The 55,666-nt window shown below is 61.1% G+C and carries 60 protein-coding genes and 1 pseudogene (1 of these 61 only partly in view); 35 read left to right on the plus strand and 26 right to left on the minus strand.

Annotated features, from left to right (window positions below):
- The 11 genes from H8S57_RS05655 to H8S57_RS05705 form a co-directional block, all read left to right on the plus strand.
- Positions 1-177, plus strand: partial view of a M24 family metallopeptidase gene (locus tag H8S57_RS05655; RefSeq protein WP_186907103.1) — the end only. The gene continues 888 nt to the left of window position 1, outside the view; the window shows 177 of its 1,065 coding nt (coding positions 889-1,065); the start codon falls outside the window, past its left edge; its stop codon occupies positions 175-177.
- 81 nt (positions 178-258) lie between these two features.
- Positions 259-828, plus strand: a complete 570-nt coding sequence (gene efp / locus H8S57_RS05660; protein WP_186907104.1) for an elongation factor P — start codon at positions 259-261, stop codon at positions 826-828.
- Between the two features lie 300 nt (positions 829-1,128).
- Positions 1,129-1,578 (plus strand): CD1247 N-terminal domain-containing protein, encoded by a 450-nt coding sequence (locus H8S57_RS05665; RefSeq protein ID WP_186907105.1) that lies wholly within the window; start codon positions 1,129-1,131, stop codon positions 1,576-1,578.
- Between the two features lie 413 nt (positions 1,579-1,991).
- The gene (gene feoB, locus H8S57_RS05670; RefSeq protein ID WP_186907106.1) at positions 1,992-4,445 is read left to right on the plus strand and encodes a ferrous iron transport protein B; all 2,454 of its coding nucleotides are present in this window, start codon (positions 1,992-1,994) and stop codon (positions 4,443-4,445) included.
- A 1-nt stretch (position 4,446) separates the two neighbouring features.
- A complete protein-coding gene (locus tag H8S57_RS05675; RefSeq protein ID WP_186907107.1) occupies positions 4,447-4,608 on the plus strand; it encodes a FeoB-associated Cys-rich membrane protein in 162 nt (53 codons plus the stop codon).
- Positions 4,609-4,648: 40 nt separating this feature from the next.
- Positions 4,649-5,374 carry an NAD-dependent protein deacylase gene (locus H8S57_RS05680; protein ID WP_186907108.1) on the plus strand — a complete coding sequence of 242 codons (726 nt, stop codon included), beginning with the start codon at positions 4,649-4,651 and terminating at the stop codon, positions 5,372-5,374.
- Positions 5,375-5,504: 130 nt separating this feature from the next.
- Positions 5,505-6,092, plus strand: coding sequence for a DUF2975 domain-containing protein (locus H8S57_RS05685; RefSeq protein ID WP_186907200.1), 588 nt, complete (start codon positions 5,505-5,507; stop codon positions 6,090-6,092).
- A 12-nt stretch (positions 6,093-6,104) separates the two neighbouring features.
- Positions 6,105-6,329 carry a helix-turn-helix domain-containing protein gene (locus tag H8S57_RS05690; RefSeq protein WP_186907109.1) on the plus strand — a complete coding sequence of 75 codons (225 nt, stop codon included), beginning with the start codon at positions 6,105-6,107 and terminating at the stop codon, positions 6,327-6,329.
- Between the two features lie 17 nt (positions 6,330-6,346).
- Positions 6,347-6,685, plus strand: a complete 339-nt coding sequence (locus tag H8S57_RS05695; protein ID WP_186907110.1) for a hypothetical protein — start codon at positions 6,347-6,349, stop codon at positions 6,683-6,685.
- Positions 6,672-7,148 (plus strand): hypothetical protein, encoded by a 477-nt coding sequence (locus H8S57_RS05700; RefSeq protein ID WP_186907111.1) that lies wholly within the window; start codon positions 6,672-6,674, stop codon positions 7,146-7,148. Before H8S57_RS05695 ends, H8S57_RS05700 begins: the two co-directional genes overlap by 14 nt.
- A gap of 13 nt (positions 7,149-7,161) precedes the next feature.
- A complete protein-coding gene (locus H8S57_RS05705) occupies positions 7,162-7,833 on the plus strand; it encodes a hypothetical protein (protein ID WP_186907112.1) in 672 nt (223 codons plus the stop codon).
- Here the strand turns inward: H8S57_RS05705 and H8S57_RS05710 are convergent.
- The 3 genes from H8S57_RS05710 to H8S57_RS05720 all read right to left on the minus strand — a co-directional run bounded on the left by H8S57_RS05710 (position 7,790) and on the right by H8S57_RS05720 (position 9,750).
- Positions 7,790-8,029, minus strand: coding sequence for a GIY-YIG nuclease family protein (locus tag H8S57_RS05710; protein WP_352408573.1), 240 nt, complete (start codon positions 8,027-8,029; stop codon positions 7,790-7,792). The two genes, H8S57_RS05705 and H8S57_RS05710, sit on opposite strands and share 44 nt — an antisense overlap.
- A 12-nt stretch (positions 8,030-8,041) precedes the next feature.
- Positions 8,042-8,998 (minus strand): tRNA dihydrouridine synthase, encoded by a 957-nt coding sequence (locus H8S57_RS05715; protein WP_243204714.1) that lies wholly within the window; start codon positions 8,996-8,998, stop codon positions 8,042-8,044.
- Between the two features lie 62 nt (positions 8,999-9,060).
- The gene (locus H8S57_RS05720; protein ID WP_186907113.1) at positions 9,061-9,750 is read right to left on the minus strand and encodes a GntR family transcriptional regulator; all 690 of its coding nucleotides are present in this window, start codon (positions 9,748-9,750) and stop codon (positions 9,061-9,063) included.
- A 201-nt stretch (positions 9,751-9,951) separates the two neighbouring features.
- Here H8S57_RS05720 and H8S57_RS05725 point away from each other — a divergent pair, with 201 nt between their 5' ends.
- Positions 9,952-10,590: a DUF624 domain-containing protein gene (locus H8S57_RS05725; RefSeq protein WP_186907114.1), complete on the plus strand. Its 639-nt coding sequence runs from the start codon at positions 9,952-9,954 to the stop codon at positions 10,588-10,590.
- A gap of 137 nt (positions 10,591-10,727) precedes the next feature.
- Here H8S57_RS05725 and H8S57_RS05730 read toward each other — a convergent pair whose 3' ends face one another.
- Positions 10,728-11,450 (minus strand): LytR/AlgR family response regulator transcription factor, encoded by a 723-nt coding sequence (locus tag H8S57_RS05730; RefSeq protein ID WP_186907115.1) that lies wholly within the window; start codon positions 11,448-11,450, stop codon positions 10,728-10,730.
- A 228-nt stretch (positions 11,451-11,678) separates the two neighbouring features.
- On the opposite strand from H8S57_RS05730, the pseudogene H8S57_RS05735 reads away from it, so the two are divergent.
- The 3 genes and pseudogenes from H8S57_RS05735 to H8S57_RS05750 all read left to right on the plus strand — a co-directional run.
- A pseudogene (locus H8S57_RS05735) lies at positions 11,679-11,918 on the plus strand (DUF6514 family protein); the annotation flags it as partial.
- A gap of 259 nt (positions 11,919-12,177) precedes the next feature.
- Positions 12,178-12,609 (plus strand): cupin domain-containing protein, encoded by a 432-nt coding sequence (locus tag H8S57_RS05745; RefSeq protein WP_243204715.1) that lies wholly within the window; start codon positions 12,178-12,180, stop codon positions 12,607-12,609.
- A 23-nt stretch (positions 12,610-12,632) separates the two neighbouring features.
- A complete protein-coding gene (locus tag H8S57_RS05750; protein ID WP_186907119.1) occupies positions 12,633-12,971 on the plus strand; it encodes a cupin domain-containing protein in 339 nt (112 codons plus the stop codon).
- A 117-nt stretch (positions 12,972-13,088) separates the two neighbouring features.
- Here H8S57_RS05750 and H8S57_RS05755 read toward each other — a convergent pair whose 3' ends face one another.
- The 4 genes from H8S57_RS05755 to H8S57_RS05770 form a co-directional block, all read right to left on the minus strand.
- Entirely contained in the window at positions 13,089-13,445 is a 357-nt protein-coding gene (locus H8S57_RS05755; protein WP_287879819.1) for a sporulation initiation factor Spo0A C-terminal domain-containing protein, read from the minus strand.
- A 694-nt stretch (positions 13,446-14,139) separates the two neighbouring features.
- Positions 14,140-14,643, minus strand: coding sequence for a GreA/GreB family elongation factor (locus H8S57_RS05760; protein WP_186907121.1), 504 nt, complete (start codon positions 14,641-14,643; stop codon positions 14,140-14,142).
- 50 nt (positions 14,644-14,693) lie between these two features.
- On the minus strand, positions 14,694-15,290 hold the full coding sequence (locus H8S57_RS05765) for a glycerol-3-phosphate acyltransferase (protein ID WP_186907122.1): 597 nt from the start codon (positions 15,288-15,290) through the stop codon (positions 14,694-14,696).
- Between the two features lie 51 nt (positions 15,291-15,341).
- Positions 15,342-15,746 (minus strand): DUF3783 domain-containing protein, encoded by a 405-nt coding sequence (locus tag H8S57_RS05770; RefSeq protein WP_207723712.1) that lies wholly within the window; start codon positions 15,744-15,746, stop codon positions 15,342-15,344.
- A 192-nt stretch (positions 15,747-15,938) separates the two neighbouring features.
- On the opposite strand from H8S57_RS05770, the gene H8S57_RS05775 reads away from it, so the two are divergent.
- Complete coding sequence (locus H8S57_RS05775) at positions 15,939-16,907, plus strand: flavodoxin family protein (protein WP_186907123.1); 969 nt, start codon at positions 15,939-15,941, stop codon at positions 16,905-16,907.
- Positions 16,908-17,224: 317 nt separating this feature from the next.
- Positions 17,225-17,989 carry an SDR family NAD(P)-dependent oxidoreductase gene (locus H8S57_RS05780; RefSeq protein WP_186907204.1) on the plus strand — a complete coding sequence of 255 codons (765 nt, stop codon included), beginning with the start codon at positions 17,225-17,227 and terminating at the stop codon, positions 17,987-17,989.
- A gap of 95 nt (positions 17,990-18,084) precedes the next feature.
- Here H8S57_RS05780 and H8S57_RS05785 read toward each other — a convergent pair whose 3' ends face one another.
- The 11 genes from H8S57_RS05785 to H8S57_RS05835 all read right to left on the minus strand — a co-directional run bounded on the left by H8S57_RS05785 (position 18,085) and on the right by H8S57_RS05835 (position 28,579).
- Entirely contained in the window at positions 18,085-19,680 is a 1,596-nt protein-coding gene (locus H8S57_RS05785; protein ID WP_186907124.1) for an N-acetylmuramoyl-L-alanine amidase family protein, read from the minus strand.
- Positions 19,681-19,917: 237 nt separating this feature from the next.
- Positions 19,918-21,762, minus strand: a complete 1,845-nt coding sequence (locus H8S57_RS05790) for a heavy metal translocating P-type ATPase (protein ID WP_186907125.1) — start codon at positions 21,760-21,762, stop codon at positions 19,918-19,920.
- A gap of 30 nt (positions 21,763-21,792) precedes the next feature.
- On the minus strand, positions 21,793-22,011 hold the full coding sequence (locus H8S57_RS05795) for a cation transporter (RefSeq protein WP_186907126.1): 219 nt from the start codon (positions 22,009-22,011) through the stop codon (positions 21,793-21,795).
- A gap of 64 nt (positions 22,012-22,075) precedes the next feature.
- Positions 22,076-22,444: an ArsR/SmtB family transcription factor gene (locus H8S57_RS05800; protein ID WP_186907127.1), complete on the minus strand. Its 369-nt coding sequence runs from the start codon at positions 22,442-22,444 to the stop codon at positions 22,076-22,078.
- Positions 22,445-22,633: 189 nt separating this feature from the next.
- The gene (trhA, locus tag H8S57_RS05805) at positions 22,634-23,389 is read right to left on the minus strand and encodes a PAQR family membrane homeostasis protein TrhA (RefSeq protein ID WP_186907128.1); all 756 of its coding nucleotides are present in this window, start codon (positions 23,387-23,389) and stop codon (positions 22,634-22,636) included.
- A gap of 218 nt (positions 23,390-23,607) precedes the next feature.
- Positions 23,608-23,964, minus strand: a complete 357-nt coding sequence (rplT, locus tag H8S57_RS05810; RefSeq protein WP_186907129.1) for a 50S ribosomal protein L20 — start codon at positions 23,962-23,964, stop codon at positions 23,608-23,610.
- Positions 23,965-24,003: 39 nt separating this feature from the next.
- The gene (gene rpmI / locus H8S57_RS05815; protein WP_186907130.1) at positions 24,004-24,207 is read right to left on the minus strand and encodes a 50S ribosomal protein L35; all 204 of its coding nucleotides are present in this window, start codon (positions 24,205-24,207) and stop codon (positions 24,004-24,006) included.
- 36 nt (positions 24,208-24,243) lie between these two features.
- A complete protein-coding gene (gene infC / locus H8S57_RS05820; RefSeq protein ID WP_186907131.1) occupies positions 24,244-24,813 on the minus strand; it encodes a translation initiation factor IF-3 in 570 nt (189 codons plus the stop codon).
- Between the two features lie 282 nt (positions 24,814-25,095).
- Positions 25,096-26,580, minus strand: coding sequence for a glycerol kinase GlpK (gene glpK / locus H8S57_RS05825; protein WP_186907132.1), 1,485 nt, complete (start codon positions 26,578-26,580; stop codon positions 25,096-25,098).
- Between the two features lie 26 nt (positions 26,581-26,606).
- The gene (gene galE / locus H8S57_RS05830) at positions 26,607-27,596 is read right to left on the minus strand and encodes a UDP-glucose 4-epimerase GalE (RefSeq protein WP_186907133.1); all 990 of its coding nucleotides are present in this window, start codon (positions 27,594-27,596) and stop codon (positions 26,607-26,609) included.
- A gap of 20 nt (positions 27,597-27,616) precedes the next feature.
- Entirely contained in the window at positions 27,617-28,579 is a 963-nt protein-coding gene (locus H8S57_RS05835; RefSeq protein ID WP_186907134.1) for an alpha/beta hydrolase, read from the minus strand.
- A gap of 375 nt (positions 28,580-28,954) precedes the next feature.
- Between H8S57_RS05835 and H8S57_RS05840 the strand changes: the two genes are divergently transcribed.
- The 10 genes from H8S57_RS05840 (at position 28,955) to argF (ending at position 39,530) form a co-directional block, all read left to right on the plus strand.
- Positions 28,955-30,265 (plus strand): hypothetical protein, encoded by a 1,311-nt coding sequence (locus tag H8S57_RS05840; protein ID WP_186907135.1) that lies wholly within the window; start codon positions 28,955-28,957, stop codon positions 30,263-30,265.
- A 12-nt stretch (positions 30,266-30,277) separates the two neighbouring features.
- Complete coding sequence (locus tag H8S57_RS05845; RefSeq protein ID WP_186907136.1) at positions 30,278-30,982, plus strand: DUF6320 domain-containing protein; 705 nt, start codon at positions 30,278-30,280, stop codon at positions 30,980-30,982.
- A gap of 175 nt (positions 30,983-31,157) precedes the next feature.
- Entirely contained in the window at positions 31,158-32,372 is a 1,215-nt protein-coding gene (locus H8S57_RS05850; protein ID WP_186907137.1) for an argininosuccinate synthase, read from the plus strand.
- Between the two features lie 214 nt (positions 32,373-32,586).
- A complete protein-coding gene (argH, locus tag H8S57_RS05855; RefSeq protein ID WP_186907138.1) occupies positions 32,587-33,966 on the plus strand; it encodes an argininosuccinate lyase in 1,380 nt (459 codons plus the stop codon).
- 89 nt (positions 33,967-34,055) lie between these two features.
- On the plus strand, positions 34,056-34,187 hold the full coding sequence (locus H8S57_RS17670) for a hypothetical protein (RefSeq protein ID WP_256413544.1): 132 nt from the start codon (positions 34,056-34,058) through the stop codon (positions 34,185-34,187).
- The gene (gene argC / locus H8S57_RS05860) at positions 34,187-35,128 is read left to right on the plus strand and encodes an N-acetyl-gamma-glutamyl-phosphate reductase (RefSeq protein WP_186907139.1); all 942 of its coding nucleotides are present in this window, start codon (positions 34,187-34,189) and stop codon (positions 35,126-35,128) included. The genes H8S57_RS17670 and argC overlap by 1 nt, the downstream gene beginning before the upstream one ends.
- Positions 35,129-35,140: 12 nt before the next feature.
- A complete protein-coding gene (gene argJ, locus H8S57_RS05865; RefSeq protein ID WP_186907140.1) occupies positions 35,141-36,403 on the plus strand; it encodes a bifunctional glutamate N-acetyltransferase/amino-acid acetyltransferase ArgJ in 1,263 nt (420 codons plus the stop codon).
- A gap of 67 nt (positions 36,404-36,470) precedes the next feature.
- The gene (argB, locus tag H8S57_RS05870) at positions 36,471-37,325 is read left to right on the plus strand and encodes an acetylglutamate kinase (RefSeq protein ID WP_186907141.1); all 855 of its coding nucleotides are present in this window, start codon (positions 36,471-36,473) and stop codon (positions 37,323-37,325) included.
- A gap of 14 nt (positions 37,326-37,339) precedes the next feature.
- On the plus strand, positions 37,340-38,518 hold the full coding sequence (locus tag H8S57_RS05875; protein ID WP_186907142.1) for an acetylornithine/succinylornithine family transaminase: 1,179 nt from the start codon (positions 37,340-37,342) through the stop codon (positions 38,516-38,518).
- Between the two features lie 85 nt (positions 38,519-38,603).
- The gene (gene argF, locus H8S57_RS05880; RefSeq protein WP_186907143.1) at positions 38,604-39,530 is read left to right on the plus strand and encodes an ornithine carbamoyltransferase; all 927 of its coding nucleotides are present in this window, start codon (positions 38,604-38,606) and stop codon (positions 39,528-39,530) included.
- 271 nt (positions 39,531-39,801) lie between these two features.
- Here the strand turns inward: argF and H8S57_RS05885 are convergent, their stop codons facing one another.
- Together H8S57_RS05885 and H8S57_RS05890 are read right to left on the minus strand one after the other, a co-directional pair.
- Complete coding sequence (locus H8S57_RS05885; RefSeq protein WP_186907144.1) at positions 39,802-40,032, minus strand: IS66 family transposase; 231 nt, start codon at positions 40,030-40,032, stop codon at positions 39,802-39,804.
- Between the two features lie 559 nt (positions 40,033-40,591).
- A complete protein-coding gene (locus tag H8S57_RS05890; protein ID WP_186907145.1) occupies positions 40,592-41,623 on the minus strand; it encodes a LacI family DNA-binding transcriptional regulator in 1,032 nt (343 codons plus the stop codon).
- Positions 41,624-41,878: 255 nt separating this feature from the next.
- On the opposite strand from H8S57_RS05890, the gene H8S57_RS05895 reads away from it, so the two are divergent.
- The 7 genes from H8S57_RS05895 to H8S57_RS18010 all read left to right on the plus strand — a co-directional run bounded on the left by H8S57_RS05895 (position 41,879) and on the right by H8S57_RS18010 (position 47,468).
- Positions 41,879-43,144, plus strand: a complete 1,266-nt coding sequence (locus H8S57_RS05895; RefSeq protein WP_186907146.1) for an extracellular solute-binding protein — start codon at positions 41,879-41,881, stop codon at positions 43,142-43,144.
- A 111-nt stretch (positions 43,145-43,255) separates the two neighbouring features.
- Entirely contained in the window at positions 43,256-44,089 is an 834-nt protein-coding gene (locus H8S57_RS05900; RefSeq protein WP_243204716.1) for a carbohydrate ABC transporter permease, read from the plus strand.
- A 3-nt stretch (positions 44,090-44,092) separates the two neighbouring features.
- The gene (locus H8S57_RS05905) at positions 44,093-44,947 is read left to right on the plus strand and encodes a sugar ABC transporter permease (protein WP_207723714.1); all 855 of its coding nucleotides are present in this window, start codon (positions 44,093-44,095) and stop codon (positions 44,945-44,947) included.
- Between the two features lie 32 nt (positions 44,948-44,979).
- Positions 44,980-46,704 (plus strand): glycoside hydrolase family 13 protein, encoded by a 1,725-nt coding sequence (locus H8S57_RS05910; protein WP_186907148.1) that lies wholly within the window; start codon positions 44,980-44,982, stop codon positions 46,702-46,704.
- Between the two features lie 92 nt (positions 46,705-46,796).
- Complete coding sequence (locus H8S57_RS05915) at positions 46,797-47,063, plus strand: hypothetical protein (protein WP_186907208.1); 267 nt, start codon at positions 46,797-46,799, stop codon at positions 47,061-47,063.
- Between the two features lies 1 nt (position 47,064).
- Positions 47,065-47,253, plus strand: a complete 189-nt coding sequence (locus H8S57_RS17075) for an alpha-amylase family glycosyl hydrolase (protein ID WP_243204717.1) — start codon at positions 47,065-47,067, stop codon at positions 47,251-47,253.
- Positions 47,241-47,468: a carbohydrate-binding module family 20 domain-containing protein gene (locus tag H8S57_RS18010; protein WP_369807600.1), complete on the plus strand. Its 228-nt coding sequence runs from the start codon at positions 47,241-47,243 to the stop codon at positions 47,466-47,468. Before H8S57_RS17075 ends, H8S57_RS18010 begins: the two co-directional genes overlap by 13 nt.
- Before the next feature lie 362 nt (positions 47,469-47,830).
- Here H8S57_RS18010 and H8S57_RS18015 read toward each other — a convergent pair whose 3' ends face one another.
- The 4 genes from H8S57_RS18015 to H8S57_RS05945 all read right to left on the minus strand — a co-directional run bounded on the left by H8S57_RS18015 (position 47,831) and on the right by H8S57_RS05945 (position 52,609).
- Positions 47,831-48,070: an IS66 family transposase gene (locus H8S57_RS18015; protein WP_186907150.1), complete on the minus strand. Its 240-nt coding sequence runs from the start codon at positions 48,068-48,070 to the stop codon at positions 47,831-47,833.
- Between the two features lie 237 nt (positions 48,071-48,307).
- Positions 48,308-48,652, minus strand: coding sequence for a histidine triad nucleotide-binding protein (locus H8S57_RS05935; protein ID WP_186907151.1), 345 nt, complete (start codon positions 48,650-48,652; stop codon positions 48,308-48,310).
- A 156-nt stretch (positions 48,653-48,808) separates the two neighbouring features.
- Entirely contained in the window at positions 48,809-51,487 is a 2,679-nt protein-coding gene (gene alaS, locus H8S57_RS05940) for an alanine--tRNA ligase (RefSeq protein WP_186907152.1), read from the minus strand.
- Positions 51,488-51,856: 369 nt separating this feature from the next.
- Positions 51,857-52,609 carry a copper homeostasis protein CutC gene (locus tag H8S57_RS05945; protein ID WP_186907153.1) on the minus strand — a complete coding sequence of 251 codons (753 nt, stop codon included), beginning with the start codon at positions 52,607-52,609 and terminating at the stop codon, positions 51,857-51,859.
- 85 nt (positions 52,610-52,694) lie between these two features.
- On the opposite strand from H8S57_RS05945, the gene H8S57_RS05950 reads away from it, so the two are divergent.
- Positions 52,695-54,878: a transglutaminase-like domain-containing protein gene (locus H8S57_RS05950; RefSeq protein WP_186907154.1), complete on the plus strand. Its 2,184-nt coding sequence runs from the start codon at positions 52,695-52,697 to the stop codon at positions 54,876-54,878.
- Between the two features lie 61 nt (positions 54,879-54,939).
- Here the strand turns inward: H8S57_RS05950 and nth are convergent, their stop codons facing one another.
- Entirely contained in the window at positions 54,940-55,587 is a 648-nt protein-coding gene (gene nth, locus H8S57_RS05955; protein WP_186907155.1) for an endonuclease III, read from the minus strand.
- Between the last annotated feature and the right edge of the window lie 79 nt (positions 55,588-55,666).

Consider the following 55,666-nt stretch of genomic DNA (forward strand, 5'->3'; position numbering starts at 1 on the left):
TCGCCCAATGCCAATACCGCCGACGAGACCCCCATGCCGGTCGGGGCCGCCGTGTCCGCCGAACCGGGTATCTATCTGCCCGGCCGCTTCGGCGTACGCATCGAGGATGTGGTGGTCATGACCGAGGACGGCTGCGAGATCCTCACAAAATCGCCCAAAGAGCTGATTATCCTGTAAAAACCCTTGCCAACAGGGGAATAATGGAGTAAAATAGCATAGCTAAAATATGCGAAACCTTGTTTTGGAGGATGAATACCAATGCCGACGATTACTGCCAGTGATTTCCGCAACGGCGTGACCTTCGAGATGGATGGTCAGGTCATGCAGGTGGTCGAGTTCCAGCACGTCAAGCCCGGTAAGGGCGCGGCCTTTGTCCGCACCAAGATGAAAAACGTCATTACCGGCGGCGTGACCGAGACCTCCTTTAACCCTACCGCCAAGTTCGAAAGCGCCTATGTGGACCGCAAGGATATGGAGTACAGCTATAACGACGGCGACCTGTACTACTTCATGGATCCCGAGACCTATGACCTGATCCCCATCGGAAAGGACACCCTGGGCGACAATTTCCGTTTCGTCAAGGAGAACATGTCCTGCAAGATCAACTCTTACAAGGGCAAGATCTTCGCTGTGGAGCCCCCCACCTTTGTGGAGCTGGAGGTCACCGAGACCGATCCCGGCTTCAAGGGCGATACCGCCACAAACGTGACCAAGCCCGCCACTCTGGAGACCGGCGCCGAAATCAAGGTGCCCCTGTTCATCAACCCCGGCGACAAGATCAAGATCGATACCCGTACCGGCGAATATCTGGAGCGCTGCAAGGCCTGATCATCCGCTTTGGCGGTACGAAGGCAGAACCGCTCCGGCGGGTGTCGGAGGCCCCGTAGCGCGGGGCGCACCGTATGGCGCGGACAAGCGTTTGCCGCAGGCAAAACCTTGGCGCAAGGCGGAATTTACTTCCGCCGCGCAAGTAAAAAGCGGGCTCCCATACAAAGCCATGACCTGTATGGGATTCACCCGCACCGGCGAATATCCGGAGCGCTGCAGGGCCTGAGCCGGCAGCGGCAGAGCACGGGCCTGACCCGTAAGGCGGCGGCGTGACGCCGCCGTCAATAAAAGGAGAAAAGTATGACTATTTCTGAAAAGGTCGCATACCTGAAGGGGCTGGCCGAGGGCCTGGCCATCGATACCGAGAAGTCCAAGGAGGGAAAGCTCATCTCCGTGATGATCGGCATCCTGGAGGAGATCGGTCTGTCGATTGAGGATCTGGAGGAGAACACCGTAGCTCTGGGCGAGGAGATCGACGCGCTTTCCGACGACCTGTCCGAGGTGGAAGAGGCCGTCTTCGAGGAGGACGACGAGGACGAGGACGACGACTGCTGCTGCGAGGACGATTTTTTTGAGACCGAGTGCCCCAACTGCGGGGAGACGCTGGTCATCGACGCATCCGTGCTGGAGGAGGGCGTGATCCAGTGCCCCAGCTGCAAGGAGAAATTTGCGCTGGATCTTTCCGACGAGTGCTGTGACGACGGCTGCGACTGCGGCTGCGGCTGTGAACACGACCACGACGAGGAATAACACGTAAGCCAACGAGCGCCCCGGAGTATTCCGGGGCGCTCGTTCTGGTCTGTTCGCTCCAGCCGTCTTCCGCGCGCGGCGGTTTTGTCAGCCGCTCCCGATCATCCGGGGCCTTGATCCTGCAGAGGACTTTGGGGAAGGCGGTAAAGCGCACCCATACGTGTGCCCGGATGGGTGCGGGCTCGGCCCGCGCTGTCGGCTCCCCCGGCCGCTGTTTCAGGAGAATTGGAAGTAGGAGGCGCCGGGAGGCGGACAAAAAGGGAAGGGGCCGAACGGATGGAGGGAAAGATATCCCGGCCGGCGGGGAATTCTTTTTGGAAACGGATTGCACCCGCACGACGGCGGTAGTATAATCTCTACGATATGCAATTTTTTCGAACGTAAGCAATGAACAAATAGGCGGTAGAAGGTATATGAGGACACAGGCGGAGCAAGAACGAAAAACACTGGAGGACGTGGCCCCGGGGGAGCGGGGCGTGATCCTCAAGGCGGGAAATGAACGGGGCGCCGTCAAGCGGCGGCTGGTGGATATGGGCCTGACGCCCGGCACTGAGATCACGGTGCGCAAGGTGGCGCCCTTCGGGGATCCCATCGAGGTCAATCTGCGGGGCTACGAGCTCTCCCTGCGCAAGCAGGACGCGCACCAGATCCTGATGGCCACCGGCGCGGAAGGGGAGGCCTTTGCCGATACCCGCAGGCAGCGCATCGGTATGGTGCAGCATCTGCCGGACGAGGAGGCGCTGCGCCGCATGAGCGCCGACCACGCCCACGAGGCGGCGGAGCACGGCGGCGTGCCGGATTATGCCAGTCACGATACCCGGGAAATGAAACTGGCTCTGGTGGGCAATCCGAACTGCGGCAAGACCACGCTGTTCAACGCCCTTACCGGCTCCAACCAGTATGTGGGCAACTGGCCCGGCGTCACGGTGGAGAAGAAGGAGGGCAGGGCGGACGTAGATGGCAAGGCGCTCACCGTGGTGGATCTGCCCGGCATCTACTCCCTGTCGCCCTATTCCATGGAGGAGATCGTGGCCCGGGACTTCATCGTGGGCGAGCACCCGGACGCCGTCATCAATATTGTGGACGCCACCAATATTGAGCGCAATCTGTACCTGACGGCCCAGCTGCTGGAGCTGGAACGCCCCATGGTCATTGCCCTGAATTTTATGGACGAGGTCGAAAAGCACGGCGACCGGATCGACGTGGCGCGGCTTTCCCAGGCCCTTGGAGTACCGGTGATCCCGATCACCGCCCGCTCCGGGAAAAACGTCAAGGAGCTGCTGCGGCGGGCCCATCAGCAGATGCATGTGGGCGTTACCGTAGAGCCCGACGATCTGTACGACGATTTTACCCATCAGATCCACCACAAGGTGGGCGAGTTGATCCACGACAAAGCCTATGCCGCCAAGGTACCGGCACACTGGGCCGCCATCAAGCTGATTGAGGGAGACGAGCTGGTGGAGCAGGCGCTGGGCCTGGACGAGACCGCCAAGACGCAGCTGGAAGCGGTATGCCGGGAGTATGAGGGGGCCTACGCTCTGGGCGACCGGGAGACCCTCATCGCCGACGCGCGGTATCAGTTCATCCAGCGGGTGGTGGCCCACTGTGTGAAGAAGGGACGGCCGCTGGGGGAGCCGACCCTTTCCGACAGGATCGACTCCATCGTCACCCATAAATTCCTGGCCATTCCCGTGTTTCTGCTGATGATGCTGTGCATGTTTGCCCTCACCTTCGGCCCCGGCCAATTGCTCTCCGATGGGGTAGATACCCTGATCGGCGGCTATTTTGCCGGCTTTGTCCGTGCCGGACTCACCGCCGCCGGGGTGGCGCCCTGGGTGGAGGCCCTTCTGGTGGACGGAGTGATCGCAGGGGTGGGCGGCGTGCTCACCTTCCTGCCTCAGATCGCGATCCTGTTCCTGTTCCTCTCCTTTCTGGAGGACTCCGGCTATATGGCACGGGCGGCCTTCATCATGGACCGGCTGCTGCGGCGCTTCGGCCTCAGCGGCAAGGCCTTTATCCCCATGCTGATGGGCTTTGGCTGCACGGTGCCCGCGGTGATGGGGGCCCGCACCATGGAGAACGAAAAGGACCGGCGTATGACCATCATGCTGGTGCCCTTCATGTCCTGCTCCGCCCGTCTGCCCGTATACGGGCTGCTCACCGCGGCCTTTTTCCCGCGGTACGGCGGCGCGGTGGTCTTTTCCCTGTACCTGCTGGGCCTGCTCTTTGCCATCGCTTCGGGGATCCTCCTCAAAAAGTTCGTCTTCAAGGGGGAGCCCGCCGCCTTCGTGCTGGAACTGCCGCCTTACCGCCTGCCCACCCTGAAAAATATCTCCCTGCACGTGTGGGAGAAGGTAAAGGGCTTTTTGGTCAAGGCGGGCACCCTGATCCTGGCCATGAGCGTGCTGCTGTGGTTCCTCCAGGCGTTTGGCGTGGAAAACGGCGCCTTCGGCATGGTGGAGGACGCCAGCCGCTCCCTGCTGGGATACGTGGGCTCCTGGATCGCGCCGGTGCTGATCCCCCTGGGGTTCGGCACCTGGCAGGCGGCCGTGGCCCTGCTGTCCGGATTGGTAGCCAAGGAGATGGTCGTCTCCTCCATGAGCATGCTTTACGGCTTCTCCGTCACCGCCGGCGGCGCAACGGTGGCCGCGGCGCTGAGCTCCACGTTCCAGAGCCCGGCGGCCGCCTACGCCTTCCTGGTGTTCGTCCTGCTGTATGTCCCCTGCGTGGCGGCGGTATCCACCATCCGCAAGGAGATGAACTCCCTCAAATGGACCCTGGCCTCCGTTGCCTGGCAGATCGGGGCGGCTTACCTGGGGTCCTTTCTGGTCTATCAGATCGGAAGTCTGATCCTGAAGGTGCTGTAACATGAAGTATGTCATTTACATCGGCGTGGCGGTTTTGATCCTGTGGGCGGCGGCCTACCTGATCTACCGCTTCCATCAGCGGCTCAGGGGCAAGCGGGGCTGCGGCTGCGGCGGCTGCTCCAGCTGCCCACACACGTATTGCCGCCACCGGAAGAAACCATAGGGCGGGGCGCGTACCCGCCGCCGGGGATCAGGAGGTTTTTATGAACGAAAAGCAGGCGCGGCTTCAGGAATGGATCACAGACAGTCCGAATATCGTATTTTTCGGCGGCGCGGGCGTGTCCACCGAGAGTGGCATTCCGGATTTCCGCAGTGTGGACGGCCTGTACAACCAGCAGTATCCCTATCCGCCCGAGACGATTTTGAGCCGCACGTTTTTTGAGCGTTCCCCAGAAGAATTCTACCGGTTTTACCGCGATAAAATGCTCTTTCCCGACGCCAGGCCCAACGCCGCCCATTGGAAGCTGGCGGAGCTGGAGCGGGCGGGAAAGCTCTCCGCGGTGATCACCCAGAACATCGACGGACTTCACCAGGCGGCGGGGAGCAAAAACGTGTACGAGCTGCACGGCAGCGTCCACCGCAATTTCTGCAGGAAGTGCCGCCGGTTCTACGATCTGAAGTTCGTGCTGCGCAGTCAGGGCGTACCTAGGTGCCCGGCCTGCGGCGGGATCATAAAGCCTGACGTGGTGCTCTATGAGGAGCCGCTGGACCAGCAGACCATGGAGGCGGCCCTGCTGGCCATTGCCCGGGCGGACCTGCTCCTCATCGGCGGGACCTCTCTGGCGGTGTACCCGGCGGCGGGCCTGATCCGCTATTACCAGGGGCGGCATCTGGTGCTCATCAACAAAAGCCCCACGCCCTACGACAAGAACGCCGATCTGGTGATCGCGGGACCCATCGGGGCCATCCTGGGGGAGATCCGGGTTTAGTGAAACGGCGGGAAAAAAGGAGATGGCCGGGACCATCTCCTTTTTCTTCGGTAAAAATTTATTGAATAACGATAAAAAAGAATTGACAATCAATATAATGCATGCTATCCTTTCTGAGAGAGGTGAGAAGATGGATATGACCGTAGTACAAAAGCTGGCGAGGGTATTGAACGTCCTGGTGACCATCACGTTTGTGTGCAATCTTATCGCCCTTCTGCTGGTTCCGGGACTGGTGGGCATCGGCCAGGAAGGGGGAATGGAGGCGTTCCGGTATCTCACATCCTACGAAAACCCGCTGGAGGTTCCCCTGCGGCTGGCGGCCCTGTTTTTTATGGTCTGCTGGCAGTTCTTGTGGCGGATTTGGAGAGATGCCCCAGGGGCTGTGCTGACCGTTTTCCTCTGGTTCTGCGGCATCTGCACCGCCGTAATTTTGTGGCAGGGCCGCCGGGTGCTGGGCACCATCCTGACGGGCGCCCCTTTCCGGGCAGAGAACGGCGTCAGCCTCCGGCGGGCGGCCCTGTGCTGTTTTCTGATCTCCGCCGCCGCGCTGGCACGGGTGGTGTGGGGGCTGTTTTACTACCGCTCCGCCGCTCCGCTGCTCACCTATAACGCCCTGTTTGTCCCCATCTTCCTGATGGCGGGCCTTTTGTGCATGGTCATGTCCGCCCTCTTCCGTCAGGCCGCCGAGCTGAAGGAAGAGAATGACCTGACCATTTAAGGGGGCGGAACGATGGCGATCATGGTCAATCTGGACGTCATGATGGCGAAACGGAAGATGAGCCTGAACGAACTGGCCCAGCGGGTGGATCTGACCCTGGCCAACCTGTCCATCCTGAAAAACAACCACGCCAAGGCGGTGCGCTTCACGACCCTGGAGGCCATCTGCAAGGCCCTGGACTGTCAGCCGGGGGATATTCTGGAATATGTGCCCGATGATGCGGGAAAACGCTCTTAGGAAAGGGGAAATACGACATGGGTTATGCCTGGCTCAATCTGGGCGGTCTGGCGTTGGGAGGGATCGCCTGGGCTCTGCCGGTCGCCGCCCTGGCCCGGAGGGATAAAGCTACCCGCCGGGAAGCGGCCGTATGCTCTGCCGCCAGCGCAGCCTCCTGTTCGCTTGCTTTGTGCCTGGTGGTCTTCTACCTGGGCCATCTGGCCGACCGCCGGGACTGGTCCGCGCTGCTGGACACGGCGGGCGCGTTCCGGCTGTGCGCCGGGGGGCTTTTCCTGGGGACTCTGCTGCTGAATGCGCTGGCGCTGGCCGGTTACCCCTGGCGGAGGGGCGGAGCGGGTGCGCATGAAACGGCGTAACGGCTGCGCGGCGCTGCCGCCGCTGTTGCTGTTGCTGTTGCTGGCGCTGTGCGGCTGTTCGGGCTCCCGGGCGGATTATGTGGGGCGGCAGGTGGGCCTTGACCTGCCCCGGACGGAGTCGGTGACCTATCAGGACAGCCATGGCGGGTTCCACGGGGACGGCCTGCTGTTGGTGGAGCTGGCCTTCGCTCCGGAGGACGCCCCGTCGGTGGAGGACGGCATCCTCCGCCGGGGCGACCTGTGGAATGAGGGGCCGTTTGACGATTATCTGGGCGGCATCCTGTACGAAGGCGGCCCGGCGGGGGAGGGCGGCTGGCCCAGGGGGAACGACGACTGCTACTGGTACTTCCGGGACCGTCAGCAGGATGAACGCCCCCTGAACCGGCGGGGCTCCTGGAATTATACCGCGGCCCTCTACGATGCCCAAAGCGGCACCCTCTACTATCTGGAATTCGATACCTGAAAGGAGATGCCGGATGCGACGCTTTGCATGTGAGCGATGGTTCCGGGGAACGCTTGTTCCCGTGCTGCTGCTGGGATGGCTGCTGCTGCCCGTACTGTTCCAGACCCGGATGGGATTTCAAAGCGGCGCCCGCTGGGCCTGGGAGTGGAGCTATTTTGCCCTGACGGCGCTGGCCGCGGCCGGACTGCGGCGTTACCGGTGGAATGGGCGGGGCGGGCTGTGGTGCGCGCTGCTCTCGCCCGCTGCGGCGCTGGGCGCCGCCTTTTGCCAGAATGTTCTGCTGGGCGGGGCGCTGGCAGTACTGGCAGTGGTCCTGCTGGTGCGCGCCCGTCTGCCGCTGCTGCCACGCCTGCTGTCCGCTGCGGCGTTGGTCCCGCTGTGTGCGTGGGTACTGCTGTCCATCCTGGTCCTGCCGCTGGGCGCAACGGCGCGCTATCTGGTAGACGATCCGGCGGGCGCGCCGCGGCAGTATGCCGAGGTTACCATAGTGGCCCCCGGAGCAATGGGCCGGGTACGCTACCATGCGGTGGAGCAGTACGCCCTGGTGGAACTGGATCCGGTGGCTCGTCTCTCCTGGGTCACCGGGCGGGATTCCGCCCCTTCCGGGAGCGGGACCTACGGCTATCTGGTGCGGGACTATCTCAGCGGCACAGCGCCAGTTTTTCCGACCGGGTCAGGCGCTTGATGGCGGCCTCCCGGCGCAGCGCCGCGGACCGGTCGGCACAGGCTTCCCGATAGACCACCTCCACCGGACCATGGCTGCGGGTGTATTTGGCGCCCTTTCCCGCGTTGTGGAGGGCGCAGCGGCGCTCCACGTCGGTGGTGCTGCCGGTATAAAGAGAGCCGTCCCGGCAGCGCAGCATATAGACCCAATAAGACACGAACCGTTCCCCTCACCAGATGACCGCCGCATCCTCCCGAAGGGGGAGCGACTGGAAGATATGATTCACCGCCGCTTCATAGGCGGCCGGGTCGGCCGCCTTGCGCAGGGCCTTGGCCTGGCCCGCCCCGTCCTGAAACAGGCCCAGCAGATAGGACCAGAATTCCTTCATCCGCAGGGTGGCGTTGCGGCGGCTGCCGAAGGCCTGCGCATAACCCGCGTAGAGTTCGTCGTGGAAGGCGCGCAGCGCCCCGCGGTCTGCGCCCGGTCCGCCCCGGGCCTTGGAGAAAAGCGCCGGGTCGGCCACGGCCCCCCGGCCCGCCATCAGGGCCGTTACGCCGGGAAAGCGCCGGATCAGGGCGGCGCAGTCCGCCGCCGTGACCAGGTCCCCATTGTAGCACACCGGGGCGCGGCAGCTTGCCAGTGCGGCGGCAAAGGCGTCCAGCCGTGGCTGATTCCGGTAAAAGTCCTTCTGCACCCTAGGGTGGATGATCAGCTCGCAGACGGGATAGCGGTTGAAAAGCTCCAGCAGAGGGAAAAATTCCTCCGGGTCCCTCAGGCCGAGCCGGGTTTTGATGGAGACGGGGATGCCGGCACGGGCATAGATGCCGTCCAGCAGGCGCTCTAATTCCTCCCTCCGCCCCAGAAGGCCCGAGCCCTTTCCCTTGGCCACCACCGTGCCGGAAGGACAGCCCAGATTCAGGTTGACCTCCCGATAACCCAGGTCTGCCAGCACTCCGGCGGCCCAAAGAAAATCATCCGCGCTGCGGGTGAGCAGCTGGGGTACGGCGTACAGGCCCCGATTGTGCTCAGGCAGGAAATCGGAGGCCTCCCGGCGGGTGAAGGCGTGTTCCTGCCGGGGCGAAAGAAAGGGCATGAAGTACCGGTCCACCCCGGAGAACCAGTGGCGGTGGGCCTGGCGAAAGAGCCAGCCGGTCACCCCCTCCATGGGGGCGAAGTAGTAACGCATGTCGATCAGGTCCCTTTCCGCAGGATACGTACGGCTCTGGCCATGGGCACGCCGGAGCCGGGTCAGGCCCGGTAGTCTTTACTGATGAGCAGATGGACGTAATACTGGCGCAGGGAGGCGTAATGCCGGCGGACCGCCTGCTCGGCGGCGGCGGCGTCCCCGGCGGCGAGCTGCTCACAGATCGCCTTGTGCTCCTGATAGGAACGCTCCGAGAGGGTCATGTCGTGGAGGGAACGGGCAATAAAGCGCAGCTGCTGGTTGTGAAGCTGCTCATAGATGCCCTGCAAACGGTGGTTGCCGGCCTTTGCCACAATAAATTCATGGAAGCGCTGGTCCCATACGGAGGTCTCATAGGGATCTCCGCTGTCGATGGCCTGCCGGTTGCGCTGGATGATCCGGCCCAGCGTCTCCAGAGCGAACGCGTCGGGGCGTTCGGCCCATAGACGAACGGCATAGAGCTGGCACAGCTCGATCAGGTCATAGACCTCCAGGATATCCTCCAGAGAGAAATCCGCCACGACCGTACCCTTGCCGGGCTGGTAGGAGAGAAACCCCTCAAAGGTGAGCTGCTGAAGGGCGTTTCGGATGGGGGAACGGCTGACCCCATAGATATCGCACAGTTTGCGTTCCACCATGACGGTGCCGGCGGGAAATTCATCGCGCAGGATGGCGTCCCGGATGAGCTTGTAGACTTGCTGCTGCTTGCTCTCCGGGGCCTGGACCAGCGCGTTGGTATCATGCTGAGTTGGCATTGGCTTGGCGCTCCTTTCCTGCTCCATCCGCAAAACCGGTTGGAATACCACAGGTATTCTGCCTTTGTACCATATTATACCGAAGACGCCGCCGCCTGTAAAGGTGAAAATCAGGCGCCCGCAGCGTGTGATTGACCTGAGGGCCGGAATGGGGTACAATAAAGGCAGTGTCGGACGTAATGCGGAGAGGAGGCGGCAGATTTGTTTGGCAGAATATTCAACCCGGAGAACGCCTTTTTCCGGACCGCGGACAAGCTGGCGGACCTGGTGATGCTGAGTTTGATGTGGGCGCTGTGCAGCATTCCGCTGGTTACCCTTGGCCCGGCGACGGCGGCGTTGTACGACGCGGCGGTCAAGATCTTGCGCCGCGGGGAGGCGGGGAACATTTACCAGCGCTTCTTCCATTCCTTTCGGCTCAATTTCAAGGTGGGCGCGCTTACTTCGCTTGCAGTGCTGGCGGCGGCGGTTCTGCTGTACGGCCTGGGAAATTTCCTTTACCGGCTGGCGCTGACGGGGAAGGCGGGCGTGGTCCTTTACTATGCCTATCTGCTTTTGCTGCTTCTGCCCATCGGGATGATCAGCTATCTCTTCCCCGTGCTCTCACGGTTCACCTTCGGCGCGGGAGGACTGATCGGCACCTGCTGGAAACTGGCGCTGAACCATCTTCCTTCCACGCTGCTGCTGGGGCTGCTGACGGCGGCGGCCGCGTGGGCGTGTCTCTCCTTCTGGATCCCCGTGCTGGTTCTGCCGGCCGTGGCCGCGCTGCTGGCCTCTTTGCCGTTGGAGCGTATCTTCAGACCCTATCTGGAGCTCCCCGGCGGCGGGGAGACGGAGGAATAGACGGCGGCGGAAGGTCCGGCCCGATGAAAGCTTGATCTGAAAAAGGATGGAGAATTGCCGTTTTGAGCAATTCTCCATCCTTTTTGGTTGGCGTTTTATTGATCGGATGAGATAAGCTGGCTTCCAGAACAGGGCCGTTATGGAATGGGCTTGGAGTTCGCCTGCGGTTGGACATAATCCAGATAGGCCTGACGGATGGATTTCAGATCCCGCTGGCGGATCAATACGCTCTCGCCGGTGGTCAAATGAAATTGTCGGTCGGCCTGGGCGATAAAGTCCATGTTGACCAGATAGCTCTGATGACAGCGGAGAAAACGGCTGTCGCTGAGTTCCGCCTCGATTTTTCCCAGCTTTTTATAGACGATGTAACAACTGCCGTCGCTGCGGTGGAGGATACACTTGGAGTTGGAGCTCTCTATGAACGTGATCTCGGTATACGGTACACGGACGATTCGCATCCGCTGCTGTACCTGGTACGTGCAGGTATCAAAATCCTGAAGGACGCGGTCCATACACCGGCACAGCTTATCGAAGCTGTGGGGCTTGAGCAGGTATCCGGCGGCCGCCACGTCATAGCTGTCCACCGCGAAATCAGCCGAGGCGGTCAGAAAAATGATCGCGCCGTCAAAACCAAGGGCGCGAAGCTTGTGCGCCGCGTCGATGCCGAGCAGGCCGTTCATATAGATATCCAGAAAGATGATATCAAACCAGCAGCCATCCTCTACGTCGCACACCAGATTGATGCCGCTGTTATATTGGGCCAATTTGTATTGAAATGGTTTTTGTGCGAAATAGATGTGTAGCAGTTCAACAATCAATTCACGGTCAAAGGCACTGTCGTCACAGACCGCGATGTGCATGAAAACACCTCCCGATTTGATGAAAGGGCAGGAATTGAACCACCAAAGCAAAACACACGATATTCCATATAATAGAAAATATGGTGTGCTTTTTCAACAAGATATTGTTGCTGCCGCAGGCCGAACTATGACAAATTCATCGACCAACGCCCTGTTTTCACCAAAAGCGTACAACCGGTGCCTGTTGTGCTAAGATAGGGACCAGAACAAAAGAAACCACAGAGAGGAGAAGCCATCATGGTTGCTTATCAGGCGGTTCAGGAGGAGTTCCATGATCACGACTTAGGCGTATATACTGCTTTTGGTGTGTGTGCCTATCAAATCGTAGAACAGCAGCAGGAACAGGTTGCATACATTCCGGACGTGTTTTTAAGCACAGAGACTGCCCAGCACTTCGTAGAGATTTGCAACCGGCTGCAGCTGGAAATCATCCACTTGCGCGAGGTGATTGAAGACGCGATTTTATAAAGGACCGGAAAAATCAGGGCGAACCACAGAAACGGTACTCCGAAACGGGATGGTTCCGTGCCGGAGTCCGTTCTCATTTTGTCACATTTCATATTATATCGCGTATTACGGCAGGACGCAATAAAAATTGCGTTATTTTCCAGCCGCTTTGCTGCCAAAACGTTTGCAATGCCAAAGCGCAGCAAAGTGGAGCGTTCCGACTGCGGGGGAGGCCGTCGGGTGCAGCGGATCAAATCCCGCAGACGCTGTGCGGAAAAGGATGGGTTTAAAAATCAGAAAAAAATGGTTGCAGCTGCAACCGTTTTTTTCTGATTTTGTGCTATACTATAAACAATCTTGTCCCATGGAAGGAGCGGAATCCATGCAGCAATTCAAACATCTTCCCATCAACCATACAGAACAGCTCTCCGGTATGGTCACATTCCAGCCGAACCGTGTGGTGAGCATGGCGCTTTCCCGGAATGAGCATTGCCAAATGACGCTGCTCGCCTTCGCTGATAAGGAGGGCGTCAGCGAGGAGAGCTATCCGGGAGACACCTTCTACTATGTTTTGGAGGGGGAGATGCCGTTACGGGTTAACGGCGCTTGCCACCTGCTCGGGGCCGGCGACTGTATGGCGGTGCCGGCGGGCACGCTGCACGCGGTGGGAGGCGGGCCCGCATTCAAGCTGCTGCAGATTACCGTGCAATGATCAAAAAAGTTGGAGGAAAACAGATGGAACAGCTCATCAAGAATTTGGACCGTGCGCAGCCTCTGCCGCTGAAAGAGCAGGTGGCTTACGAGAAGGGCAAGGTCGTCAGCCTCACCCTGACCCAGCGTCCCGGCGTGGGAATGACGTTGTTTGCCTTTGATGCGGGAGAAGGCATCAGCACCCATGCTGCGCCCGGCGACGCCATGGTTTATGTTTTAGACGGCGAGGCGCAGATCACGATCGGCGGCGCGGCGCATACGGTCCCGGCGGGCAGCGCCATTATCATGCCGGCCGGGATCCCGCATGCGGTGCAGGCGCGTACCCCATTCAAAATGCTGCTCACGGTTGTCAAAGCGAACTGAACAGAGCGGATCAACACGGAGACGGCTGTGCCCGGAGATACCTGGAGCACAGCTCGTTTCGTTTGAAACGCCGGGCGCGGACCGAAAAGGCGAAGGCGCCGGCCTGCGCCCGGCGGTTTACTCGGCCCGGGCCTTCCAGCAAGGGGCTGCCGCCTTCTCACGGATCAGATAGGTAACAATGATATCGATGAATTCAATGGGTTTGGGCGGGTCGTTCAAGGGCCGGCAGGCCAGTTCTTCCAGATAGGCCCGGTTGGATTTCCATGCCGCCTTGACGGCCGTACGTATATCCCGTTCCACACGCTTCCAGTTCGTATTGAAATGACTGGCTACGTCAGGATAAAGGCACTTGGTCACCAGAAAAAAGTAATTTTCATTCTGCAGGGTGATCCGGATGCTGTAAGCCAGGTAGTCTCTGCCCAGGTATTTCCGCACGACGCCGAGCCTGGAGAGGATATCATAGATATCAGTCACAACAATAACTCCTTTTTTATGGTTCACTGCAACCATAATAAAACAAAATCTGGAAATATGCAAGAAAATTTCACCCGAAAAAAGGAAAAATATAAAATCAGTTCCAAAAATATTGTATTATGGAAATGGACGCCTTGCAAACGGAGCCGGGCAAAGGTATCTGAATGAGCGCAGGGCCAAGCCGGCCGCCTGAAAGCTCAAAGCGTTCCATGCCTGAATCGCGTACAGAAGCTGTTTGCAGTCCGTTTGCGCAATTGCACGGCAGCTGCCGTGCGGAGCGGCCGCACAGCGGCGATTTGCGCTTTGTTTCCCGGAACGCCCGTTATTCCCCGGCGGCGCCGGGAACGCGGGGGGATTCGATTTTTGGGGATTGCTGTGCGGGCAAGGCGGAACCGTTGCCGGAAACGCTCCCTGGCGCGGAAGCTTGGCGTCGGATTTGCCGATGCGGGGGCCCGGGGCGTGGAGCCGGCCTTCGACGGAGTGCATTTTTCCGGGGCGGGCCATCGGCTCTTTGCCCGGGCATGCTTCAGGCCCTGGCGGAATGCTTCCGCTCAGGGCCTGAGGCGTGAGGAGGGGAGAAACCGCCGCAGCCTTGGCGGCAAAAGCGAAGCTGAGGCGGGGCAGCCCGCCGAAAGCCGCTTGCAATCAATCGAACCGCGCGCCCGGGACCTGTAGCAGATCCCGGGCGCGCGGTTCAGAAACGGTTCAGGGGCGCGGAGCCGTCGTCCTCGCTCTTTTCGATGGCACGCACCACCGCGTCGTAGCCATAGCGTTCGCTGACCTGGATATGGAAACGCTCTCCCACGCGGCGGCCCAGCAGGGCCTTCCCCACAGGAGATTCCTTGCTGATCCGGCCGCGGAGGGCGTCCTGACGCATGGTGGTGACGACCTGATAGGTCTCGTCCACATCGTCGTCGGCCAAGCGGATGGTGACCTTGTCAAACAGTCCCACCGTATCGGCCTGGGATTGGTCTGAAATGACCACCGCGGTTCGGATCATGTTCTCCAAAAAACGGATGCGGCGCTCGTTTTGGTTCTTTTCCTGCTTGGCGGCCTTGTATTCGAAGTTTTCGCTCAGATCTCCGAAGGCCCGGGCCTCCTTCACCGCTTCCAACAGTTGGGGCCGCAGAACGGTACGGCGCTGATGCAGCTCCTCCCGCATCATCTGGATGTCCTTTTTCGTCAGTTCGTTGTGCATGGCAGTTTCCCCCCGCTTGCAAGTGATTCTGCCGGATATTATAGCACAACTCAGCGCTGTTTGCCACGGAATTTCCGGGGCTCCTCTCCGCGGAGCATGCGGCGCAGCCCCCGCACGTGGCGGGAGAACATCGTCAGGGCCAGGATCAGGGCCAGGGCCCCAGCCTCCCGCCCGTAGCAGAGAAAGGCGGGAGGGACGAACAGGACAGGAATCGTCACCGCGCCCAGCGGCAGGTAACCGGAGAAAAGCACTGCCGCCAGCCCGCCCAGACAGGCCAGGCCGCCCCAGAGAGGGGAAAACAGGACCAGACAGGCACAGGTGACCGCCACGCCCTTTCCGCCCCGAAAGCCCCGCCAGAAGGGGAAATTGTGGCCCAATACGGCGCCCAATCCCGTCCACAGGGGCGCCAGAGCCAGGCCGGGGCACAGCAGACGGCCCAGGAGCCAGGCTAAAATGGTTTTTGCGATGTCCCCCAGCAGCACCACGGCCCCCCAGCTCCTTCCCAACTGGCTTGCGATGTTGGCCATGCCGGGATTGCCGGAGCCCAGAGCGGCGGCGCTTTGGCCGGCATGCCGCCAGGCGACCGCCTCGGCGGTGAGAAAGCAGCCGCAGAGATAGCCGAGCAAAAGGCAGAGCCCGCGTTCCATGTCCGTCGCCCCCTTTCCAACTGCGCTCAGTTTGTCCGGAAAAGCCGCGTTTTAGCCGCCGGAGGCGCCCTCTTTGTCGTGGACTGCCCGGCCGGAGGCAAGGGCCTCCCGCTCACGGAGCAGCTCCGCGTGGAGCCGGAACGAGTCCCAGTCCCGGTTGGTCCGGGTGAGCACCGCCTTGAGGGCCACCGGCGGGAGCCTGTTCCGGCGGAAGCCCTGGAGAAAGGCGTCCAGCTGGGGGCCCGTCAAGCCGCAGAGCAGCAGCATCTCGTCGTCAAAGTCCTGGTCCGGGTGGGGCGCGGCCCTGCCGTCTCCCTCCGCCAGGACGGACAGCGGCAGGGCGTATTCCTCCTTGGAGACCAGCCGGGTGCGCAGTTTCAGGGGCAGGCACATGCGCCGGAGCTTGGAGCCCCTGGGGTTGTCCAGGTTGTAAAGCAGAATCAGCGGTGCGCTCATGAGGATCGCCTTCCTTTCCCTGCTATTGTACCCGTTTACCGGCGGAAGGTCAACATACAACGGATGGTTGTGAAGGAAACAGCATTGAACTGTTGGACAAAAAGCAGCGGAACGCATATAATCTTTTTGACAAAATAGACAGAAACAGAACCCGCGCACAAACAACAAAACGGTATGTAGGAGGAACTGGACATGAAGATTCTCGGCCTTTCCGGGGGGACCCCCAACGGCAGCAACGACGCCATGTGCAAGGAGGCGCTGATGGGCGCGCAGGAGTGCGGCGCCGAGGTGGAATTCATCAATCTCAACCAGCTGGAGATCAAGCACTGCACCGGCTGCAAGGCCTGTGTCATGAGCCTGTTCTCCGGCCGCGGAAACGCCTGCGTGCTGAAGGATGACTTTCAGTGGCTGGTGGACAAGATGTACGATGCGGACGGCATCGTCTGGGCGGTGCCCATCTTTGAAAAGTGCGCGTCCGGCCTGTTCCACACCGTCATGGACCGCTTTGGACCCCGTCTGGACCGCGGGAACGTCATGATCGCCGCCAAAATTGCCGAGCAGGGCGGCAAGCCCATCGACCCCAAGTACCTGAAGGAGAAGGTCGTCTCCTACATGGGCATCGGCGGCTCCGACTGGGCCACCCGCATCCAGTGCGACTTTAACACGCAGGCCCTTACGCCCAAGTGGTGCGTGATCGATAACGAGTGCTTCAAGTGGTCACTGGACATCATCATGAACGATGCGGCCATCGCCAAGGCCCATCAGATCGGCGTGAACATTGCCCATGCCGCCCGAAAGGTGGAGGACGGCACCCTGAACGTGCCCCACGGCATCATGGGCGAGGATTACAAGGGCGCCCAGGGCGTGTGCCCCTACTGCCACAGCAATAACTTCTTCCTGCAGGAGGACGGCACCGCCATCTGCTGCCTGTGCGGCATGGAGGGCGTCATGAAGAACGTGGACGGCAAGTACGTTTTTGAGTATGACGCCGAGAAGTGGCTTCCCCACGCCCACGATTCCATCTCCGGCAAGTTCATCCACGGAGACGACATCCAGAACAACGAGGGCAAGGCGCGCGCCGCCATGGCCACCGACGAGGCCAAGGCCCGCAAGGCCAAGTACCGCGATTTTATTTCCTCCAGCAGGCCCGTGCGGGCTTGATCTTCCCGGGCGGCGTTGCCGCTTGAGCGACAGGCGGCGTGTACGCCGCGGAAAGTACATCCCGGCCCGCGCGTGTGCGCTTCGGGCCGCGGCCTGCGCCCCAAAGCGGCTTCGCCGGATTTGGGCGCGTCACACTCAGGAGGCTGTCAAAAAGGCCTTTTTCGACAAGCTGTGAGGCGGGACCGCGTAAGCGGTCCCGCCTCAGTTGTTGCCTTGCCTTTTCTGCGGAGAGCGTGTAAACTGGCCCTGTATGGACCGGGGCGGTTTCGGGAAAACTGAACGGAACCATAACGGCATTGGAAAGGGGAGCGGTACGCGTGAAGATCGCCATCGTGACGGGGGCGTCCTCCGGCCTGGGGCGGGCGTTTGTCCAACGGCTTGACGCGCAGGGAGGATTGGACGAGATCTGGGGCGTGGCCCGCCGGGGCGGGCGGATGGAGGAGCTGGCGGGAAGGCTGAGCACCCCCATGCGCTGCCTTGCCCTGGATCTGGCCAAACAGGAGTGTATCCTGGAGCTGCGGGACCTCCTGGAGCGGGAAGAGCCCGACGTGCGGGTGCTGATCAATGCCGCTGGCTTTGGAAAGTTTGGCACCTGGAGGGATATGACCCTTCAGGAGACGGGCGATATGATCGATGTGAACTGCCGCTCCGCCGTGGAAATTACCGCCGCGGTGCTGCCCCACATGGGGCGGGGCGGCAGGGTGCTGGAGATCTGCTCCTCCGCCGCGTTCCAGCCGCTGCCCGGCTTTAATGTGTATGCGGCCACCAAGGCGTTTTTGCTGCGTTACAGCCGCGCCTTGCGGTGGGAGGCGGCGCCCCGCGGCATCCGGGTGTGCGCGGTGTGCCCCGGCTGGATCAAGACGGACTTTATGGCGGTGGCGCGGGACACCAAAAACGGCAGGACCGTGCGCCGTTTTCCCTTTGCCCTGCGGCCGGAGACCGTGGCCCGGCGTGCCTTGCGGGACAGCCGTCTGCTGGCGGTGACCACCTGCGGGCTGCCCGCCCTGGTGCAGCGGGTCGCCAGCAAATTTTTGCCCCACTGCTTTATCATGGCCTGCTGGGAGGGACTGCGCCGGGTATGATATCCGGCGCAGAAGCGCAGGCGCGGCAAACGGACTGCCGGGCGCTTGCCGCAAACCAGAGCGCGCCGCCCCATTATGGGGCGGCGCGCTCTGGTTTACTCGGCGGAGGTCTCTGCGGTGTTCAGGCCGTTCAAATAGCGGATGGCCCCCTCCGCGATCCCAAGGGCCACCTTGTCCTGATAGGCGCCGTCGCACAGCCGGGCAAGCTCCTCGCTGTTGGACATAAAGCCGGTCTCCACCAGCACGGCGCACATCTCGGTCTCCCGCAGCACCACGAAGTCGGCGTCCTTGACGCCGCGGTCGATGGCGCCGGTGGCGGCGCACAAAGGCGTCTGGATGGCCTCGGCCAGACGCTTGCCCCGCCCGCTGGAGGGATGGTAGTAAGTATAGATGCCCTGAAAGCTGGGCACAGTGCCGGAGGCATTGCAGTGGATGCTGATAAACAGGTCGGCCCCCACCGCATTGGCGATGTCCGCCCGTTCATAGAGGTCGACCTCCACGTCGCTCTCCCGGGTGAGCACCACGTTGTAACCGGCGGCAACCAAACGGTCCCGCAGCTTAAGCGTCATGGAGAGGGCCAGGTCCTTCTCCAGAACCTCTGTGCCCGAGGCGTCGGGATAGACCGCTCCGGACCGGGCCCCGCCGTGGCCGGCGTCCAGTACGATGGTGGACTTGGACGGGTCGATGGGGGCAGACGGGGTAAAATCGGTGTCCTCCCGGTCGCCGTCGGTCAGGAAGGCGGTGACCCGCACGCCGCTGCTCCCCGCCTCTACCTTCAGGTTTTTGGAGTAAGTGATGCCGCTTTTCAGGTCCAGCACCACCCGTACCGTGTGGGGATAGCCGTAGCCCAGATCGTCCTCATGCTGATAGTAGCGTACCGCAGTGATCATATCGTTGTCCACCGGGATGGTGACCATACCGGCCTCGCCGGAGTGGAGCACCGCGCCCAGCACATCCACCGCCACGCGGTCTCCCAGGTCCAGCACCCGGTACTCGGGAACGTGGTCGGTCTCGATGAGCACGGTCTGTGTGTCCGAATCAGAGGAGACTCCGGTGATGTAACCCCGGTCGTCTCCGCTGGGGACGGGCGGGAGCGCCGGCGTGGGCAAAGGCGTGGGCGTGGGCGACGGTCCCGGAGAGGGCTCCGGCGTCACGGACGCGCCGGGAGAGGTGAGGATGGCGGTAAAGCTGTCGTTGTCCCAATCCACCGTGGCTCCCAGCTGCTCCGAGACAAAGCGCAGGGGCACCATGGTGCTCTCCAGGCCGTCCCATTTGACCACGCCTGCGGGCACGCCGCCGGGCAGCTCCACGGTCTGCCCGTTGACCAGGGCGGTGGAGGAGCCCAGAGTAAGCACAATATTCCGACCGGACTCGAGGATGAGCACCTGCCGGGTATCGGGCACCCAGGTCACCGCTGCGCCCAGCTTTTCCGCGATGAGACGTACCGGCACCAGCGTGCGGCCGTCACTCCCCAGATACTGGACGAGCGCGGGGACGCCGTCGGGCGCCAGGGGCGCCCCGTCGAGGGTGAGGGTCACCAGATCGGTCTGAGTCAGCGCCCCATACGCGCCGGCGGCCTCCTCATAAAAATAGACGTCGATCCCTCCCGCGGCCCCTGCCGCCTGAGCAGCCGGGACCAGCAGGGAGAGAAGCATCGACGCAAGCAGCAGGACCGAAAGACGTTTCCCCATGACAGGCTTCCCCTTCTCCAAACGAAATGCCTTTGACCGCAATACGTACGCAGCGCCCCTGGATCTTTGGGGGGCGGTTCCGGCATAAGCGGTTTGCGCAGGCGCGCGGAAGCCGCGCTTTCTGCGGACCGGCGGCGCTGCCGCCGGTTTCCAGATTAGACATTATTGTAACCGATTCGCCCCGTGCCGTCAATGGCACGGGGCGAAATGAGTTGACATAAATTTTGGAAAAGACGGTTATTTCCGCTTGAGGGCGCGCATGGCGTTGAGGATGGCGATCACCGAGACTCCCACGTCAGCAAAGACGGCCTCCCACATGGTGGCCAGGCCCACGGCGCTGAGCACAAGGACCAGGGCCTTGACCGCCAAGGCGAAGAAGATGTTCTGCCGCACGATGGAGAGGGTGCGCCGGGCAATGGAAATGGCGTCGGAGAGCTTGGAAGGCTTGTCGTCCATCAGCACGACGTCGGCGGCCTCGATGGCGGCGTCCGAACCCAGACCGCCCATGGCGATGCCGATGTCCGCCCGGGAGAGGACGGGGGCGTCGTTGATGCCGTCTCCCACAAAGGCCAGGGCGCCCTTGGAGGAGACCTGCTTCAGCAGCGATTCCACCCGGTCCACCTTGTCTGCAGGGAGCAGCTGAGTATGGACCTCGTCCAGACCCAGATCGGCGGCCACGGCTTCGCCCACGGCCTTGGCATCGCCGGTGAGCATGACGGTTTTGCGTACGCCAAGGGCCTTCAGGGCGGCGACGGCGGCCTTGGCGTCCTCCTTCACCTCGTCGGAAATGACGATGTGGCCGGCATATATCCCGTCCACCGCCACATGGACGGTGGTACCCACCCGGTGGCAGGGGTGCCACTTCACGCCGAGCTCTTCCATCAGCTTGTCGTTGCCGGCGCAGACGGGACGCCCGTCCACCACGGCCTTCACGCCCCGGCCGGACAGCTCCTCCACGCCGGAGACCCGGGAGGCGTCGATGTCCTTGCCGTAGGCCTCCTTCAAAGAGCGGGAGATGGGATGGTCGGAGTAGCATTCCGCCAGGGCCGCCAGCTCCAGCAGCCTGGCTTCCGGAATGTCGTCGGGATGGATGGCGGTCACATTGAATACGCCCTTGGTCAGCGTGCCGGTCTTATCAAAGACCACGATCTCGGCACGGGCCAGTACTTCCAGATAGTTGCCGCCTTTGACCAGAATGCCGTCCCGCGAGGCCCCGCCGATGCCGCCGAAGAAGGAGAGGGGCACCGAGATGACCAGAGCGCAGGGGCAGGAGACCACCAGAAAATTGAGCGCCCGGGTGATGGAGTCGGTCCAGGAGATGGCGGTAAACAGAGGGGGCAGGAACGCCAGCGCCACGGCGGCGAGCACCACGGCGGGCGTGTAATAGCGGGCGAATTTGGTGATAAAGTGTTCCGCTTTGGCCTTTTTGCTGCTGGAGTTCTCCACCAGGTCCAGAATCTTGGAGACGGTGGATTCCGCAAAGGGGCGGGTCACCTGGACCGTCAGCACGCCGGACAGATTCACGCAGCCGGAGATCACGTCGTCCCCGCTCTGCACCTCGCGGGGCAGGGACTCGCCGGTAAGGGCGGCGGTGTCTACCGTAGAGGAGCCCTCCAGTACTACGCCGTCCAGAGGGATGCGCTCGCCTGCCTTGATGACGATGGCGCTGCCCACCGCCACCTCCTCCGGGGCCACCTGGATCAAGGCCCCATCCTGTTCTATATTGGCATAATCGGGCCGGATATCCATCAGGGAAGCGATCGACTTGCGGGACTGGGCCACCGCGTAGCTCTGGAAGAGCTCGCCCACCTGATAGAAGAGCATGACGAAAACGGCCTCCGGGTATTCGCCCACACAGAACGCCCCCACAGTGGCCAGGGCCATGAGAAAGTTCTCGTCAAAGACCTGGCCGCGGGCAATGTTGCGCACCGCCCGCCACAGTACGTCCCAGCCGATCACGGCGTAAGGGAGCAGGAAAACCGCCAGCCGCGCCCAGCCGTTCAGCGGGAGCAGTGCGGCAACCGCCAGCAGGGCCGCGCTGAGGAGAATGCGGGACAGGGTGCGTTTTTGTTTTTTGGACATGAGGCTGCGCCTCCTTCTCAAATCAAATGATTACAAAACGATGGTGCAGTCAGGCTCCACTTTGCGGCAGACCGTTATCACCTGACGCAGGATCTCGTCGAAGCGGGCGTCGTCGGCGTCCAGCGTGAGCTTCTGAGCGAGAAAGCTGACGGTGGCGCCATGGACGCCGTCCAGCTTCCGAATGGCCTGCTCCATTTTGGCGGCGCAGCTGGCGCAGTCCAGATCCAGCAGCTTGAACTGTTTTTTCATCACAAAAGACTCCTTTTTACAATTGATTTTGAATGGAGCAAACGCGGCGCGTTTTCGCACGCCGTCATTCTGCCACGTGCTCCATCCCCTGGTCCAGAATCGTACGTACGTGGCCGTCAGCCAGGGAATAAAAGACGGTCTTTCCCTCCCGGCGGTATTTGACCAGCTTGCTTTGCTTCAAGGCCCGGAGCTGGTGCGAGATGGCCGACTGCGTCATGCCCAGCAGCTGCGCGATGTCGCAGACGCACATTTCCGATTCGAACAGAACGTACAGGATTTTGATGCGGGTGGAGTCGCCGAAAAGCTTGAACAGCTCGGCCAGATCGTACAGGATCTCCTCATCCGGCATGTTCTGATTGACCTGATCGACGATCTCCTCATGCACGTGCATGTATTCGCAGCGTTCCACATCGCTCTCATTGGCGGAGGACATGTCAGGCACTCCTTTCTAAACATATGATTTATTGTTCATATGTTATTATATGCAGGGGAGAGAAAATGTCAACCCCCAATTTGCTCTTTGGCAGCGCGATGTGATCGCGGCGTCCTGCCGTCGGCAGTGCGCCCCGGACAGCTTAAAAAGCCGGCGGACGCAGCTGCGTCCGCCGGCTTTTTAAGCGCGTTAGAAGAGCGCGATCACCCGGTACATCAGGAAAAAGTGAAATACGGAGCCCGCCAGAATGAACAGGTGGAAAATCTCGTGGCAGCCGAAGCGGCGATTGTTTCGGCCGGGCCATTTAGCCGCATAGAGCACGCCGCCCACGGTATAGAGCACGCCGCCGCCCAGAAGCCAGAAGAATCCGGCGGCGGACAGGCTGCGGGACAGGGGCGCCAGGGCCGCTGCGCCCATCCAGCCCATGAAGATATAGATGCCGGCGGTGAGCCAACGGGGAGCGGTGATCCAGGCCAGGGTAAGGATCAGCCCCGCCAGCGCCAGCCCCCATACCGCGCCGAACAGGCTCCAGCCCCAAGCCCCCTGCTGCCGCAGGACCACCAGGCACATGGGGGTATAGGTACCGGCGATGAGGAAGTAGATGGAGGCGTGGTCGTATTTGCGCAGGCGAATGCGGCCCCTGATGCTGGTATTCAAGCAGTGGTAAAGGGTGCTGGCGGTGTAAAGTCCCACCATGCTCAGACCGTAGATCAAGAAGGAAACGAGGTGCCAGCCGTCCAATCCCATCCAAATGGAGCGCGCGAACAGCAGGAGCGTGCCTGCCAGGGCAAAAACAGCCCCTGCGCCGTGGGTAATGGCCGACCAGGGGCGCAGTCCGTCGTAGGGATCCCGGTCTTTTTCCCGAACTCTGCCCCGCCGGGCCTGGGGCTGAATGGGGTAGTAAAGCTGTCCCCGCATCCGGGGCAGCGCATTTTCCTGGTTCATACAGATCACCGCCTTATGAGATCAGTATACCACAGATCCTGATAAATAATCAATAGAAACTTTAGATATAATTTTTAAAATTATATTATGCGGCCATGCGACGGGGGATCGGAGCGGACAGGCGAACGGTATCCCGCGCCCGGTTTCACTAGTATGTCCAGGATTCCGGAAAAAACGCCCCCCGCTTCCGGCGGAAGCGGGGGGCGTATGGAACTGATTCAGGCCAGCTGGGCCTTGGACATCTCGGTCAGGGCGGTAAAAGCGGCCTTGTCGTTGACGGCCAGTTCGGCCAGCATCTTGCGGTTGATCTCCACGCCGGCCTTCTTCAGGCCGTTCATGAAGGTGGAGTAGTTCATCCCGTTCATCTTGCAGGCGGCGGAGATGCGGGTGATCCACAGGGAACGGAAGTCGCGCTTTTTCAGGCGGCGGCCGGTGTAGGCGTAGGACAGGGACTTCATGACCTGCTCGTTGGCCATCTTGAAGTGCTTGCTCTTGGCGCCCCAGTAGCCCTTCGCCAGCTTCAGGACTTTATTTCTTCTCTTGCGCGTCATCATCGCGCCTTTCACTCTAGCCATTGTCGATTAGCCTCCTATGTTAATGGTAAAAGATTCAGATTACTTATAGGGAATCATGCGCTTGATGGCGGGCTCGTTGGTCTTGTCCGCATAAGCGCCGGCGCGGAGGCCTCTCTTGCGCTTGGTATCCTTGCCGTGGCCGTTGAGCAGGTGGGACTTAAAGGCGTGGGCGCGCTTGACCTTGCCGGACTTGGTCAGATTGAATCTCTTCTTCGCGCCGCTGTGGGTTTTCAGTTTAGGCATGGTGGTTGACTCCTTTTCTGTTAAATCAGGGCGGGCCTATTTTTTCGCTTCCTTGGCGATCTTGGGGGAGAGGAAAATGGACATGTGCCGTCCGTCCAGCTTGGGGTCCTTGTCCAGCGCGGCCACCTCGCTGCACTGCTCGGCAAACTTGAGCAGCAGGCCCCGGCCGATATCGGTGTGGGCCATCTCGCGTCCGCGGAAGCGGACGGTGACCTTGACCCGGTTGCCTTCGGCCAGGAACTTCTGTGCGTTGCGGAGCTTGACGTTAAAGTCGTTCACGTCGATGCCCGGCGACATGCGGACTTCCTTGATCTCCACGACGTGCTGATTCTTCCGCGCCTCTTTTTCCCGCTTGGTCTGCTCAAACTTGAACTTTCCATAATCCATGAGCTTGCATACGGGGGGATTCGCGGTGGGCGAGATCTTTACCAGGTCCAAGTTCTGCTCGGCTGCGCGCTCCAGCGCTTCACGGCTGGACATGATGCCCAGCTGCTCGCCGTCCGCAGAGACCAGGCGGACCTCCTTGTCGCGGATCTCTTCGTTGATCTGATGACCCTGTTTGCTGATACGAAAGCACCTCCAATTCACATGCACGTTTACATACAAAAAACGCGGCTACCATTCCGGTACCCGCATCACACGGCAAGCCGCGCCGAAAAACCCGGCGCGTTACTGCTCCTGTTGACCTCTTTGCCGACCGGCTGGAGGTGAGGACGGGGGTACCGTTCCTGCTTTATTGTGCGTTGACAGTATAACAGAGCTCCGGCGCCTTGTCAATATAAAAATGTACCGGCGCGCGGCGCAGAATGCGATGGCGGCGTTTCCTGCCTCGCCCTGTAAAGGAAGTCCGGGGCGGCCATCCTTGGATGGCCGCCCGGAAGATCGTAGTCATCGCGCCCAGTCCCGGCTGCGGCCCACGGCCTTATGCCAGCCGGAGAGCAGGGATGCCCGCCGGCCTGGGTCCATGGCGGGACGAAAAGAGGTGTCACAGATCCACAGCTGCCGCAATTCGTCCAGATCCCGCCACAGCCCGACGGCCAGACCGGCCAGATAAGCGGCGCCCAGGGCGGTGGTCTCCCGAATCGCGGGGCGGCGCACCGTGCGCTCCAGAATGTCGGCCTGGAACTGCATCAGGAACCGGTCCCGGCTGGCCCCGCCGTCGGCCCGGAGCTGGTTCAGAGGCAGGCCGGTGTCCGCCTCCATGGCCCGGACCAGATCGTAGACCTGATAGGCGATGGATTCCTGGGCGGCGCGGATGATATGCTCCCGCCGTGTGCCCCGGGTCAGGCCGACCAGCGTTCCGCGGGCGTACATATCCCAGTAGGGGGCGCCCAGGCCCGTGAAGGCGGGCACCAGATAGACCCCGCCGTTGTCTTCGACCTTTCGGGCGTAATATTCCGCGTCCCGGCTCTCCGTGAAAAAGCGAAGCTCGTCCCGCAGCCACTGGATGACCGCGCCGCCCACGAAGACGCTGCCTTCCAGGGCGTACTGCACCTTGCCGCCCAGTCCGACGGCGATGGTGGTCAGAAGGCCGTTGCGGCTGACGCAGGGTTCCGTCCCGGTATTCATCAGCAGAAAGCAGCCGGTGCCGTAAGTGTTTTTGGCATCGCCGGGCGAGAAGCAGGTCTGCCCGAACAGGGCGGCCTGCTGGTCGCCCGCCATGCCTGCGATGGGGACCCTGGCCCCCTGGATCTCGGTATAGCCGTAGATCTCGCTGGAGGAGCGGACCTGGGGCAGCATGGCGCGGGGAATGTCCAGCGCCTGGAGCAGGGTGTCGTCCCAGTCCAGCTTGCGGATATCGTAGAGCATGGTGCGGGAGGCGTTGGTGGGGTCGGTGGCGTGAACGGCCCCGCCGGTGAGCTTCCACAGCAGCCAGGAGTCCACAGTCCCGAAGAGGATATCGCCCCGGCGGGCCTTTTCCCGGGCGCCGTCCACGTGATCCAGCAGCCATTTGATCTTGGTAGCGGAAAAGTACGCGTCCGGAAGCAGCCCAGTGGTGGAGCGGATATGCGCCTCCAGGCCTTCCGCCGCCAGCTGGTCCACGAGGTCCGCCGTGCGGCGGCACTGCCAGACGATGGCGTTGTGGATGGGACGGCCGGTGTGCCGGTCCCACAGCACGGTGGTCTCCCGTTGGTTGGTAATGCCGATGGCGGCGAGGTCCCCGGCATCCACGCCGGACTGGGCCACCACCTCCATCATGACCGCGTACTGGGAGGACCAGATCTCCATGGCGTCGTGCTCCACCCAGCCCTCCCGGGGGTAATACTGGGTGAATTCCTTCTGCGAGACGGCCAGGATGTTCTGCGCCCGGTCAAAGAGGATGGCCCGGGAACTGGTAGTGCCCTGATCCAGGGCCAGAATGTAGTTGCCCATAGCACGGCTCCCTTTATCCCGTTGACTTAGTCTTCGCCGTACCCGTTCGGATGCGCGGCGTGCCACTTCCAGGCGGAAGCGATGATCTCCTCCACGCCGGTGTGTTTGGGCTGCCAGCGCAGTACCTCCATAGCCTTCCGGCTGGAGGCGATCAGGGTCGCCGGGTCGCCCGGACGGCGGGGCGCTTCCGTGACCGGGATGGGATGACCGGTGACCTTCCGGGCCGCCTCGATGATCTCGCGGTTGGAGAAGCCCTGGCCGTTGCCCAGATTGAAGGCGGCGGAGGGATTGCCCTGTTTCAGATAGTCCAGCGCCAGCAGGTGAGCATCGATCAGATCCTCCACATGGATATAATCCCGCACGCAGGTGCCGTCCCGGGTGGGATAGTCGGCGCCGTAAAGGGAGAGACGCTCCCGCTTGCCCTGGGCGACCTGAAGAATGACGGGGATCAGATGGGTCTCGGGCCGGTGATCCTCCCCGATGGATCCGTCATGCCAGGCACCCGCCACATTAAAGTAGCGCAGCGCGCAGAATTTGAGGCCGTGGGCCTGGTCGCACCACCGGAGCATATGCTCCACGATGAGCTTGCTCTCCCCGTAAGGGTTGGTGGGCAGCTGGCGGTCGGTCTCCACAATGGGGATGTGCTCCGGCTCGCCATAAGTGGCGGCGGTGGAGGAAAAGACCAGATAGGGGACCTGGAATTCGATCATGGTCTCGATCAGGGAGAGTCCGGCGGTCACGTTGTTGCGGAAATAGCGCTCGGGTACGTCCATGCTTTCGCCCACCAGCGAATAGGCGGCAAAGTGGATGACCGCCTCGATGGATTCCTTCTGGAACACCTCCCGCAGAAACGTGCGCTCGCCCACGTTCCCCACATAGAGCCGCCCGCCTTTGAGGGCGGCGCGGTGGCCCTTGGACAGGTCGTCCACGACCGCCACATCCGCGCCCGCCTCCAGCAGGGAGGCCACACAGTGGGAGCCGATATACCCGGCGCCGCCGGTCACTAGGATCGCCATAATCACATTACCTCCATGATCTATAACGTTTCAAGCAGGAAACGGCCGATGCTCTCCATGGCCTCGTTGGCTTTTTTCATGGGGAACATCTGGAATACGTGCCAAAGTTCCGTCCATACCTCCAGCTTGCAGGGGACGTTGGCCTGGACCAGCCGGTCCCGCAGGCGGATGGAGTCGGACAGCAGCAGCTCGTTGGTGCCCGCCTGGATGAGGGTGGGCGGAAAGTGCTTCAAATCGCCGAAGAGGGGAGAGAGCAGGGGAGAGGACCAGTCCTGCCCCCGGGCGTAAGCGTCCCGCACGGCGTAGATATAGTTGAGGGTGAGCACCGGGTCGATCTCCGCGCGCTCCTGATAGGACTTGCCGCTGGCGGTCATGTCGGTCCAGGGGGAGAGCAGGATGAGGGCGCGGGGCAGGCGGCGCTGGGCCGCGCGGAGCTGATGGGTGAGCACCAGGGCCAGATTGCCTCCGGCGGAGTCGCCGGCCACCACCACGTCCCGGGCGCCGAACCCTTGGTACATCAAGTGATCCCAGGCCGCCGCGGCGTCCTCCACGGCGGCGGGGTAGGGGTGCTCCGGCGCCAGACGGTATTCGAAGGTCAGCACCGGGTAACCGGACACGTGGGCCAGCTTGGAGGCAAGAATGCGGGAATATCCGAGGGTACCGCTGGTATAGCCGCCGCCGTGACAGTAGAGGATGCATCGCCGCCGGTCGTAGCCACGGCTGGGGCGGACCCAGGCGGCGTTCATAAAACCGAGCTGGAAGGGCTCCCAGCTCATACCCGCCATGGGGGCTACCAAACGGCCCAGCAGCTCCTGCCCCTTGCGCTGCTTGTCCAGATCTTCCGGGTCCATGGTCTCGGGCGTGGCCGCGGAGTGGATGGCCTTCAGCGCGCGCAGGAACGGGTCCAGACGCCGCTGCTCAGCCTCGCGCCGCTGCTCCGGCGTACGCCGGGCCAGCTTCATGTGGGGACGGTCCTGCTCCATAAAAATCCTTCCTTCCGCCGCCCTGCGCGGCATAAATCAGACCAAACCGCTCTCGGGGCAAAATGGGCCTGGCCGTCCGGCGACCCGGCAGGGGGGATGCTGCACCCTGCCGGAAACGCCCACTGCCGCAGTGCCTGCATGGCGCAGCCGCACAGCGGCACGGCGCCGCCCAGCAAAGCACATACGCGGAGCCGTTTTTCTGAAATTGCGCGGCGCTTGCCGCGCGAACAAACCGTATATCCGTTTGTTGTGCAGGCATTATTATAGCATGCCCGGCTGTTAAAAGGAAGGGGAAGATACGGCAGGTTTCCCCTTGTGGCGCGTGCCGTAACGTGGTATGCTAAAGAAAACGGAGTTGGACGAGGGGGCGGGAACATGGCGAAGGACCGGCGGGGCGGCAAGCCGGAGTGGTATCCGCTGGACAACGCGGGCGTACTGTACTCCGCCATTCAGAAGGAGAACTATTCCGCCATCTACCGCTTTTCCGCCGTCATGGCCGCTCCGGTGGACCCCGACGCCCTCCAGCGGGCGGTGGAGCGGACCATGCCCCGCTTTCCCAGCTTTGCCGTGCGGATCAAACGGGGGGCGTTCTGGCATTATTTCGAGCCCAACCATGCCGCCGGTCCCTTCGTGAAGCCGGATATCGCCAATCCCTGCCAGCCGGTGCGCTTCCAGGAGGACAACGGCTGGCTGGTGCGGTTTTACTACTATGAAACGCGCATCTCGCTGGAGGTCTTCCATGCGGTGAGCGACGGCGCTGGGGCGCTGGTCTTTTTCAAGACCCTGCTGGCGGTCTATCTGCGGGAATTGGGCCATATCATTCCCAATACCTGCGGGATCCTGGATGTGGACGAGCCGCCCCGTCCGGAGGAGCGGGAGGATGCCTATGAGCGTTATGCCACGGTAAAGGCCCGGCGGTCCGGCCTGGAAAAGAAGGCCTATCCGAATACCGGAACGCCGGAGCCCTTTTATACCCTGAATGTGACCATGGGCTTTTTGCCGGTGGATCAGCTGAAGGCCCGGGCGAAGGGATACGGTGTGTCGATCACGGAGTATCTGACGGCGGTGCTGCTGAAGGTTATCGTGGACAAGCAGCACCGGGAGCGCCCCCGCCGGGAGAAGCCGGTGGCGCTGGCCATCCCCATCAACCTGCGGGCCTGGTTCCCGTCGGAGACGCTGCGCAATTTCATCCTGACCGTACGCCCCTGCATCGATCCCTCGCTGGGGGAGTATACCTTCGCGGAGGTGGTCTCCCAGGTCCACCACTTTCTGCGGCTGAATATCAACCGCCAGCAGATGCAGGCCCTGTTGACGGGCAACGTGAAGTTTACCACCAACCGATTGCTGCAGATCGTGCCCATCGTGCTGAAAAACCCGGTGATGGCCCTGGGCTACCGCCTTTCGGGCGTGCGGCCCTATTCGGGTACCTATACCAACCCCGGCCCCTTCCCGGTGCCGGAGGAGATGGCCCCCCACATCCGCCGCATGGAGGTTATTTTGGGGCAGGCCACCAATCCGCGGGTCCACTGCGCCTCCATCAGCTACGGCAATACCATGGAGATCACGTTCGCCGGGACCCTTCAGGAGACCGACACCGAGCGGGATTTCTTCCGCTTCCTGGTGCGGGAGGGCATCCCCGTAAAGGTGGAGAGCAACCGCACGGTCCGCTCCGAACTGATGTTTTAAGGAGGCGTCCCAATGTCCTATTGTGTCAACTGCGGGGTGGAGCTGGACGCCACCGCGTCCTTCTGCCCGCTGTGCCATACGCCGGTGCTCAACCCCGGCCAGCCGGTGGACGAGCACGCGCCCAAGCCCTTTCCCACCCAGCGGGGCGAGGTGGCGCCCGCCTCCAAACGGGAGCTGGCGCTGCTCATCACGGCCATGCTGGCCTCGGTGGCGGTATGCTGCGGCGTGCTCAATCTGTTTTTGAACCAGCAGCGGCCGTGGTCGCTTTACGTCATCGGCGCGGCAGTGATGCTGTGGATCTGGTTCGTGCCGCCGCTGCTGGCCCGGGGGATGCACTTGCTGCTGCGGCTTTTGCTGGATGTGGCGGCGGTGGCCATCTATGTGTTCCTCATCTCCGTGGATCTGGACGGGCGAAGCTGGTTCTGCGGTCTGGCGCTGCCCATCATTCTGTGGGGCGGCGCGATCCTGCTGCTGCTGGGGCTGGTGCTGCGGGTCTACCGGCGAAGCGTCCTTACCAGTGTGACCATCCTCATCGGCAGCGTCGGCGTGCTTTTGTTCGGAGTGGAATTTTTCCTGGACCGCTGGCTTTCCGGGTCCTGGGAGCCCTCCTGGTCGGTGGTGGTGCTGGCCGTCTGCGCCGGACTGACCATCCCGCTTCTGGTCATCCGCAGGGTGCCCTCTCTCCGGGAGGAGGTGCGCAGGCGCTTCCACCTGTAAGGCACGGGCGCTGATATGCAGAATAAAACGAATATTATGCATAATGTGGGAAAAATATCGGAAAAATACGGGGGTCAATTCGCATATTTATGCGAATTGACCCTTGCTTTTTCCAAGGGCGCGTGATACACTGTTTCCAACATCAGAAAACAGTATCACAACGGAGGTCATTACCATGTCTGAGATCAAAAAAGTCGTGCTTGCCTATTCCGGCGGCCTGGATACGTCCATCATTATCCCCTGGCTGAAAGAGAACTACAACGACCCCGAGATCATCGCCGTCTCCGCCGACGTGGGCCAGGGCGACGAGCTGGACGGTCTGGAGGAGAAAGCCATCAAGACCGGCGCGGCCAAGCTGTACATCGAGGACCTGGTGGACGAGATGGTGGACGACGTCATCATCCCCTCCATGCAGATGGGCGCCAAATATGAGGATTATCTGCTGGGCACCGCCTTTGCCCGGCCCATCATTGCCAAACGGCTGGTGGAGATCGCCCGGAAGGAGGGGGCGGACGCCATCTGCCACGGCTGTACCGGCAAGGGCAACGATCAGGTCCGGTTTGAACTGGCCATCAAGCGTTTCGCCCCGGAGATGAAGATCATCGCCCCCTGGCGGGAGTGGTCCATCAAGGGCCGGGACGAGGAGATCGACTATGCCGAAGCCCACAACGTGCCCCTGAAGATCTCCCGTGAGACCAACTATTCCAAAGACAAGAACCTGTGGCACCTCAGCCATGAGGGCCTGGACCTGGAAGACCCGGCCAGCGAGCCTCAGTACGACAAGCCCGGTTTCCTGGAGATGAGCGTGTCTCCCGCCATGGCCCCCGACCAGGCCACCTACGTGACCCTGGACTTTGCCCAGGGCGTGCCTGTGGCCATCGACGGCGAGCAGAAGAAGGCCAGCGATATCATCCGCAAGCTGAACCAGCTGGGCGGGGCCAACGGTATCGGCCTGCTGGACATCGTGGAGAACCGGCTGGTGGGCATGAAGGACCGCGGCGTATACGAGACCCCCGGCGGCGCCATTCTCTACCGCGCCCATGAGGTGCTGGAGATGATCACCATCGACAAGGACACCAAGCATATGAAGCAGAAGCTGGCGGTGGACTTTGCCGACCTGGTCTACAACGGCAAGTGGTTCACACCCCTGCGGGAGGCGCTGTCCGCGTTTGTGACCGCGACCCAGAAGCATGTGACCGGGACCGTGAAGCTCAAGCTTTACAAGGGCAACATCATCACCGCCGGCGTTACCTCTCCCGAGACCCTTTATTCCGAGAATCTGGTCACCTTTGAGGAGAGCGATTACAACCAGAACGACGCCACCGGCTTTATCAACCTCTGGGGCCTGCCGGATACGGTGCAGGCCCTGCGGGAGCAGGGGAAGCTGTAATCGGTAAAAAGGCTCCGCCTTTTCGGCGATTCGGCTGCAGGCCGCCGCGCGCACTCGCCGCGCCTGCACGCCTGGGGCCTGAGCGGTATGCCTGCCCGGCGCATGTCCGAGCAAACACGATCGGAATTGACTTGCCGCTTCGGCGGCAGAGCTGTGATGCTGAGGAAGGCGGCGGCGGCTGGCCGCCGCCTTCGCCTTAGGAAGGAGCGATACTATGAAACTCTGGGCAGGCCGGTTCCAAAAGGAGACCGATACCCTGGTCAATGATTTTAACTCCTCGATCTCCTTTGACGCGCGGATGTACAAGGAGGATATTGCAGGCTCCGTCGCCCATGCGGCCATGCTGGGCAAGCAGGGGATCATCGAGGCGCACGAGGCGGAAAAGATCATCGGCGGCCTCCAGGCCATCCTGGCGGACATCGAGGGCGGCCGGGTGGAGTTCTCCCTGGAGAACGAAGATATCCACATGAATATCGAGACCATGCTCACCCAGCGGATCGGGGACACGGGCAAGCGCCTGCACACCGCCCGCAGCCGGAACGACCAGGTGGCCGTGGATTTCCGCCTCTTTGTCAAAGAGGAGATCCCGCAGATGATCGCCCAGGTGCTGGATTTGGAGCGGGTGCTGATCCAGAAGGCAAAGGCCAATCTGGAGACCGTTATGCCCGGCTATACCCACCTCCAGCGGGCCCAGCCCACCACCTTTGGCCACTATATGATGGCCTACGCCAATATGCTCAAGCGGGATGTGACCCGTCTGGAGGACTGCCTGGAACGGATGGATGAGTGCCCGCTGGGGGCCGGCGCTCTGGCTGCCTCCACCTATCCGGTGGACCGCTTCGCCACCGCAGCCGCCCTGGGCTTTCGGAAGCCCACGGATAACTCCATGGATTCCGTCTCCGACCGGGACTTCGCCATCGAGCTGCTTTCGGCCTGCTCCATTTTGATGATGCACCTGTCCCGCTTTTCGGAGGAGATCATCCTCTGGTGCTCCTGGGAGTTCAAGTATGTGGAGCTGGACGACGCTTATTCCACCGGCTCTTCCATCATGCCGCAGAAGAAAAACCCCGACGTGGCCGAACTGGTCCGGGGCAAGACCGGACGGGTGTACGGTTCGCTCGTTACCCTGCTCACCGTCATGAAGGGCCTGCCGCTGGCCTATAACAAGGACATGCAGGAAGATAAGGAGTGCGTGTTCGACGCCATCGACACGGTAAAAATGTGCCTGCCGGTGTTTACCGCGATGCTGGATACCCTGACCGTCAAGGAAAAAAATATGCACCGCGCGGCCGCGGGCGGCTTCATCAACGCTACGGATTGTGCCGACTACCTGGTCAAAAAGGGTATGCCCTTCCGGGAGGCGTATATGATCGTGGGGCGGCTGGTGAATATGTGCATCAAGACCGGAGAGACCCTGGACACCTTGCCGCTGAAGGACTTCCGTTCGGTTTCCGGCGTGTTCGACGCCGATGTGTATCAGGCGCTGGAACTGAAGACCTGCGTCAACGGCCGCAAAGTCTACGGCGGCCCGGCCAAAGAGGCAGTGGAGCGGCAGATCGAAGCCATCGAGCAGTTTGTGAGGGAGCGGACATGATGGGGGAACGGGCCGCCGGAGACGATCGCGCCGAGCGGCGCGCACAAGCGTTTTGCCGCAGGCAAAACCTTGGCGCAGGGGCAATTGAATTGTCCCGAGCAGGTGAAATCAACGGGGGTCCCCACGGGGCCGGCCCCGTGGGGCGCTGCGGCGGCCCGGCCAAAGAGGCGGTGGAGCGGCAGATCGAAGCCATCGAGCAGTTTGTGAGGGAGCGGACATGATGGGAAAACCGGTCATCTACATCGACGGTCAGGAGGGCACAACCGGCCTGCAGATCGATAAACGCTTGGGCAGCCGGGACGATATCGAGCTGCTGCGCATCCGCGAGGATAAACGCAAGGATCTGGAGGAGCGCAGAAGGCTCATCAACGAGGCCGATCTGGTATTTCTCTGCCTGCCGGACGCCGCCGCGGCGGAGGCGGTGAGCCTCATCGAAAATCCCAATACCCGGGTTATTGACGCATCCACCGCCCACCGGACCGCCCCCGGCTGGGTGTACGGCTTCCCGGAGCTGTACAAGGACCCGGAGCAGACCATTGGGACGGCCCGCTTCGTGGCCAACCCCGGCTGCCATGCCACGGGCTTTCTGGCCACGGTGGCCCCGCTGATCCAGATGCGCATCCTGCATCCGGATTACCCCCTGACCTGCTATTCCCTCACCGGCTACTCCGGCGGAGGAAAGAAGATGATCGCCCAGTACGAGGGGGAGGAGAAGCCGGAAGAGCTGTACGCCCCGCGTACTTACGGCACCACCCTCAAGCACAAGCATCTGGCCGAGATGCAGAAGATCTCCGGCCTGGAGGCGCCGCCGGTGTTCTGCCCCATCGTGGATGACTACGAGAAGGGCATGGCCACCACGGTGATGCTCCATAACCGTTATCTGAAGGGGCAGCCCACCGCCCGGGAGCTGAGTCTCATCCTGGCGGCCTATTACGCCAAGCAGCCCGTCGTGCGCGTGGCGCCTTATACGCAGCAGCCGCAGTTCCTCGCGTCCAACGTGCTGGCCGGGTCCGACGGGTTGGAGATCACCGTCAGCGGCCATGAGCGGCAGAGCATCCTGACCGCCCGCTTTGACAACCTGGGCAAGGGCGCGTCCGGCGCGGCGGTACAGAACATGAATCTGATGCTGGGGTTTGCGCCCACGGCCGGACTCAGCCTGTAGGAGGAGAAGAAGATGAAACAAGTACCCGGCGGCGTGACCGCCCCCAAGGGATTTACCGCGTCCGGCGTCCACTGCGGCGTCAAAAAGGGCAAGGGGGACGGCAATCAGCCCCCCACGAGCAAGATGCCGGAGGTGCTGGAGGGAAAAAAGGATCTGGCGCTCATCGTCTCCGAGCAGCCCTGTGCGGCGGCGGCCGTGTATACCATGAACCGGGTGAAGGCCGCGCCGCTGTATGTGACGATGGACCACCTGGAAAACGGCGAGGCCCAGGCCATCGTGGCCAACTCCGGAAACGCCAATGCCTGCGCCCCCAACAGCCATGAGCATGCCGAGGAGATGTGCGCCCTGGCGGCCCGGGCCACGGGGCTCAAACCCTCCGACTTTGTGGTGGCCTCCACCGGCGTCATCGGGCAGGAGCTGAACATCGCCGCCATCCGGGCGGGGATGCCCGCGGCGGCGGCGGCTCTGTCCAGGGACGGCTCCGACGCGGCGGCCAACGCCATCATGACCACCGACACGGTGAAGAAGGAACTCTCCGTGACCTGCCTTGTGGGGGGAAAAACGGTCACCATCGGCGCCATCGCCAAGGGCTCCGGCATGATCCACCCCAATATGGGCACGATGCTCTGCTTCGTCACCACCGACTGCGCCATCACCCACGAGCTGCTCGCCGAGGCCCTCCATGAGATCGTCCCCCGCACCTTCAACCGGGTCACAGTGGACGGCGATACCTCCACCAACGACATGTGCGTGGTGCTGGCCAACGGTATGGCGGGCAACGCGCTGCTCGAGTGGAAGGACGACGGCTATACCGTTTTTTATAAGACGCTGTACGGTGTCTTTGAGCAGCTGGCCCGCAATATCGCCGCCGACGGCGAGGGCGCCGGAAAGCTGATCACCGGTACAGTGCGCGGCGCCCGCAGCGAGGAGAGCGCCGAGCGCCTGGGCAAGGCAGTGGTGGGGTCTTCCCTGGTCAAGGCGGCCATGTTCGGCTCCGACGCCAACTGGGGACGGGTACTCTGCGCCATGGGCTACTCCAAGGCCCCCTTCCGGCCGGAGTATGTGGACGTGAAATTCGCCTCTGCCGTGGGGGAGGTCCTGGTGTGCCGGCAGGGCGCCGGGGTGGACTTCGACGAGGCCCTGGCCAAGAGTATCCTGAGCCAGGATGAGGTCGTCATTGACGTGGACCTGCACGAGGGCGACCATCAGGCCACCTGCTGGGGCTGCGATCTGACCTATGATTACGTAAAGATCAACGGCGATTACCGGACCTGAGCCGGCGAGCGGCCCCGCCCCGGAAACCGAGCCGGCGCGGGAGATTTTAAGCTTGGAGTGAGGCGCGATGTCCTATTCCCACGTGGAGCGGGCCCAGGTGCTGGCGGAGGCCCTGCCCTATATCCAAACATACTACGGAAAGACCGTGGTGGTCAAATACGGCGGCAACGCCATGATCTCGGAGGCGCTGCGCCAGGCGGTCATCTCCGATATCATCCTGCTCCATCTGGTGGGCATCCGTGTGGTGGTGGTCCACGGCGGCGGGCCGGAGATCACCGACATGCTGCGGAAGATCGGGAAAACGTCCCGCTTTGTGGATGGCCTGCGCTATACGGACGAAGAGACCATGGACATCGTGCAGCAGGTGCTCTGCGGCAAGGTGAACAAAAATCTGGTGGCCACGCTCAACCGCATGGGGGGAAAGGCCATCGGTCTTTGCGGCATGGACGCGGGGCTGTTCCAGGCCAAAATGCTGGACGAAAAATACGGCCTGGTGGGCGAGATCACGCAGGTGGACCCGCGCCTGGTGGTGGATGCCCTGGAGGATGGCTACATCCCGGTGGTCTCTACCGTAGCCCAGGGCGTCGACGCCGATACCGCCTATAATATCAATGCGGATACCGCCGCGGCCAAGCTGGCGGTGGCCCTGGGCGCGGAGAAGCTGATCCTGCTCACGGACGTGCGGGGCCTGCTCCGGGATCCCGGGGACGAAGGGACACTCCTCCGGGTGGTGGAGCTCTCCCAGGTGCCCGGCCTGATCAAAGACGGGGTCATCCAGGGCGGCATGATCCCCAAGGTGGACTGCTGCGTGGAGGCGGTGCGCTCCGGGGTGAAGCGCACCCATATCCTGGACGGGCGCATCCCCCATTCCATCCTGATCGAGCTGTTGTCCGACGAGGGCATCGGCACCATGCTGCTGTAGGGGGGCGGAAAAACGTGGATCATTCTGAATTAACGGCGCTGGACCGCCGGTATGTCATGCAGACCTACGGCCGCTTTGATGTGGACATCGACCATGGGACAGGGGCCACCCTGTACGACCTGGCGGGGCGGGAGTACATCGACTTCACCTCCGGCATCGGCGTGTGCTCCATCGGGTATGCAAACCCCAAGTGGGCGGACGCCGTCGCCGCCCAGGCGGCGAAGCTCGGGCATGTGTCCAACCTGTTTTATACCCAGCCCTGCGCCAAGCTGGCCGAACAGCTGTGCACCCGCGCCGGTATGGCGGCGGCTTTCTTTGCAAACTCCGGCGCGGAAAGCAACGAGGGCGTCATCAAGCTGGCCCGCAAATACAGCTTTGACAAGTACGGCAAGGGGCGGGGGACCATCATTACCCTGAAAAATTCCTTCCACGGGCGTACCATCACCACCTTGACCGCCACCGGGCAGGACGTGTTCCACAACTACTTTTTCCCCTTTGACGAGGGATTCCGCTATGCCCGGGCGGGCAGTATGGACAGTGTGCAGGAGGTAGCGGGCCACGATGTGTGCGCCGTCATGCTGGAGCTGGTACAGGGCGAGGGCGGCGTACTGCCCATGGAGCCGGACTTCGTCCACGATCTGGCGGTGCTCTGCGCCGAGCGGGACTGGCTGCTGCTGGTGGACGAGGTGCAGACCGGGATCGGCCGCACGGGTACGCTCTTTGCCTTTCAGCAATACGGCATCCTCCCCGACGCGGTCTCCTTCGCCAAGGGCATCGCGGGCGGCCTGCCCATGGGCGGATTTTTGGCCAGCGACCGTACCCGGGCGGTTCTGGGCCCCGGTACCCACGCCACCACCTTCGGCGGCAACCCCATCTGTGCCGCCGCCGCTCAGGTGGTGCTGGATACCCTGGATGAGGATGCCCTGGCTGCGGTCCGCGCAAAGGGGGAATATCTGCGCGCTCGCATCGAGGCGCTGGGCTCCCCCTATCTGGGGGCCACGCGGGGCCTGGGCCTGATGATCGGCGTGGAGGTCAAGGGCGGCGCGACCAACCGGGAGCTGGCCGGACGGCTGATCCAAAACGGCCTGCTGGTGCTGACGGCGGGAACGGCCCTTCGGCTGCTGCCTCCGCTGACCATCACGCAGGAGGAACTCGATCGGGGACTGGCCATTCTGGAGGAGACCCTGCTGTGACCGGCCCTGCGGCGGGGAGAAACGATGAGAATAAAACGCCCGCGCGGAGACTTGTCCCGCTGCCGGCATTGATGAGGTGAAAAACATGCAAAAGGACCTGCTCAAGCTGTTGGATCTGTCCCGGGAGGAGATCACCAAGATCCTCAACGTGGCCGACCAGATGAAGTACAACCAGAAGCACAACCTGACGCACAATTACCTTGCGGGCAAGACGCTGGCCATGATCTTTGAAAAGAACTCCACCCGCACCCGCGTCTCCTTTGAGACCGGCATGTACCAGCTGGGCGGCCACGCGCTTTTCCTCTCCGGCAAGGAAAGCCAGATCGGCCGGGGCGAGCCCATCGAGGATACGGCCCGGGTGCTCTCCCGGTACTGCGACGGCATCATGATCCGCACCTACGGCCAGGACGAAGTGGAAACGCTGGCCCGGTATGCCTCCATCCCCGTGATCAACGGGCTGACCGATTTTGCCCACCCCTGTCAGGTGCTGGCGGACCTGATGACCATCCGGGAACACATGACCCGTCTGGAGGGCCTGAAGCTCTGCTTCATCGGGGATGGGAACAACATGGCCAACTCCCTCATCGTGGGCGGTCTCAAGTGCGGCATGGACGTGAGCGTGGCCTGTCCGGAGGGCTATGATCCGGATCCGAAGGTGCTGGATTTTGCCCAAAGTGCGTCCGGTGCGGCGTTCCGGCTCTGCCGCAGACCGGAGGAGGCCGCCGCGGATGCCGACGTGGTCATCACCGACGTATGGGCCTCCATGGGCCAGGAAGAGGAGCGGGCCAAGCGCGCTTTGGCGTTCGCCGGTTACCAGGTCAACGACGCTCTGATGGAGCTGGCGCATCCCGGCGCCATGGTGCAGCACTGCCTGCCCGCCCACCGGGGGGAGGAGATCACTGCGGAGGTCTTCGAACAGCACGCGGGCGAGATCTTTGACGAGGCGGAAAACCGCCTCCACGCTCAGAAGGCGGTCATGTACCTGCTCATGGGCGGTGAAAAAACGCTGTAAGAGCAAAACGACGGCGCCCCGCTCCGATTTGCGGAGGGGAGCGCCGTTTCCGTGTAAACGTCAAATCGCACGGCGCGCAAAAAGGCCGCCATCTCAGTGTGTAGGTATTGAGACGGCGGTCAATTATGTTTTGGGAATCCCGCATTCTTGGGGAGCGCTCTTGGGGAGGAAGGGCTGCGCCCATGCTTTATCCGTCTGGCACGACACAGGCGCGTTGTGCAGGCGCCAAGCCGGGCAGCGGTAGGGAACCGGATTGTTTCCTTTTGCGGTCTCAATCAGGCTGTAGATCACAGCGCTGAACCGGGCGCCGGCCGGCGTGTTGCAAGGGCCCATTCTTCCGGGCCGTCACAAAGGGCTTTAGGCTGCGCCCGGCACGGTTGTTGCTCAGTTCCGGCCTGCCGCCCTCCAGACAGCGCAACAGATACGGCCACTGCTCCGGCGGATAGTGCAGCGCTTTCCCCAGGGTGGGTTCGGGCGCCGTTGTGGGCTGGGGCCCGCCCATTTTTGTACCCCCTTAAACTGTACAGGCGAAAAGATACTTACGGATGAAGATAAGCAATTCCTCCTGATGCTTCACTTGCGTTAAACCAGCTTCCCAATACCCGGTTTTGCCATGACCACTTGGTGTAGAAAGCAACAGTAGCGCATCAAATGTGCCGCCTTTTACTGCGTGGATGGGTTCGGATTCCTTTGGCTAGGGTATCACCGGACAATTCCCCACGCACGTCTTGGCGGCCAATTTGCCCCACAAATGCGTTGCAAAACCTTGCAATACAAAAAGTATTCCTGCGGTTTCGCGCCTTTTTGCGGCACAAATTTTCGCGCCAATCCGCACGCGTTGAATGATGCGGTAATGCCCTATGTTTATAAGCCCGATAGGCGAGTTCGTTGTCCCCTTGGGGGCAATTTGATATTTATATCAACGACGGATCTGCCGATTGCACGTATATGAGGATTAATGACCTCGGATGTTTTTTATTAGAGGAAAAATTGAGCAGGGATCAGAAAATAGGGAGGAGCGCAAGAAAATGGAATATGTGTGTTGCGAGAGAGGCCTATCATCAAGTAATCTTGCTCTTTGTCCGTGTAGTATCCCTCTCTAATATGCGGGGCAATGCGGTATAGGTTTGTATCAGCATCGCTGGGTCACGCACTCTTTTTAGCAAAAGATTCCCGGCCTGGACACCCAGGCTAAACAGGTCGATATCGATCACGGTAGGCGGGACCGACACGGCCGGCGAATATGGGTAATCATCAAATGCCACGAGCTCGATTTCTTCTGGCACCGATAGCCCCTTGACCTCGATAGCTCGTATCGTACCAACTGCCATCAGGCCGTTCGTGCATATGATCCCATCGGGCGGATCAGATAACTCTAATATCCTTGTTGCGGCCTCATAGATCGCATTGATATCCGGATCGTTGTAGGCGATATATTCATCACGTACTTCTAAACCTACGGTTTCCATCGCGGCTCGGAAGCCGCGAAGACGGTCCATAAATATTTTATCTGTTTCATGATCGCCCATAAACGCTATTTTTCGGCTGCCACAAGAAAAAAGGTGCTCAACGGCAAGATTTGCGGACAGCATATTATTGATGTCTATCCAGGATAGAAGCGTATCAAAGTCTGGCTTTCCGATACAGATTTGAGGGAAGTCGTATCGCAACATAAGCCGCTCTATTTGTGGTGTAGCAAATACTCCGCTCAATATGATCCCGTCAGCACTATGACTCAAGATGGCTTCTTCAAAAAGCTCTTTTGGATGTTTCCCACAGGAATCCAGGTTCAGCAAGGACAGATGATACCCTTTGCGGCTCAATTCGTGACTGACCCCACATATGATATCGAACATATGCGGATTCTTATAGGGCGCCCCTTTATAGAAGTTATCCGCATATAGTATCGTTTTGTTGGACCGCCGTGCCAAATTCGCCGCTGAAGCGTTAGGCACATAGTTCAACTCTTTCATGATCCGCAAGACGTTCTCTCGGGTTGCGGGAGACACATACATCTTCCCGTTGATTACTTTACTGACGGTGGCGGTAGACACGTCGGCTGCTTTTGCAATGTCTTTTATGGTAATCGTCATAAAACAGTTCCGCCTTTCACAAAAGGATAAAGCGATTTACTAATTTGTACAAAAAGATACAGAGTTCAATATTGACACCCTAGCTGCACAATGCTATTCTTTGGTTAGATTATATAACATAACGGCTATGCTGTCAAAGTTTTTGATTTAAAAAGCAAAAATTATTTAATGGATTAGCCTTTATATATAGTAAAACGCTTTCCTTTGCTGAGCCAGAACAATCAAATATAATTGATTTGAAAGGAGAACTAAAAGATGAAAAAAGGTATTGCGCTCTTGCTGTCTCTCACTCTATGTATCGGACTCTTTTCAGGCTGCAGCTCTACTGCTCAAAACGAGCCGGGCGACACCCCTCCCACAGCGACTCAGCCAGTCGGCGGGTCTGCCCCCGTCGAAGTCAAGATTTGGCACGATGGCGATGAGGCCATCATGCAGACCATTGCCGACCAAGTCAATTCTCAGCTGGAAGAAGACGGTATCACGGTCACCTTTGAAAAAAAGACCGATATGCCCAGCCAGCTCAAACTCTATGGGAACGACCCGGCAAACGGTCCCGATATGTATTTCTACGCGCATGATGTCCTCGGCACTTTTGTTGCGATGGACATTTTGGCACCTCTGACAGATGTGATCGATACCGATTCCGTTTTGGCCAAAGCGCTTTCGCTCACGGTCGAAGCTGGCCAGCTGGACGAGACCCAGTATCTGCTCCCCGTCTACTTCGAAACTCTGGTCTTTATCTACAACAAAGACCTCTGGGAGGGAGATATCCCCACAACGACCGAGGACCTCTACGACTACATGGCAGCTCACACGGATACAGCGGCAGGTACTTACGCGGTGGTCAACCAACACACAAATGCCTACAATGTCTCCCCGTTTATCAACGGTTTCGGCGGGTATGTGATCAGTGAGGACGGCATGCCAGGCCTGAATGACCCGAAGACCATCGAGGCGGCTGAATACAACAAGAAATTTGCCGCGCTTGAGTCTGACGGAGACTACAACACCGTGACCACGCTGTTCAACGAGGGGAAAGCCGCTGCTATCATCGGGGGACCGTGGCTGACTTCTGGCATTGAGGCCGCTGGCATTGATTATGGCATCGTTTCTCTCGCTGACATCAAGCTGCCGAACGGAAACGGTATGGCTCCTTTTTCCGGCATCCAGGGCGCTGGCGTCCTAAAGATCGCGTTGCCCGATAAAAAAGAGGCCATCGCGAAAGTTCTGACTGCCATGGCCTCTCCCGAAGTGGGCGTCGCCCTTGCCACCAAATCCGGCTGTGCTCCAGCCAATAGCAAGTCCTATGAGGATGAGCAGGTCGCGTCGAACGAGATGATCGCGGCTATCCAAAAAACAGCATCTACCGCACGTCCGATGCCCAATATTCCTGAGATGAACGTGATGTGGTCGCCCGCTGAGTCTATGTTCGTGGCGATCAACAAGAATGGTGAGGATGTGGCAAAAGCTGCAGCAGATGCCCAAGCCGCCGCAGAGCAGGCAATTGCAGATATGCAATAGTCTTTTCCTGTGGGGACGACGGGAGACGTCGTCCCCACTTTTTCTTAGCGAGGTGCTGTGATGAGACATAGATTCAAGACGAAGGCGTGGCTCTACCTTACGCCTGCGCTATTGATCATTTTTATCGTGATCGTGTTCCCGATTCTTTATACAGGCTATATCTCTGTTACCAATATGAGCCTGTACCATTGGAGTGACTATAAGGTCATTGGGCTGGACAACTATGCTAGAGCGCTATTTAAATTCGATTCTGTCTTTCTCAGTGCATTGCTCACCACAGTTTTGTGGACCGCTCTTAACATGGTCATCCAGCTTGGCGTTGGATTCCTCATCGCGCTCGGGCTAAATACACCGAAACTCCGGCTCAAGCGCGTCTATAAGACACTCTTGATGGTTCCTTGGGCAGTTCCCGCCTATATCTCGATCCTTCTGTGGCGGGTTGGGATGTTCAACATAGAATTTGGTGTGTTGAACAAACTGCTGACACTTATGGGCTTCGGGAAAGTTGATTTTCTTTCCAACAATGTTATCGCCTTTTGTTCCTGTATGGCCTTGAACCTGTGGATGGCGCTTCCCTTTATGATCGCCACCATTGACGGAGCGTTGCAAAGCATCGACCGGGGGCTATATGAGAGCGCTACCCTGGACGGCGCCGGATTTTGGGGCAAGATCCGGTATATCACAATACCAGGTATCAAGCCGATCATCGCCCCCGCAGCAGTCATGACGACCTTCATTACATTCAAACAGTTCGATATCATCTATCTGCTGACACAGCAGCGCGGATATATGACGGGTGCGACGCTCAATACAGTGATTACGTATGCCCATCAGAACGCATTCGTATCGAATAACTATGGACTTTCCGGCGCAGTCAGTATGTTGCTTTTCATCGTCATCATATTGTTTTCGCTCCTGACCAATCGCAGCCTGCAGGAGGATTGAGCCATGAGAAGGATATCCAAAAGGAAACACCGCGAGAAGATAAGACTCGTCACTTTGAATTTTATCTTCATTATCCTGTGCTTCGTGACTTTGATCCCCATTTTTTATACGCTGTCCGTTTCCTTCAGCGGCCAAGGCGCCGCATTATCCGGGAGTCTATCCTTCCTGCCAGAGAACCCTACGCTCGAAAACTATCGTGCCATCCTCCTGGATGAGCCATTTCTCTTGTGGTTGAAAAACTCCCTGATTTTGAGCGTTGGCACGATCACCATCTCGATGATCTGCGCCGTGCCTGCCGCCTATGCGGTATCTCGATGGCGGTTTCCCGGCCGGTGCGGGATACTAAAGGCGCTTCTCGTTCTAAACGCATTCCCACAGGTGTTGTCTATGTTCGCATTGTTCCGCGTGCTAAAGACGCTCGGACTCTTGAATTCTCATATCGGTTTGATGATGATTTATGCCGGTTCGATGTGTGTTTTTGCTATCTGGAACATGAAAGGCTACTTTGACACCATCCCAGTCGATATTGAGGAGGCGTCAAAAATAGATGGTGCCAACAATACGCAGATGATCCTAAGGATCGTCCTGCCCTTGGCAAAGCCGGCGATCACCGTCACCTGTGTCATGGTCCTTATCACAGTCTGGAACGAATATCTGTTTGCAACTACCTTTTTGCTCGACAGCGATTCCTATTCTTTGGCAGGCGGCCTTTATCAGCTGCAGTCAAATGATTACAGCCGGAGTTGGCCCATGTTCACAGCAGCGTCTGTTTTGGCTTCGGCGCCCCTGTTGTTGATTTTCTTCAAAATTCAAAAGTACATGGTTTCTGGACTTACCGCTGGAGGTGTGAAGGGCTAGATCAGCTCAATACAGAATGAAAGGAAATCATTATGATCGATCGTCAGGCTGTACTTCATATTCCTTTGTCTCAATATGCATTTATCAATAGCGAGATCAGTATTACTCTTCGGATTCGCGTTGCGAGAGACGGCCTTACGCGATGTGTACTTCACTTTGGCGACAGGGTCTGCCCCAGCGATCCCGTCATTTTCTCATCTCTAGAAATGGAAAAGGTCGCCACAGATCTCGACTTCGACTATTATGAGATCACATTCGATAGCCCCTATACTCGGGTATGCTACTATTTTGAATTGTGCGATTCCGATGAGAGGCTCTATCTGTTTGCGGATATCCTCTCAAAAGTTCTCCCGCAGGAACGCAGTGAATTCTACCAGTATCCATTCATGCGGAGAGAAGAGATCAGCACAGTCCCCGACTGGCTCAAGCAGGCGGTTGTCTACAATATCTTTCCGGATAGCTTCGCTTCGGAGTGGCGCTTTATCCGGGGGACTCCATCCGAAACAGGGTGGGGGAGCGATGTGGTCCTCAAATCCAAACTGGGCGGGACGATCAGAGGGATCACTGCGAATTTAGACTATATCGCAGACCTGGGATTTACCTGTCTCTATATCAATCCGATATTCGCAGCGGGAGAATATCACAAGTATGACGTCCTGGACTACTTCAATGTCTCCCCCAACATGGGCACCAACGAGGATTTCCATGAACTCGTCTCCCAAGCCCATTCTCGCGGCATACGTGTAATCATCGACGGGGTCTTCAACCATTGCAGCTGGTACTTCTTCGCGTTCGACGATGTCGCTCGCAATGGCGAACGTTCCAAATACAAGGATTGGTTTTACGACCTGCGGTTTCCTGTTATTCGCCCTGAAAACGAGAGCATCCGTCCTACATATAGCTCTTTCGCGTACGAGAGGAAGATGCCCAAACTCAACACTTCTAATCCAGAGGTCCGGGAATACTTCATGGAAGTCTGCGAACATTGGATTCGAGACTATGGCGTAGACGGCTGGAGGCTCGATGTGGCTAACGAGGTGGATCGCACGTTTTGGAGGGCCTTCAGGCAAAGGAGCCGTGCGATAAACCCGGAGAGCGTCATGATCGGTGAGATCTGGGAGAGTTCCGAGACCTGGCTACAGGGCGATATGTTCGACTCCACCATGAACTATGATTTCAGGAAAAATTGCAGAGACTTTTTTGGAACAGAAGCCATCAATGCGACCGAATTCAACGCACGTGTGACCAAAATGAATTATCGCTATCCCACAGGTATTTTGCAGGGCCAGCTCAATCTGCTGGACAGCCATGATGTGAACCGATTCTTCTCCTATTGCCAAAAAGACATCCGCAGATTGCGGTTGGCAGAGGTATTTCTCTTCACGGCACCGGGTACGCCCTGTGTATTCTATGGGGATGAACTTGGAATGGACGGTGACCACGAAGAAACGCTTCGCGGCCCCATGCCATGGGATGCTCCCTTCCATGATGAACGTGAATTTTTCCGCACATTGGTGACTCTGCGGCGCGAAAACAAAGCTCTGATCTATGGTTCGTATAGGGCCCTCTTCATGGACGAGGATGGGCTGTATATCTACAGGCGTCAGCTAAAGGAGCACACCGTGACTATAGCCCTCAACGCACGTAATCATACTGCAAAACTGGAGGATATGGATCCGCTGACAGATCCGATGATGTCGGATGGCTTTGAAGCGGGCCGGCTTGCTCCCTTTGGATATGCGGTTTGGACACAGTGATGCCATCAGCTAGAAGAAGGTGTCGCCCATGAAGCAGCCGATCTCAAGGTGGGACAAGGTATGATCGATCAGGCGGGCAGGAGGGTGAAATCATGAAGGCTCAGAAGAAAAAAGCATTATCAGTTTTCCTGCTTCTCACTGTTCTCGTTTCTGCCGGGTCTCAGGCTGTACCAGCGTTCGCTGTTGACGCAGACGGGACCGCCCTGTCAAACACCACAGATGACGCCTTGACTCTTCCGGGAGAACGGATCTACCAAATCATGACGGACCGTTTTTATGACGGCGATCCCACCAATAATGCCACAGGCGAGGCGCTCCGCTACCAGGAGATTACCTCTGTACGGCGACAATGCCAATGAGATGGTCGTCTTCCTCGACAACCACGCCCGGAACCGTTTCCTAACGGAAGCCGGCGGCAACGTGGAGAAGCTTCAAAATGCGCTGACCTTCTTGTTTACTGTGCGCGGCGTCCCCGTCGTATTCCAGGGGACCGAACAAAACCGCGGAAATATGTATCATGACCTCTTGGGGCGAATATTTATATCGTAGGGAGCGTTGCTGAGTTGGGTAATTGGAGCACAGACATGGCCGAAGGTCCCGCCCTCTACCCGAGCTACCCCGCATGGACAGTCTTCATCAATGTTCCTGCCGAACAGATGATCGAATGGGAAGCGTTAAAGAAAGGACCCAACACGGATACCATTTGGCAGAGCGGAGCGAATAACACCTTCACTGCCCCATATCCAGTGTCGGGTCTGCAATGACGACCTTGCGATAAAATACGCGGAGAAGTACAGCAACCAAATATTTGGTGTAGGTGAAATAACGAGGTCTCAGGGAGGGCCCTGGGGCCTCGTCTACTGCTGAAGATATTTTACCTATTCTTCCACTCCTTCAAACGACAGCTCGTAAACGTCAAATCGCACGGCGCGCAAAAAGGCCGCCATCTCAGTGTGTAGGTATTGAGACGGCGGTCAATTATGTTTTGGGAATCCCGCATTCTTGGGGAGCGCTCTTGGGGAGGAAGGGCTGCGCCCATGCTTTATCCGTCTGGCACGGCACAGGCGCGTTGTGCAGGCGCCAAGCCGGGCAGCGGTAGGGAACCGGATTGTTTCCTTTTGCGCTCTCAATCAGGCTGTAGATCACAGCGCTGAACCGGGCGCCGGCCGGCGTGTTGCAAGGGCCCATTCTTCCGGGCCGTCACAAAGGGCTTTAGGCTGCGCCCGGCACGGTTGTTGCTCAGTTCCGGCCTGCCGCCCTCCAGACAGCGCAACAGATACGGCCACTGCTCCGGCGGATAGTGAAGCGCTTTCCCCAGGGCGGGTTCGGGCGCCGTTGTGGCACTGGCCGCATTTGCCCACGCCAACAGAGCGCCCTAAACCGGTTTCTCCCGTTCCAGCCGCCTTCCGTACCGTTCCTCCGGCGTCAGCTCCATGAGTGACCGCTCCAGTTGAAACAGCCTGGTGCAATAACACTCACCGGCTGCCGCCGGAGAATCCTGCCGCTTCTCCTCTTCAGCCGCGACCCGCTTGGATGGGCTCGCGGCTGGTTTCTTTGTACAAAAAAGGGACGCGGAATGCCCGCGTCCCCGCATTGCATCGGATCAGCCCGGAGGCCAAGTCATGTCCCGGCCCGCCAGCACGTGAAAGTGCAGGTGGGGAACGGTCTGCTGCCCCTGTTCTCCAATGTTGGAAACGACCCGGTAGCCCTGCTCCGCAAAGCCGAGCTCCTTGGCCAGTGCGGCAATGACGGAGAAGATGTGGCCCACCACAGCCTCGTTTTCCGTGCTGATGTGGGCGGCGGACGGGATGTGGGCTTTGGGCACCACCAGAAAGTGGGTGGGCGCCTGGGGGTCGATGTCATAGAAGGCATAGCACAGCGCATCCTCATACACCTTCTTGGAGGGGATTTCCCCGGCAATGATCTTACAGAACAGACAATCGGACACGATAAGACCTCCTCTCTGAAATTACCTGCGTCCCCATCCCGGCCCGGCCGGGATGGGGACCCTTTGATTACCGCTGCTCGGGCGAAGGGATCCGCTCTGCACCAAGGGTTTGCCCGGGGCAAGCCCTTGCGCGCCGCACCTGCGGCGAGGGGCGGCTTACCGTCCCAGCTTGGCGTGGACGAGATCGTCCACCGTGGCCAGCGCATCGTCCAGCTTCATCACGTCGGAACCGCCGCCCATGGCGGAGTCCGGCTTCCCGCCGCCCTTGCCGCCGCAGACTGCGGTAACAGAGCGGATGATCTCCCCGGCCTTGACGCCCCGGGCCACGGCCTGCTTGCCGCAGACGGCCAGGAAGGTGATCTTCCCGTCCGTTACGCTGGACAGGACGGCCACCACGTTTGCATCCTTGTCCTTCAGGAAATCGCCCATCTTGCGCAGCTGGTCGGCGCCGGCATCGTTGAGGGTCGCGGTGAGCACCTTCAGGCCGTCCACGTCCTTGGCGCCCATCAGGAAGCGCCCCGCTTCGCCCATGGCGTCCTTGGCGCGGAAGGCGTCCACCATGTGGCGCAGCTCGCGGATCTCCTGGATCTCCTGCATGGCCTTGGAAACGATATCGGCAGGCTTGGCTTTCAGCGCCTCTGCCACGGCGTTGATCGTACAGCAATTGCCGCGCATGCACTCCAGCGTGGCCCGGCCGGTGATGGCCTCGATCCGGCGGACGCCGCTGGCCACGGAGAACTCGCTTTCAATGTGGAACGGCCCGACCTTTGCCGTGTTGTCCAGGTGAGTGCCTCCGCAGAACTCCACAGAATAGCCGTCCCCCATGTCGACGACCCGGACCGTATCGCCGTACTTCTCACCGAACAGGGCGATGGCGCCCCGCTGCCTGGCCGCTTCGATGGGAAGCACGTCCGTACGGATGGGATAGCCCTCCAAAACCGCGTCGTTCACCATGGCCTCCACCTGTTGAAGCTCCTCGGCCGTCATGGCGGAGAAGTGGGTAAAGTCGAAGCGCAGACGGTCGGGCTCCACCAGGCTGCCGGCCTGCTGCACGTGGTCGCCCAGCACGGTGCGCAGGGCCTTGTCCAACAGGTGGGTGGCGGAGTGGGCGCGCATGACGGCTCGGCGGCGCTGGCCGTCGATCTGGGCGCGGACGGCGTCGCCGACCTTCAAAACGCCCTCCACCAGCTTGCCGTAGTGCATATACTTGCCGCCCTTGTTCTTCTGCACGTCGGTCACTTCAAAGCAGACGCCCCGGTCGCCGGCAATGACGATCTGCCCGTGGTCGGCCACCTGGCCGCCCATCTCGGCGTAGAAGGGGGTCTTGTCCAGGACCACGATGCCCTCCACGCCGGGCATCAGTTCTTCGGCCGGTTCGTTTTCCACCGCCAGGGCCACGACCTTGGCTCCGGGGAATGTGGAGTGTTCATAGCCTACAAATTCGGTCTCGGGCACGTCCTTGCCGAACTCCACGCCGGCCCAGCCCAGATCGCCCAGGGCCTCCCGGGCCTTGCGGGCCCGTTCCTTCTGCTCCTGCATCAGCGTCTGAAAGCCGTCCTCGTCCACCGTCATGCCCTGCTCCTCCACCATCTCGCGGGTCAGGTCGATGGGGAAGCCGTAGGTGTCGTACAGCTTGAAGGCGTCGGCGCCGGAGAAGACGCCTTCGCCCTTCTCCTTGTGCCCCGCCAGCAGATCGCTGAAAATGCGCATGCCGCCGTCGATGGTGCGGGCAAAGTTTTCTTCCTCGGTGCGGATGACCTTGGTGATATAGTCCTGCCGCTCCCGCAGCTCGGGGTAGTGGCCCTCGTTCTCCTGGATGACGGTATCGCACACCTCGTACAGGAAGGGCTCGTTGACGCCCAGCAGCTTGCCGTGGCGGGCGGCCCGCCGGAGCAGGCGGCGCAGCACGTAGCCCCGGCCCTCGTTGGAGGGGAGCACGCCGTCGCAGATCAGGAAGGTGGCGGAGCGGATGTGGTCGGTGATGACCCGCAGGGACACGTCCTTGGCGGCGGTCTCTCCATAATGGGCGTGGGTGATCTGACTGACCTTGTTGGTGATGTTCATCACCGTGTCCACGTCAAAGAGGGAGGCCACCTCCTGGCATACGCAGGCCAGCCGCTCCAGGCCCATGCCGGTGTCGATGTTCTTCTGCTTAAGCTCGGTGTAGTGGCACTCCCCGTCGTTGTTGAACTGAGAGAACACCACGTTCCATACCTCGATATACCGGTCGCAGTCGCAGCCTACGGTGCAGCCGGGCCTGCCGCAGCCCCACTGCTCGCCCCGGTCGTAGTAGATCTCCGAACAGGGGCCGCAGGGGCCGCTTCCGTGCTCCCAGAAGTTGTCCTCCTTGCCGAACTTGAAAATGCGCTGGGCGGGTATGCCGATCTCCTCGTTCCAGATGCGGAAGGCCTCGTCGTCGGCGGGGGTGGTCTCGTTGCCGGCGAAGACGGAAGGGTAGAGCCGGTCGGGTTCCAGACCCACCCACTCGGGGCTGGTCAAAAACTCCCAGGCCCAGTGGATGGCCTCCCGCTTGAAATAATCCCCAAAGGAGAAGTTGCCCAGCATCTCAAAATAGGTGCCGTGGCGGGCGGTATGGCCGATGTTCTCGATGTCGCCGGTGCGGATGCACTTCTGGCAGGTGGTCACGCGGCGGCGGGGAGGCTCCTGCTCCCCGGTGAACCAGGGCTTCATGGGCGCCATGCCGGAGTTGATGAGCAGCAGGGAGGCGTCGTTCTGGGGAATGAGGGAAAAGCTGGGCAGGCGCAGATGGCCCTTGGTCTCGAAAAAGGAAAGGAACATCTCGCGCAGCTCGTTCAGGCCGAATTTTTTGGGCATGGGTAGATCAAACTCCTCTTTTTCTAAAAATAAAGCTCCGCCCCCGGTTCAGGGGCGAAGCATTGATTACTCCGCGGTACCACCCTGATTCGCGCCCCAATCGCCGGGCGCGCCTCATTGCATCCGATAACGGGGATGGGACGGCCTGCTCGTCGCAGGCGGCTCGGAGGCGGCCGCAGGGTTCGCGTGGCCGAGGGGCTTCCACCGTCTCCCTCTCGCTTTGGGCTGCAAAACCAAGCTCTTCTCGTCAAAGCCTCAATTATTTTATCATAAAATCGCAGCTTGTCAATCCCCTGCGGAGGAGTCCCGGCGGGGATGCGGCGCCCCGCAAAGCCCGGTCGGAGCGGCGGCAGGGGGCGAAACAGAGTCTCACTCCCGGGCCAGAGCGGCCAGAGCGGCCAGACGCCGTACGGCGCCGGCGTCGGTGGCGGGGTATTCTTCCTCCGGCGGACAGGCCCCGCCGCTGAAATGGACGCAGGGATTATGCGTGGCCGAGCGGTCGAGCCGGGCGGTCTTCAGGGAGGCATGGAGCTGACGGCAGCCGGTGCGCTCCAGCAGCCAGGCGGCGTTGTTCAGCCGCACGCCGCAGCCGGGCAGGATCTCGATCCGTCCGGCCGCGTATTCCCGCATGGCGCGTATGGTGTCCGCCCCCTCCGGGGCGGTGGGGGCCTGCCCGCTGGTGAGCACCCGCGTCACGCCCAGCGCGCACAGGGCCTCCAGCCCGGCCCTCCAGTCCGGGACCACGTCGATGGCGCGGCTGAACACGCTTTGCCGCGTGCCGATCACTTCCAGCATGGCCTGGCAGCGGCGCACGTCCACCGTGCCGTCCTCATGAAGAAAGCCGAAGACGATGCCGTCCGCGCCCGCGTCCAGCAGGCGTCGGGCGTCCAGCAGCATGGTGCAGAATTCCTCCTGCGTATAACAGAAGCCGCCTTCCCGGGGGCGCACCATGGCCATGAGCTCCACCTGCGCCGTCCGGGCCAGCTCCAGCGCGCCCAGGCTTGGGGTCAGCCCGCCCAGGAACAGGGCGGAATTCAGCTCCACCCGGTCGGCGCCGGCTCCGGCGGCTGCCAGGACGTCTCCCGCAGAGCCGCAGCAGATCTCGATCTTGATCTCGTCCATAGACTTCCCTCCGGATCGTCTGAGGTTTCCTCTATTCTACCACAGTATTTTGTGATATCATAGCACGGATATAAGGAGTGATACCATGGATGAATTGTCCTTCCTGCAGACGGCCCTGCCGGAGGATTGGGCGGCCTATCCCCGCGCCCTGATGGAGGCGTTGGCACAGCACGCCGCCCGCCTGCGGCGCACCGTGCCCTGGTGCGCCGCGCTGAGCGAGGAGGCGTATCAGCAATATGTCCTCTGTCCCCGGGTCAATGACGAGGATCTGTCCGACCACCGCGCCCTGTTCCATTCCCTGCTGTGGGAGCGGGTCAGGGGCCTGGACGAGGAGGAGGCGGTGCAGCAGGTCAACTGCTGGTGCCAGGAGCACGCTTCTTACCAGGCACAGGACGGGCGGACCGCCTCTCCGCTGACCGTGTTCCGCTGCGGAAGCGGACGCTGCGGGGAGGAATCGGCCTTTCTGGTGGCCGCGCTGCGCAGCGTGGGCCTGCCCGCCCGGCAGGTGTACGCCCCCCGCTGGTCCCACTGCGACGACAACCACGCCTGGGTAGAGGTGCTGTGCCATGGCCGCTGGCGTTTTCTGGGCGCCTGCGAGCCGGAGCCGGTGCTGGACCGGGGCTGGTTCAATACCGCCGCCTCCCGGGCCATGCTGGTGCACAGCCGCACCTTCGGCCCGGCGGAGGACACAAAGCTCCACGGCCCGGCGCTGGACCGGCAGGGGCAGGCGGTGCGGCATAATCAGACCGCCCGCTACGCCCCGGTGAAGACCTACACCTTCCGCACCCAGCCCGGTGCGAAGGTGTCCCTGGAGATCCTGAACGAGTCCCGCCTGATCCCCATCGCCCAACTGGAGGCGGATGCGGGCGGGCGCGTACAGGTGGAGCTGGGGATCGGGGACGTGCACGCCTCCGCCGTCCGGGACGGATGGTATGCCGAAACGCTCTGCCGCGGCGCGTCGGAGGACGGGGCCGTTCTGGCGCTGGCCCCGCCGGAGGACCCGGCGCAGGGCTGGACGGAATTTACCTTCCGCGCCCCAGCGCCCGTCCCTCCCGTCCCGCTGACCGGGGCGCAGAAGCAGGCGCGCGCCCGGGTCCGCGCCCGGGGCGACCGGCTGCGGCAGAAACGGCTGGCGGGTTTCTACGACCCGGAGCAGGCCGGGCGCTGTCCCGGCTGTGAAGACCTGCTGCGGGAGGCGCGGGGCAACTTTGCACAGATCCATGCCTTTCTGACCCGGGACGCCGACCCCCTGCGGGAGGCCCTGCTGCGGGCGCTGTCCGCCAAGGACCTGCGGGACGCCCCGGCGGAGCTGCTGGAGCATCATCTCCGCCGGGCGGCCCCCTGGGCCGGACGGTTTCCGCAGGAGGTCTACGTCAGCGCGCTGCTCAATCCACGGGTCGCCCTGGAACGGCTCACCGACTGGTCGATGCCCCTGCCCGGAGCGGTGGGCGCGGTGGCCCGCCTGCGCGGGCGCGGCGTGCCGTCCCGTCTGCGCCCGCGGGACGGCGTGGTGGAGATATGGCGGGAGGGGGCCTTTACGCCCTTCCGGGCGGAGCAGACCGGACAAGCCGTCTTCCTGCGCCGGGCCGGCGAAGAGCCGCTGTACCACCGGAACTGGTCGCTCTCCCGCTGGGCGGGAGACGGCTGGCAGGACCTGCTGTTTTCCGACGGGGAGTGGCAGGGGGCGTTCCTGCCCGCGCAGCTGCCCGCGGGGCGGTATCGCATCCTGACGGCCCTGCGCCTGCCCTCCGGGGACCAGTTTGCCGCCCGGCGGACGTTCTTACTGGCGCCGGGGGAAGAAAAAGAGATCGCTCTGTACCTGCGCGGCTGCGAGACGGCGGACCTGATCGCCCCGCGGGCGCTGCCCCTGGTGGACGGGCGGCCCCGGGCGGGGCGCTGCGCGCTGCTCTTCTGGCTGGAGGAGGGGGCGGAGCCCACCGAGCATCTGCTCAACGAACTCACGGCAGCCGGGACCGCGCTGCGCGCCCTGCCGGCGGAGCCGGTGTTTTTCCTGCGCAGGCGCGGGGCGGAGCGTCAGCGTACGCTGCGCGCCCTTTTGGCGGGCTGGCCGGGGGCCCGGCTGGAGTACCCGGAGGACTGGGACGATCAGGTGGAGAGCCTGGCCCGCTGCCTGGACTGCGACCCGGAGCGTCCGCCGCTGACGGTGGTATGCACCCGGGACGGACGGGCGGCCTACGCCGCCAGCGGCTACCGGGTGGGGGAGGGGGATCTGCTGCGCCGCATCGCGGCCCTCCTGTGCGGGAGCTGAGCGGAGGCGGCCCGGCGCATTTTGCGCCGGGCCGCCTCTGCTCTTGGATGTCTGGGACGGGCTATGGCGCCTCGGACTGCGTAAAGAAGTCGCACCAGGGCCGAAGGGTGCAGTTCGGACAGTCCGGTCTGCGGGCCATGCACACCGCCCGGCCGTGAAGCACCAGCCGGTGGCAGAAGTCGTTGGATTCCTCCGGCGGCAGGATGGCGCGCAGCTGTGTTTCCACCTTGGCGGGGTCCTTGGTGCCGTCGGTGAGGCCTAAGCGGCCGGAGATGCGGATACAGTGGGTGTCCGCCACCACCACGCCGGGGGCCTTGTGGATATCTCCCAGGACCAGATTGGCGGTCTTGCGCCCCACGCCGGGCAGCCTGAGCAGTTCTTCCATGGTAGCGGGTACCCGGCCGCCGTACTGCTCCACCAGCATCCGGGCGGCGGCCACGATATCCCGCGCCTTGGCCCGGAAAAAGCCGGTGGAGTGGATGTACGCCTCCACCTCGGACACGTCGGCGCCGGCCAGGTCTTCCAAGGTAGGGTAGCGGGCGAAGAGGGCGGGCGTGACCTGGTTCACCCGCTCGTCGGTACACTGGGCGGCCAGACGGGTGGAGAAGAGCAGCTCGTAGTCCTTGCGGTAGTCCAGAGAGCACAGAGCGTCGGGGTAAGCCGCCTTCAAAGCTTCCACGATGCGTAGCACATCCGCTTGTTTTTTCATTCGGATCACCTCATTGGACAATATAGCACAGAATCCGCAAAAAAACGAGAGAGTTTTTCGAATGGTGACAATTGTATTT

The sequence above is a fragment of the Lawsonibacter hominis genome (assembly GCF_014287895.1).
In the GTDB taxonomy this organism is placed as follows: Bacteria; Bacillota; Clostridia; order Oscillospirales; family Oscillospiraceae; genus Lawsonibacter_A; species Lawsonibacter_A hominis.

Excerpts from the sequence above, each read along its gene's own strand:
- efp (WP_186907104.1), top strand. The coding sequence starts at position 259 with ATGCCGACGATTACTGCCAGTGATTTCCGCAACGGCGTGACCTTCGAG.
- H8S57_RS05665 (WP_186907105.1), top strand. The coding sequence starts at position 1,129 with ATGACTATTTCTGAAAAGGTCGCATACCTGAAGGGGCTGGCCGAGGGC.
- feoB (WP_186907106.1), top strand. The coding sequence starts at position 1,992 with ATGAGGACACAGGCGGAGCAAGAACGAAAAACACTGGAGGACGTGGCC.
- H8S57_RS05675 (WP_186907107.1), top strand. The coding sequence starts at position 4,447 with ATGAAGTATGTCATTTACATCGGCGTGGCGGTTTTGATCCTGTGGGCG.
- H8S57_RS05680 (WP_186907108.1), top strand. The coding sequence starts at position 4,649 with ATGAACGAAAAGCAGGCGCGGCTTCAGGAATGGATCACAGACAGTCCG.
- H8S57_RS05685 (WP_186907200.1), top strand. The coding sequence starts at position 5,505 with ATGGATATGACCGTAGTACAAAAGCTGGCGAGGGTATTGAACGTCCTG.
- H8S57_RS05690 (WP_186907109.1), top strand. The coding sequence starts at position 6,105 with ATGGCGATCATGGTCAATCTGGACGTCATGATGGCGAAACGGAAGATG.
- H8S57_RS05695 (WP_186907110.1), top strand. The coding sequence starts at position 6,347 with ATGGGTTATGCCTGGCTCAATCTGGGCGGTCTGGCGTTGGGAGGGATC.
- H8S57_RS05700 (WP_186907111.1), top strand. The coding sequence starts at position 6,672 with ATGAAACGGCGTAACGGCTGCGCGGCGCTGCCGCCGCTGTTGCTGTTG.
- H8S57_RS05705 (WP_186907112.1), top strand. The coding sequence starts at position 7,162 with ATGCGACGCTTTGCATGTGAGCGATGGTTCCGGGGAACGCTTGTTCCC.
- H8S57_RS05715 (WP_243204714.1), bottom strand. The coding sequence starts at position 8,998 with ATGCGTTACTACTTCGCCCCCATGGAGGGGGTGACCGGCTGGCTCTTT.
- H8S57_RS05720 (WP_186907113.1), bottom strand. The coding sequence starts at position 9,750 with ATGCCAACTCAGCATGATACCAACGCGCTGGTCCAGGCCCCGGAGAGC.
- H8S57_RS05730 (WP_186907115.1), bottom strand. The coding sequence starts at position 11,450 with ATGCACATCGCGGTCTGTGACGACAGTGCCTTTGACCGTGAATTGATT.
- H8S57_RS05745 (WP_243204715.1), top strand. The coding sequence starts at position 12,178 with ATGGGTTTAAAAATCAGAAAAAAATGGTTGCAGCTGCAACCGTTTTTT.
- H8S57_RS05750 (WP_186907119.1), top strand. The coding sequence starts at position 12,633 with ATGGAACAGCTCATCAAGAATTTGGACCGTGCGCAGCCTCTGCCGCTG.
- H8S57_RS05760 (WP_186907121.1), bottom strand. The coding sequence starts at position 14,643 with ATGCACAACGAACTGACGAAAAAGGACATCCAGATGATGCGGGAGGAG.
- H8S57_RS05765 (WP_186907122.1), bottom strand. The coding sequence starts at position 15,290 with ATGGAACGCGGGCTCTGCCTTTTGCTCGGCTATCTCTGCGGCTGCTTT.
- H8S57_RS05770 (WP_207723712.1), bottom strand. The coding sequence starts at position 15,746 with ATGAGCGCACCGCTGATTCTGCTTTACAACCTGGACAACCCCAGGGGC.
- H8S57_RS05775 (WP_186907123.1), top strand. The coding sequence starts at position 15,939 with ATGAAGATTCTCGGCCTTTCCGGGGGGACCCCCAACGGCAGCAACGAC.
- H8S57_RS05785 (WP_186907124.1), bottom strand. The coding sequence starts at position 19,680 with ATGGGGAAACGTCTTTCGGTCCTGCTGCTTGCGTCGATGCTTCTCTCC.
- H8S57_RS05790 (WP_186907125.1), bottom strand. The coding sequence starts at position 21,762 with ATGTCCAAAAAACAAAAACGCACCCTGTCCCGCATTCTCCTCAGCGCG.
- H8S57_RS05795 (WP_186907126.1), bottom strand. The coding sequence starts at position 22,011 with ATGAAAAAACAGTTCAAGCTGCTGGATCTGGACTGCGCCAGCTGCGCC.
- H8S57_RS05800 (WP_186907127.1), bottom strand. The coding sequence starts at position 22,444 with ATGTCCTCCGCCAATGAGAGCGATGTGGAACGCTGCGAATACATGCAC.
- trhA (WP_186907128.1), bottom strand. The coding sequence starts at position 23,389 with ATGAACCAGGAAAATGCGCTGCCCCGGATGCGGGGACAGCTTTACTAC.
- rplT (WP_186907129.1), bottom strand. The coding sequence starts at position 23,964 with ATGGCTAGAGTGAAAGGCGCGATGATGACGCGCAAGAGAAGAAATAAA.
- rpmI (WP_186907130.1), bottom strand. The coding sequence starts at position 24,207 with ATGCCTAAACTGAAAACCCACAGCGGCGCGAAGAAGAGATTCAATCTG.
- glpK (WP_186907132.1), bottom strand. The coding sequence starts at position 26,580 with ATGGGCAACTACATTCTGGCCCTGGATCAGGGCACTACCAGTTCCCGG.
- galE (WP_186907133.1), bottom strand. The coding sequence starts at position 27,596 with ATGGCGATCCTAGTGACCGGCGGCGCCGGGTATATCGGCTCCCACTGT.
- H8S57_RS05835 (WP_186907134.1), bottom strand. The coding sequence starts at position 28,579 with ATGGAGCAGGACCGTCCCCACATGAAGCTGGCCCGGCGTACGCCGGAG.
- H8S57_RS05840 (WP_186907135.1), top strand. The coding sequence starts at position 28,955 with ATGGCGAAGGACCGGCGGGGCGGCAAGCCGGAGTGGTATCCGCTGGAC.
- H8S57_RS05845 (WP_186907136.1), top strand. The coding sequence starts at position 30,278 with ATGTCCTATTGTGTCAACTGCGGGGTGGAGCTGGACGCCACCGCGTCC.
- H8S57_RS05850 (WP_186907137.1), top strand. The coding sequence starts at position 31,158 with ATGTCTGAGATCAAAAAAGTCGTGCTTGCCTATTCCGGCGGCCTGGAT.
- argH (WP_186907138.1), top strand. The coding sequence starts at position 32,587 with ATGAAACTCTGGGCAGGCCGGTTCCAAAAGGAGACCGATACCCTGGTC.
- argC (WP_186907139.1), top strand. The coding sequence starts at position 34,187 with ATGGGAAAACCGGTCATCTACATCGACGGTCAGGAGGGCACAACCGGC.
- argJ (WP_186907140.1), top strand. The coding sequence starts at position 35,141 with ATGAAACAAGTACCCGGCGGCGTGACCGCCCCCAAGGGATTTACCGCG.
- argB (WP_186907141.1), top strand. The coding sequence starts at position 36,471 with ATGTCCTATTCCCACGTGGAGCGGGCCCAGGTGCTGGCGGAGGCCCTG.
- argF (WP_186907143.1), top strand. The coding sequence starts at position 38,604 with ATGCAAAAGGACCTGCTCAAGCTGTTGGATCTGTCCCGGGAGGAGATC.
- H8S57_RS05885 (WP_186907144.1), bottom strand. The coding sequence starts at position 40,032 with ATGGGCGGGCCCCAGCCCACAACGGCGCCCGAACCCACCCTGGGGAAA.
- H8S57_RS05890 (WP_186907145.1), bottom strand. The coding sequence starts at position 41,623 with ATGACGATTACCATAAAAGACATTGCAAAAGCAGCCGACGTGTCTACC.
- H8S57_RS05895 (WP_186907146.1), top strand. The coding sequence starts at position 41,879 with ATGAAAAAAGGTATTGCGCTCTTGCTGTCTCTCACTCTATGTATCGGA.
- H8S57_RS05905 (WP_207723714.1), top strand. The coding sequence starts at position 44,093 with ATGAGAAGGATATCCAAAAGGAAACACCGCGAGAAGATAAGACTCGTC.
- H8S57_RS05910 (WP_186907148.1), top strand. The coding sequence starts at position 44,980 with ATGATCGATCGTCAGGCTGTACTTCATATTCCTTTGTCTCAATATGCA.
- H8S57_RS05915 (WP_186907208.1), top strand. The coding sequence starts at position 46,797 with ATGAAGGCTCAGAAGAAAAAAGCATTATCAGTTTTCCTGCTTCTCACT.
- H8S57_RS17075 (WP_243204717.1), top strand. The coding sequence starts at position 47,065 with ATGGTCGTCTTCCTCGACAACCACGCCCGGAACCGTTTCCTAACGGAA.
- alaS (WP_186907152.1), bottom strand. The coding sequence starts at position 51,487 with ATGCCCAAAAAATTCGGCCTGAACGAGCTGCGCGAGATGTTCCTTTCC.
- H8S57_RS05945 (WP_186907153.1), bottom strand. The coding sequence starts at position 52,609 with ATGGACGAGATCAAGATCGAGATCTGCTGCGGCTCTGCGGGAGACGTC.
- H8S57_RS05950 (WP_186907154.1), top strand. The coding sequence starts at position 52,695 with ATGGATGAATTGTCCTTCCTGCAGACGGCCCTGCCGGAGGATTGGGCG.
- nth (WP_186907155.1), bottom strand. The coding sequence starts at position 55,587 with ATGAAAAAACAAGCGGATGTGCTACGCATCGTGGAAGCTTTGAAGGCG.